The organism is Streptomyces sp. AM8-1-1, from assembly GCF_032229325.1.
GTDB classification, from domain to species: domain Bacteria; phylum Actinomycetota; class Actinomycetes; order Streptomycetales; family Streptomycetaceae; genus Streptomyces; species Streptomyces achmelvichensis.
Genome location: NZ_CP135086.1, coordinates 3,309,053 through 3,366,362, shown reverse-complemented (window position 1 = coordinate 3,366,362; position 57,310 = coordinate 3,309,053). Strand labels below are relative to the sequence as shown.

General features: G+C 71.1%; 53 protein-coding genes (2 of these 53 cut by a window edge). 34 read left to right on the top strand and 19 right to left on the bottom strand.

All coding sequences use genetic code 11. The annotated features are described in order from the left end of the window. The 4 genes from RPQ07_RS15075 to glmM all read left to right on the top strand — a co-directional run. Positions 1-1,486: the 3' portion of an ATP-binding cassette domain-containing protein gene (locus RPQ07_RS15075; RefSeq protein ID WP_313944671.1), read on the top strand. Its footprint begins 137 nt before the window's first position; 1,486 of the gene's 1,623 nt are visible here — the last part of the coding sequence; its start codon lies off the left edge, out of view; it ends in the stop codon at positions 1,484-1,486. Positions 1,487-1,714: 228 nt separating this feature from the next. After that, positions 1,715-2,158 carry a 50S ribosomal protein L13 gene (gene rplM / locus RPQ07_RS15070; RefSeq protein ID WP_313944670.1) on the top strand — a complete coding sequence of 148 codons (444 nt, stop codon included), beginning with the start codon at positions 1,715-1,717 and terminating at the stop codon, positions 2,156-2,158. A 44-nt stretch (positions 2,159-2,202) separates the two neighbouring features. Beyond that, positions 2,203-2,721, top strand: a complete 519-nt coding sequence (rpsI, locus tag RPQ07_RS15065) for a 30S ribosomal protein S9 (RefSeq protein ID WP_313944669.1) — start codon at positions 2,203-2,205, stop codon at positions 2,719-2,721. A 141-nt stretch (positions 2,722-2,862) separates the two neighbouring features. After that, entirely contained in the window at positions 2,863-4,221 is a 1,359-nt protein-coding gene (gene glmM, locus RPQ07_RS15060) for a phosphoglucosamine mutase (protein WP_313944668.1), read from the top strand. A 284-nt stretch (positions 4,222-4,505) separates the two neighbouring features. Here the strand turns inward: glmM and RPQ07_RS15055 are convergent, their stop codons facing one another. Both RPQ07_RS15055 and coaA read right to left on the bottom strand, forming a co-directional pair. Beyond that, entirely contained in the window at positions 4,506-5,450 is a 945-nt protein-coding gene (locus tag RPQ07_RS15055; protein ID WP_313944667.1) for a DUF389 domain-containing protein, read from the bottom strand. Between the two features lie 11 nt (positions 5,451-5,461). Further along, positions 5,462-6,457, bottom strand: a complete 996-nt coding sequence (coaA, locus tag RPQ07_RS15050; protein WP_313944666.1) for a type I pantothenate kinase — start codon at positions 6,455-6,457, stop codon at positions 5,462-5,464. A 78-nt stretch (positions 6,458-6,535) separates the two neighbouring features. On the opposite strand from coaA, the gene glmS reads away from it, so the two are divergent. From glmS to RPQ07_RS15015, 7 genes are all read left to right on the top strand, one after another. Then, positions 6,536-8,383: a glutamine--fructose-6-phosphate transaminase (isomerizing) gene (gene glmS / locus RPQ07_RS15045; RefSeq protein ID WP_313944665.1), complete on the top strand. Its 1,848-nt coding sequence runs from the start codon at positions 6,536-6,538 to the stop codon at positions 8,381-8,383. Continuing rightward, a complete protein-coding gene (locus RPQ07_RS15040) occupies positions 8,380-8,748 on the top strand; it encodes a holo-ACP synthase (RefSeq protein ID WP_313944664.1) in 369 nt (122 codons plus the stop codon). The genes glmS and RPQ07_RS15040 overlap by 4 nt, the downstream gene beginning before the upstream one ends. 100 nt (positions 8,749-8,848) lie before the next feature. Further along, entirely contained in the window at positions 8,849-10,291 is a 1,443-nt protein-coding gene (locus RPQ07_RS15035) for an NAD(P)H-hydrate dehydratase (RefSeq protein ID WP_313944663.1), read from the top strand. A 556-nt stretch (positions 10,292-10,847) separates the two neighbouring features. After that, positions 10,848-11,999: an alanine racemase gene (gene alr / locus RPQ07_RS15030; RefSeq protein ID WP_313944662.1), complete on the top strand. Its 1,152-nt coding sequence runs from the start codon at positions 10,848-10,850 to the stop codon at positions 11,997-11,999. A gap of 10 nt (positions 12,000-12,009) precedes the next feature. Next, positions 12,010-13,245, top strand: a complete 1,236-nt coding sequence (locus RPQ07_RS15025) for an alpha/beta hydrolase (RefSeq protein ID WP_313944661.1) — start codon at positions 12,010-12,012, stop codon at positions 13,243-13,245. Further along, positions 13,217-13,729: a tRNA (adenosine(37)-N6)-threonylcarbamoyltransferase complex ATPase subunit type 1 TsaE gene (tsaE, locus tag RPQ07_RS15020; RefSeq protein WP_313944660.1), complete on the top strand. Its 513-nt coding sequence runs from the start codon at positions 13,217-13,219 to the stop codon at positions 13,727-13,729. Before RPQ07_RS15025 ends, tsaE begins: the two co-directional genes overlap by 29 nt. 375 nt (positions 13,730-14,104) lie before the next feature. Continuing rightward, the gene (locus RPQ07_RS15015; RefSeq protein WP_313944659.1) at positions 14,105-14,287 is read left to right on the top strand and encodes a hypothetical protein; all 183 of its coding nucleotides are present in this window, start codon (positions 14,105-14,107) and stop codon (positions 14,285-14,287) included. A gap of 147 nt (positions 14,288-14,434) precedes the next feature. On the opposite strand, the gene RPQ07_RS15010 is transcribed toward RPQ07_RS15015, so the two are convergent. Further along, complete coding sequence (locus RPQ07_RS15010) at positions 14,435-14,986, bottom strand: L,D-transpeptidase (RefSeq protein ID WP_313944658.1); 552 nt, start codon at positions 14,984-14,986, stop codon at positions 14,435-14,437. A 133-nt stretch (positions 14,987-15,119) separates the two neighbouring features. On the opposite strand from RPQ07_RS15010, the gene tsaB reads away from it, so the two are divergent. The 7 genes from tsaB (at position 15,120) to RPQ07_RS14975 (ending at position 20,810) form a co-directional block, all read left to right on the top strand. Further along, positions 15,120-15,773: a tRNA (adenosine(37)-N6)-threonylcarbamoyltransferase complex dimerization subunit type 1 TsaB gene (gene tsaB / locus RPQ07_RS15005; protein ID WP_313944657.1), complete on the top strand. Its 654-nt coding sequence runs from the start codon at positions 15,120-15,122 to the stop codon at positions 15,771-15,773. A gap of 26 nt (positions 15,774-15,799) precedes the next feature. Beyond that, positions 15,800-16,252, top strand: a complete 453-nt coding sequence (rimI, locus tag RPQ07_RS15000) for a ribosomal protein S18-alanine N-acetyltransferase (protein WP_383233943.1) — start codon at positions 15,800-15,802, stop codon at positions 16,250-16,252. A gap of 3 nt (positions 16,253-16,255) precedes the next feature. Further along, positions 16,256-17,365: a tRNA (adenosine(37)-N6)-threonylcarbamoyltransferase complex transferase subunit TsaD gene (tsaD, locus tag RPQ07_RS14995; RefSeq protein ID WP_313944655.1), complete on the top strand. Its 1,110-nt coding sequence runs from the start codon at positions 16,256-16,258 to the stop codon at positions 17,363-17,365. Then, positions 17,362-17,619 (top strand): hypothetical protein, encoded by a 258-nt coding sequence (locus RPQ07_RS14990; protein WP_313944654.1) that lies wholly within the window; start codon positions 17,362-17,364, stop codon positions 17,617-17,619. Before tsaD ends, RPQ07_RS14990 begins: the two co-directional genes overlap by 4 nt. A gap of 215 nt (positions 17,620-17,834) precedes the next feature. Continuing rightward, positions 17,835-18,188, top strand: a complete 354-nt coding sequence (locus RPQ07_RS14985; RefSeq protein WP_313944653.1) for a YciI family protein — start codon at positions 17,835-17,837, stop codon at positions 18,186-18,188. 50 nt (positions 18,189-18,238) lie between these two features. Next, positions 18,239-19,471, top strand: coding sequence for an RNA polymerase sigma factor (locus tag RPQ07_RS14980; RefSeq protein ID WP_313944652.1), 1,233 nt, complete (start codon positions 18,239-18,241; stop codon positions 19,469-19,471). A gap of 547 nt (positions 19,472-20,018) precedes the next feature. Continuing rightward, positions 20,019-20,810: a hypothetical protein gene (locus RPQ07_RS14975; RefSeq protein ID WP_313944651.1), complete on the top strand. Its 792-nt coding sequence runs from the start codon at positions 20,019-20,021 to the stop codon at positions 20,808-20,810. A gap of 87 nt (positions 20,811-20,897) precedes the next feature. Here the strand turns inward: RPQ07_RS14975 and RPQ07_RS14970 are convergent, their stop codons facing one another. The 9 genes from RPQ07_RS14970 to RPQ07_RS14930 all read right to left on the bottom strand — a co-directional run bounded on the left by RPQ07_RS14970 (position 20,898) and on the right by RPQ07_RS14930 (position 28,115). Then, complete coding sequence (locus tag RPQ07_RS14970; RefSeq protein ID WP_313944650.1) at positions 20,898-21,623, bottom strand: hypothetical protein; 726 nt, start codon at positions 21,621-21,623, stop codon at positions 20,898-20,900. A gap of 145 nt (positions 21,624-21,768) precedes the next feature. Beyond that, entirely contained in the window at positions 21,769-22,431 is a 663-nt protein-coding gene (locus RPQ07_RS14965; protein ID WP_313944649.1) for a hypothetical protein, read from the bottom strand. 67 nt (positions 22,432-22,498) lie between these two features. Continuing rightward, positions 22,499-23,140, bottom strand: a complete 642-nt coding sequence (locus tag RPQ07_RS14960; protein ID WP_313944648.1) for a contact-dependent growth inhibition system immunity protein — start codon at positions 23,138-23,140, stop codon at positions 22,499-22,501. Positions 23,141-23,148: 8 nt separating this feature from the next. Continuing rightward, entirely contained in the window at positions 23,149-23,448 is a 300-nt protein-coding gene (locus tag RPQ07_RS14955) for an RNase A-like domain-containing protein (protein WP_313944647.1), read from the bottom strand. A gap of 12 nt (positions 23,449-23,460) precedes the next feature. After that, a complete protein-coding gene (locus RPQ07_RS14950) occupies positions 23,461-24,171 on the bottom strand; it encodes a hypothetical protein (RefSeq protein ID WP_313944646.1) in 711 nt (236 codons plus the stop codon). A gap of 3 nt (positions 24,172-24,174) precedes the next feature. After that, a complete protein-coding gene (locus RPQ07_RS14945; RefSeq protein WP_313944645.1) occupies positions 24,175-26,016 on the bottom strand; it encodes an RNase A-like domain-containing protein in 1,842 nt (613 codons plus the stop codon). A 125-nt stretch (positions 26,017-26,141) separates the two neighbouring features. Then, positions 26,142-26,441, bottom strand: a complete 300-nt coding sequence (locus RPQ07_RS14940) for a WXG100 family type VII secretion target (protein ID WP_313944644.1) — start codon at positions 26,439-26,441, stop codon at positions 26,142-26,144. A 28-nt stretch (positions 26,442-26,469) separates the two neighbouring features. Further along, entirely contained in the window at positions 26,470-26,859 is a 390-nt protein-coding gene (locus tag RPQ07_RS14935; protein ID WP_313944643.1) for a WXG100 family type VII secretion target, read from the bottom strand. Between the two features lie 89 nt (positions 26,860-26,948). Then, positions 26,949-28,115 carry a THUMP-like domain-containing protein gene (locus RPQ07_RS14930; RefSeq protein ID WP_413777738.1) on the bottom strand — a complete coding sequence of 389 codons (1,167 nt, stop codon included), beginning with the start codon at positions 28,113-28,115 and terminating at the stop codon, positions 26,949-26,951. A gap of 117 nt (positions 28,116-28,232) precedes the next feature. Between RPQ07_RS14930 and RPQ07_RS14925 the strand changes: the two genes are divergently transcribed. The 4 genes from RPQ07_RS14925 (at position 28,233) to groL (ending at position 31,919) form a co-directional block, all read left to right on the top strand. Next, complete coding sequence (locus RPQ07_RS14925) at positions 28,233-29,159, top strand: polysaccharide deacetylase family protein (RefSeq protein ID WP_313944642.1); 927 nt, start codon at positions 28,233-28,235, stop codon at positions 29,157-29,159. Then, positions 29,156-29,551, top strand: coding sequence for a hypothetical protein (locus RPQ07_RS14920; RefSeq protein ID WP_313944641.1), 396 nt, complete (start codon positions 29,156-29,158; stop codon positions 29,549-29,551). Before RPQ07_RS14925 ends, RPQ07_RS14920 begins: the two co-directional genes overlap by 4 nt. 312 nt (positions 29,552-29,863) lie before the next feature. Then, complete coding sequence (groES, locus tag RPQ07_RS14915) at positions 29,864-30,172, top strand: co-chaperone GroES (RefSeq protein ID WP_108151600.1); 309 nt, start codon at positions 29,864-29,866, stop codon at positions 30,170-30,172. Positions 30,173-30,290: 118 nt separating this feature from the next. Next, positions 30,291-31,919, top strand: coding sequence for a chaperonin GroEL (groL, locus tag RPQ07_RS14910; RefSeq protein ID WP_313944640.1), 1,629 nt, complete (start codon positions 30,291-30,293; stop codon positions 31,917-31,919). 162 nt (positions 31,920-32,081) lie between these two features. Here groL and RPQ07_RS14905 read toward each other — a convergent pair whose 3' ends face one another. The 4 genes from RPQ07_RS14905 to RPQ07_RS14890 form a co-directional block, all read right to left on the bottom strand. Next, positions 32,082-32,963, bottom strand: a complete 882-nt coding sequence (locus RPQ07_RS14905) for a sigma-70 family RNA polymerase sigma factor (protein ID WP_313944639.1) — start codon at positions 32,961-32,963, stop codon at positions 32,082-32,084. Positions 32,964-33,077: 114 nt separating this feature from the next. Further along, the gene (locus tag RPQ07_RS14900) at positions 33,078-34,106 is read right to left on the bottom strand and encodes a hydroxyacid dehydrogenase (protein WP_313944638.1); all 1,029 of its coding nucleotides are present in this window, start codon (positions 34,104-34,106) and stop codon (positions 33,078-33,080) included. A gap of 263 nt (positions 34,107-34,369) precedes the next feature. Further along, on the bottom strand, positions 34,370-35,143 hold the full coding sequence (locus RPQ07_RS14895) for an SDR family oxidoreductase (protein WP_313944637.1): 774 nt from the start codon (positions 35,141-35,143) through the stop codon (positions 34,370-34,372). 98 nt (positions 35,144-35,241) lie between these two features. Further along, a complete protein-coding gene (locus RPQ07_RS14890) occupies positions 35,242-35,910 on the bottom strand; it encodes an MOSC domain-containing protein (RefSeq protein WP_313944636.1) in 669 nt (222 codons plus the stop codon). A gap of 80 nt (positions 35,911-35,990) precedes the next feature. Here RPQ07_RS14890 and RPQ07_RS14885 point away from each other — a divergent pair, with 80 nt between their 5' ends. Next, the gene (locus tag RPQ07_RS14885; RefSeq protein ID WP_313944635.1) at positions 35,991-36,881 is read left to right on the top strand and encodes a LysR family transcriptional regulator; all 891 of its coding nucleotides are present in this window, start codon (positions 35,991-35,993) and stop codon (positions 36,879-36,881) included. Between the two features lie 123 nt (positions 36,882-37,004). On the opposite strand, the gene RPQ07_RS14880 is transcribed toward RPQ07_RS14885, so the two are convergent. After that, the gene (locus tag RPQ07_RS14880; RefSeq protein WP_313944634.1) at positions 37,005-37,328 is read right to left on the bottom strand and encodes a WhiB family transcriptional regulator; all 324 of its coding nucleotides are present in this window, start codon (positions 37,326-37,328) and stop codon (positions 37,005-37,007) included. A 442-nt stretch (positions 37,329-37,770) separates the two neighbouring features. On the opposite strand from RPQ07_RS14880, the gene RPQ07_RS14875 reads away from it, so the two are divergent. The 4 genes from RPQ07_RS14875 to RPQ07_RS14860 all read left to right on the top strand — a co-directional run bounded on the left by RPQ07_RS14875 (position 37,771) and on the right by RPQ07_RS14860 (position 42,093). After that, positions 37,771-38,382: a response regulator transcription factor gene (locus RPQ07_RS14875; RefSeq protein WP_003948568.1), complete on the top strand. Its 612-nt coding sequence runs from the start codon at positions 37,771-37,773 to the stop codon at positions 38,380-38,382. 266 nt (positions 38,383-38,648) lie between these two features. Next, complete coding sequence (locus RPQ07_RS14870; RefSeq protein WP_313944633.1) at positions 38,649-39,236, top strand: sigma-70 family RNA polymerase sigma factor; 588 nt, start codon at positions 38,649-38,651, stop codon at positions 39,234-39,236. A 127-nt stretch (positions 39,237-39,363) separates the two neighbouring features. Further along, on the top strand, positions 39,364-40,866 hold the full coding sequence (gene guaB / locus RPQ07_RS14865; protein WP_313944632.1) for an IMP dehydrogenase: 1,503 nt from the start codon (positions 39,364-39,366) through the stop codon (positions 40,864-40,866). A gap of 102 nt (positions 40,867-40,968) precedes the next feature. Further along, positions 40,969-42,093 (top strand): GuaB3 family IMP dehydrogenase-related protein, encoded by a 1,125-nt coding sequence (locus tag RPQ07_RS14860; RefSeq protein ID WP_313944631.1) that lies wholly within the window; start codon positions 40,969-40,971, stop codon positions 42,091-42,093. Positions 42,094-42,214: 121 nt separating this feature from the next. Here RPQ07_RS14860 and RPQ07_RS14855 read toward each other — a convergent pair whose 3' ends face one another. Both RPQ07_RS14855 and RPQ07_RS14850 read right to left on the bottom strand, forming a co-directional pair. Beyond that, positions 42,215-42,703, bottom strand: coding sequence for a hypothetical protein (locus tag RPQ07_RS14855; protein WP_313944630.1), 489 nt, complete (start codon positions 42,701-42,703; stop codon positions 42,215-42,217). A gap of 122 nt (positions 42,704-42,825) precedes the next feature. Beyond that, the gene (locus RPQ07_RS14850) at positions 42,826-44,067 is read right to left on the bottom strand and encodes a nucleotide sugar dehydrogenase (RefSeq protein WP_313944629.1); all 1,242 of its coding nucleotides are present in this window, start codon (positions 44,065-44,067) and stop codon (positions 42,826-42,828) included. A gap of 230 nt (positions 44,068-44,297) precedes the next feature. Between RPQ07_RS14850 and RPQ07_RS14845 the strand changes: the two genes are divergently transcribed. From RPQ07_RS14845 to RPQ07_RS14815, 7 genes are all read left to right on the top strand, one after another. Beyond that, positions 44,298-46,004, top strand: a complete 1,707-nt coding sequence (locus RPQ07_RS14845; RefSeq protein ID WP_313944628.1) for a glycerol-3-phosphate dehydrogenase/oxidase — start codon at positions 44,298-44,300, stop codon at positions 46,002-46,004. 758 nt (positions 46,005-46,762) lie between these two features. Beyond that, on the top strand, positions 46,763-49,126 hold the full coding sequence (locus RPQ07_RS14840; protein ID WP_313944627.1) for a serine/threonine-protein kinase: 2,364 nt from the start codon (positions 46,763-46,765) through the stop codon (positions 49,124-49,126). Positions 49,127-49,264: 138 nt separating this feature from the next. Next, positions 49,265-52,222, top strand: coding sequence for a protein kinase (locus tag RPQ07_RS14835; RefSeq protein WP_313944626.1), 2,958 nt, complete (start codon positions 49,265-49,267; stop codon positions 52,220-52,222). Positions 52,223-52,345: 123 nt separating this feature from the next. Further along, positions 52,346-54,007: a serine/threonine-protein kinase gene (locus RPQ07_RS14830; protein WP_313944625.1), complete on the top strand. Its 1,662-nt coding sequence runs from the start codon at positions 52,346-52,348 to the stop codon at positions 54,005-54,007. Between the two features lie 28 nt (positions 54,008-54,035). Continuing rightward, complete coding sequence (locus RPQ07_RS14825; protein ID WP_313944624.1) at positions 54,036-55,685, top strand: serine/threonine-protein kinase; 1,650 nt, start codon at positions 54,036-54,038, stop codon at positions 55,683-55,685. A 223-nt stretch (positions 55,686-55,908) separates the two neighbouring features. Further along, positions 55,909-56,076: a hypothetical protein gene (locus RPQ07_RS14820; RefSeq protein ID WP_313944623.1), complete on the top strand. Its 168-nt coding sequence runs from the start codon at positions 55,909-55,911 to the stop codon at positions 56,074-56,076. Between the two features lie 68 nt (positions 56,077-56,144). Next, a protein-coding gene (locus tag RPQ07_RS14815; protein ID WP_413777836.1) for a protein kinase domain-containing protein crosses the window boundary here: on the top strand, positions 56,145-57,310 show its 5' portion. It continues 520 nt past the right edge of the window; the window shows 1,166 of its 1,686 coding nt (coding positions 1-1,166); the start codon lies at positions 56,145-56,147; the stop codon falls past the right edge of the window.

Below are 57,310 nucleotides of genomic sequence, written 5' to 3'. Positions count from 1 at the left end.
GCTGCGGATGATCGCGGGGGAGCTCCAGGCGCACGGCGGCACGGTGACGGTCAGTGGTGGACTGGGTGTGATGCGTCAGTTCATCGGCTCGGTACGTGACGAACGCACCGTCCGGGATCTGCTCGTCTCGCTCGCCCAGCCGCGGATCCGCGAGGCCGCCGAGGCGGTCGACGAGGCCGAGCATCTGATCATGACCGTCGACGACGAGGCCGCGCAGATGCGGTACGCGCAGGCGCTGAGCGACTGGGCGGAGGCGCGCGGATACGAGGCCGAGACCCTCTGGGACATGTGCACCACGGCCGCGCTGGGCGTCCCGTACGAGAAGGCGCAGTTCCGCGAGCTGCGGACGCTCTCCGGCGGTGAGCAGAAGCGGCTGGCGCTGGAGGCGCTGCTGCGGGGCCCCGAGGAAGTGCTGCTGCTCGACGAGCCGGACAACTATCTCGACGTGCCCGGCAAGCGCTGGCTGGAGGAGCGGCTCAAGGAGACCCGCAAGACCGTTCTGTTCGTCTCGCACGACCGGGAACTGCTGTCGCGCGCCGCGGAGAAGATCGTCAGCGTGGAACCGAGTCCGGCCGGCTCGGACGTGTGGGTGCACGGCGGAGGCTTCGGGACGTACCACGACGCCCGCAAGGAGCGGTTCGCGCGCTTCGAGGAGCTGAAGCGGCGCTGGGACGAGGAGCACGCCCGGCTGAAGGCGCTGGTGCTGCGGCTGCGGCAGCAGGCGGCGATCAGCCCCGACATGGCGTCGCGGTACCGGGCGATGCAGACCCGGTTCAAGAAGTTCGAGGAGGCGGGGCCGCCGCCGGAGCCGCCGCGCGAGCAGGAGATCCGGATGCGGCTGCGCGGCGGGCGCACCGGCGTGCGCGCTCTGACCTGCAAGGGCCTCGAACTCACCGGGCTGATGAAACCCTTCGACCTGGAGGTCTTCTACGGCGAGCGGGTGGCCGTCCTCGGCTCGAACGGCTCGGGCAAGTCCCACTTCCTGCGGCTGCTCGCCGGCGACACGTCCGTGGCCCACAAGGGCGAGTGGAAGCTCGGCGCGCGCGTGGTGCCGGGGCATTTCGCCCAGACGCACGCGCACCCCGAGCTCCTCGGGCGCACGCTGGTCGACATCCTGTGGACCGAGCACGCCAAGGACCGCGGCGGCGCGATGTCGGTGCTGCGGCGCTACGAGCTGGAGCGCCAAGGGGACCAGACCTTCGACAAGCTCTCCGGCGGCCAGCAGGCCCGGTTCCAGATCCTCCTCCTGGAGCTGGAGGGCACCACGGCGCTGCTGCTCGACGAGCCCACGGACAACCTGGACCTGGAGTCGGCGGAGGCGCTCCAGGACGGCCTGGAGGTCTATGAGGGCACCGTGCTCGCCGTCACGCACGACCGCTGGTTCGCGAAGTCCTTCGACCGGTATCTGGTCTTCGGCTCGGACGGCGTGGTCCGGGAGACGGCGGAGCCGGTGTGGGACGAGCGGCGGGTCGAGCGGGCACGGTAGGCCGGGCGCGTTTTGACCCGTACGGGGCTGCGCGGGTAGTCTCGTCGATTGTTATGCGTATTGGCTTCGTCGTTCTCACGCGAAGGGCCCTTACGTAGGTTCCCTGGAGCAGTTACCAGTGGCTCGCATACGGGCTTCGTCCCCGGCGCTGTGAGCCCCAGCTGCATGATCGCTTCAGTGGATTCGTGTGTCTGGAACCCATCCAACGAAGAAGCGAAGGCTACGACCTTGCGTACGTACAGCCCCAAGCCCGGCGATGTCACGCGCCAGTGGCACATCATCGACGCGCAGGACATCGTCCTGGGCCGTCTCGCGACTACGGCAGCGAACCTCCTCCGGGGCAAGCACAAGCCGATCTACGCCCCCCACATGGACATGGGCGACTTCGTCATCATCATCAACGCCGAGAAGGTTCACCTCTCCGGCAACAAGAAGACCCAGAAGATGGCCTACCGCCACTCCGGGTACCCCGGTGGTCTGCGCTCCGTCCGCTACGACGAGCTGCTGGCCAAGAACCCGGAGAAGGCCGTGGAGAAGGCCATCAAGGGCATGATCCCGAAGAACACCCTGGGTCGTCAGATGCTCTCGAAGCTGAAGATCTACGCGGGCGAGAACCACCCGCACGCTGCTCAGCAGCCGGTCCCGTTCGAGATCACCCAGGTCGCGCAGTAGTTCCGGCCACCCCCTAAGACGTACAGAAAGATCTGAGGAGAATCGTGGCCGAGACCACTGCAGAGACCCCCGTCGAGGGCGAAGAGACCTACGCCGAGGTCACCACCTTCGAGTCGGAGACGCCCGTCGAGGGCGAGTACACCTCCGAGTCCCTCGCGTCCCGCTTCGGCGACCCGCAGCCCGCTGCGGGTCTGGGCCGTCGCAAGAACGCCATCGCCCGCGTCCGGATCGTTCCGGGCTCCGGCAAGTGGAAGATCAACGGTCGCACCCTTGAGGACTACTTCCCCAACAAGGTGCACCAGCAGGAAGTCAACGAGCCCTTCAAGGTGCTCGAGCTCGACGACCGCTACGACGTCATCGCCCGCATCTCGGGTGGCGGCGTCTCCGGCCAGGCCGGCGCCCTGCGCCTCGGTGTGGCCCGTGCGCTCAACGAGGCCGACGTGGACAACAACCGCGCCGCGCTGAAGAAGGCCGGCTTCCTGAGCCGCGACGACCGTGCGGTCGAGCGCAAGAAGGCCGGTCTCAAGAAGGCCCGCAAGGCCCCGCAGTACAGCAAGCGTTAATCGCCTGCTCGGCCTGCTTGTACGTACGCCCCGGCAGCACTCAGTGCTGCCGGGGCGTACGTCTTTCCACTACCTCGGGCGTATAACGGGCAACAGGCGCTCGAAGGCCTGCATTTTTCGGAGCATTTTCGGAGGACAGCTGTGGGACGACTCTTCGGCACGGACGGCGTGCGCGGTGTCGCCAATGCGGACCTGACGGCGGAGCTCGCGCTCGGTCTGTCGGTCGCGGCGGCGCATGTGCTCGCCGAGGCGGGGACCTTTGAGGGACATCGGCCGACCGCGGTGGTCGGGCGGGATCCGCGTGCGTCAGGAGAGTTTCTGGAGGCCGCCGTCGTGGCGGGACTCGCGAGCGCGGGCGTCAACGTCGTGCGCGTCGGGGTGCTGCCGACGCCGGCCGTGGCGTACCTCACGGGTTCGCTCGGTGCGGACCTCGGCGTGATGCTCTCCGCGTCGCACAACGCCATGCCGGACAACGGCATCAAGTTCTTCGCACGCGGCGGCCACAAGCTGGCCGACGAGCTGGAGGACCGCATCGAGACGGTGTACGAGCAGCACCGGACCGGTGAGCCGTGGGAGCGGCCCACCGGTGCGGGTGTCGGCCGGGTCACCGACTACGACGAGGGCTTCGACCGGTACGTCGCGCACCTCATCGCCGTCCTGCCGAACCGGCTCGACGGGCTGAAGGTCGTCCTGGACGAGGCGCACGGCGCTGCGGCCTGGGTCTCGCCCGAGGCGTTCGCGCGGGCCGGCGCCGAGGTCGTCACGATCGGTGCGGAGCCCGACGGGCTCAACATCAACGACGGGTGCGGCTCCACGCACCTGGACTCGCTGAAGGCCGCGGTCGTCGAGCACGGTGCGGCGCTCGGCATCGCGCACGACGGCGACGCGGACCGCTGCCTCGCGGTGGACGCGTCCGGCAACGAGGTCGACGGCGACCAGATCCTGGCGGTGCTGGCCCTGGCGATGCGCGAGGCGGGCACCCTGCGCGGGAACACGGTCGTCGCGACCGTCATGTCCAACCTCGGCTTCAAGCTGGCGATGGAGCGCGAGGGCCTCTCGCTCGTGCAGACGGCCGTCGGCGACCGGTACGTCCTGGAGTCGATGAAGGAGCACGGGTACGCGCTCGGCGGCGAGCAGTCCGGGCACGTCATCGTGCTCGACCACGCGACGACCGGCGACGGCACGCTCACCGGCCTGATGCTGGCGGCGCGGGTCGCCGCGACCGGCCGCTCGCTCGCGGACCTCGCCGCGGTCATGGACCGGCTGCCGCAGATCCTGATCAATGTGCCGGACGTCGACAAGTCGCGGGTGAAGACGTCGGCGGAGCTGGCGAGCGCGGTGGCGGAGGCGGAGCGGGAGCTCGGCTCCACGGGCCGTGTGCTGCTGCGTCCGTCGGGCACGGAGCCGCTGGTACGGGTGATGGTCGAGGCCGCGGACATCGAGCAGGCGCGGTCGGTGGCGAGCCGGCTCGCGGACGCGGTGAAGTCTTCGCTCGGCTGACGCGACGACTGCTTCTTGGTGTGTGCCCGTGCCCCGGGGTGGGTGCGGGCACACGCATGGTGCGGGTGGTGCGCGGGGCTCCGCCCCGGACCCCGCGCCTCGATCGCCGGCGGGGCTGGGTTTGTCTCGACCGCCGGCGAGGCCCGGGTTCGCCTCAGGCGCCGGCGAGGCTCGGGTTCGCCTCAGTCGGCGGCGGGGCTGGGTTTGCCTCAGTCGGCGGCGGGGCCCGGGTTTGGCTCGATCGACGGCGGGGCTTGATCCTGCTCCCGCGGCGGCTCAGGTGCTCACGATGCCCTGGCCGCCGAGCGGCGGCGTTGCAGGGCCCACAGTGACTTCTGGATCAGCAGCGTCAGCGTGCCCGCGAGCACGATGCCCAGCAGGTTCAGCAGCAGCTGCTCCGTCGATCCCCACGCCTGCGCGTACTCGCCGAAGCTGAACGCGACCGCCGCGTTCGCCGCCGCCGGGACCGTCGTCACCGAGATCGCCACGCCCACCAGCGCACCGGACTTCGCCGACGTCAGCGAGAGCATGCCCGCCGCGCCCGCGAGCACCGCGACGACGAACGAGAACCAGTCCGGGTTGTAGATGAAGCTGGTGTTGGGCCGTTCGGCCCGCACCTTCGCCGCGTCGAAGAGATCGACCCAGCTCATGAAGTGGCTGAAGCCGACCGTGATCAGCATGGCGAGGGCGAAACCCACGATCAGGGCGACGAACGAGCGCCACGCCAGCCGCGGAGCGCGCTGCACCAGCGCCGTGCAGAAACCGGCCAGCGGGCCGAACTCCGGGCCCACCGCCATCGCGCCCACGATGAGGATCGCGTTGTCGAGCACCACACCGCACGCCGCGAGCATCGTCGCCAGCGTCAGAAACGCTATGTAGGTGACGGAGAGCGTCGACTCCTCGTGGGTCGCGTCGGTCAGATGCTCCCAGAGCACCGCGTCCGCACCCTCGCCCGGTGCGTCCTTCTCGGCCTTGTCGGCCCGCTTCGACAGCGACAGTTCGATGCCCTCGACGGCGATCGAACCGTGCTCGTCGAGGCCGAGGGTCCGCAGACCCCCGATCAGTTCGTCGGCCGCCTCGCGCGCCACGTCGCACTGCACCACGTCGCCGGCGGGATCGCGAGCCGCCCCCGCGAACACGGCGAGATGGGCCGTGCCGACCGTCCCCTCGATGAGACGTACCGCCTCGTCGGTCGTGTCCGCCGGGGTGATCAGGCGCAGATGCAGCACCCGCTGCCTCCTCAGAGCTTGCGCAGGGACAGACGCTGGACCTTGTGGTCGGGACCCTTGCGGAGCACCAGGGTGGCACGGCTGCGCGTGGGTGCCACGTTCTCCAGCAGGTTGGGCTTGTTGATGGTGCGCCACATCGTCCGGGCGTAGTCCAGTGCCTCGTCCTCGGAGACCTGGGTGTACTTCCGGAAGTACGAGAACGGGTTCTGGAACGCCGTCTCCCGCAGTTTGCGGAAGCGGTTGAGGTACCAGTGCTCGATGTCCTCGGCGCGGGCGTCGACGTACACCGAGAAGTCGAAGTAGTCGGCGAGACCGACGCGGGTGCGGCCGTCCTTGCCGGGCAGCGCGGGCTGGAGCACGTTGAGGCCCTCGACGATCAGGATGTCGGGGCGGCGGACCGTCAGGCGTTCGCCGGGCACGATGTCGTAGATCAGATGCGAGTAGACGGGGGCCGTGACCTCGTCCTTGCCCGCCTTGATGTCGGCGACGAACCGGGTCAGGGCCCTGCGGTCGTACGACTCGGGGAAGCCCTTGCGGGACATCAGCCCGCGTGACTCCAGCTCCTTCATCGGCAGCAGGAAGCCGTCGGTGGTGACCAGTTCGACGCGCGGGTGCTCGGGCCAGCGGGCGAGGAGGGCCTGGAGCAGTCGGGCGACGGTGGACTTGCCGACCGCGACGGAGCCGGCGACCCCTATGACGAACGGCGTGCCGCGCTGGGCGCCGTGCCCGCCGCCCGCGTCACCGAGGAAGGTGTTGAGCGCGCCCCGCAGTTCACCGGTGGCCTGGACATACAGATTGAGGAGTCGCGACAGCGGCAGATAGACGTCCCGCACCTCGTCCAGGTCGATGACGTCGCCCAGCCCTCGCAGCCGCTCGACCTCCTCGGCCGTGAGGGGGAGCGGCGTCTTCTCGCGCAGCGCGCTCCACTCCGCGCGGGTGAGGTCGACGTAGGGCGTCGACGCGTGTTCGGCCCGGCGGTGGGCGCTTCGTGGCGGCGAAGAGATCACCTACACATTGTCAGGGGTGCGGGCGGGTTCTGGGTGGTGTGCTCGGTCACGCGCCGCGTGCCGCCGTAGGCTGCCGACATGTGCGGAATCGTGGGTTACGTCGGCGGACAGTCGGCGCTTGATGTGGTCATCGCGGGCCTGAAGCGGCTGGAGTACCGGGGCTACGACTCGGCCGGGGTCGCCGTGCTCTCCGACGGCGGGCTGGCCGCGGCGAAGAAGGCGGGCAAGCTCGTCAATCTGGAGAAGGAGCTGGTGGACCGGCCGCTGCCGAGCGGTTTCACCGGCATCGGGCACACCCGGTGGGCCACGCACGGCGGGCCGACCGACATCAACGCGCACCCTCATCTCGACAACGCGGGCCGTGTCGCCGTCGTGCACAACGGCATCATCGAGAACTTCGCCGCCCTGCGGGCCGAGCTGGCGGAGCGCGGGCACGACCTCGCCTCGGAGACCGACACCGAGGTCGTGGCGCATCTGCTCGCCGAGAACTTCTCCTCCTGCGGCGACCTCCCCGAGGCGATGCGCCAGGTGTGTCGCCGGCTGGAGGGTGCCTTCACCCTGGTCGCGGTGCACGCGGACGAGCCGGACGTGGTCGTGGGCGCGCGCCGCAACTCACCGCTGGTGGTGGGCGTCGGCGACGGCGAGTCCTTCCTCGCCTCGGACGTCGCGGCGTTCATCGCCCACACCCGCTCGGCGCTGGAGCTCGGCCAGGACCAGGTCGTGGAGCTGCGCCGGGACGGGGTGACGGTCACCGACTTCGACGGCGCTCCGGCGGACGTGCGCGCCTACCACGTGGACTGGGACGCCTCGGCCGCCGAGAAGGGCGGCTACGACTACTTCATGCTGAAGGAGATCGCCGAGCAGCCGAAGGCGGTCGCCGACACCCTGCTGGGCCGTATCGACGCGGAGGGCTCGCTCACCCTCGACGAGGTGCGCATCCCGGCGTCGGTGCTGCGCGAGGCCGACAAGGTCGTCATCGTGGCCTGCGGCACCGCCTTCCACGCGGGCATGATTGCCAAGTACGCCATCGAGCACTGGACGAGGATCCCGTGCGAGGTGGAGCTGGCGAGCGAGTTCCGCTACCGCGATCCGATCCTGGACCAGCGCACGCTGGTGATCGCGATCTCCCAGTCCGGCGAGACCATGGACACCCTGATGGCGCTGCGGCACGCGCGGGAGCAGGGCGCGCGGGTGCTGGCCATCTGCAACACCAACGGCTCGACCATCCCGCGGGAGTCGGACGCCGTGCTCTACACGCACGCCGGTCCCGAGGTCGCCGTGGCGTCCACGAAGGCGTTCCTGACCCAGCTGGTGGCCTGCTATCTGGTCGCGCTGTATCTGGGGCAGGTGCGGGGCACCAAGTGGGGTGACGAAATCCGGGCCGTCGTACGGGACTTGGCGAAGATCTCCGGCGAGGTCGACCGGGTGCTGGAGACCATGGAGCCGGTCCGCGCGCTGGCCCGCTCGCTCGCCGACAAGAACACCGTCCTGTTCCTCGGCCGTCATGTGGGCTACCCGGTGGCCCTGGAGGGGGCGCTGAAGCTCAAGGAACTGGCGTACATGCACGCGGAGGGCTTCGCCGCCGGCGAGCTCAAGCACGGGCCGATCGCGCTGATCGAGGAGGACCTGCCGGTGGTGGTCGTGGTGCCGTCGCCGCGCGGCCGCTCGGTCCTGCACGACAAGATCGTCTCGAACATCCAGGAGATCAGGGCGCGCGGGGCGCGGACGATCGTGATCGCGGAGGAGGGGGACGAGACGGTCGTGCCGTACGCCGACCACCTCATCCGTATTCCGGTCACACCGACGCTGCTCCAGCCGATGGTGGCGACCGTGCCGTTGCAGGTCTTCGCCTGTGAGCTGGCGACGGCCCGCGGCAACGAGGTGGACCAGCCCCGCAACCTCGCGAAGTCGGTCACCGTCGAATGATCATCGGGGTGGGGATCGACGTCGCCGAGATCGACCGGTTCACCGCGTCGATGCGGCGCACCCCCGGAATGGCCGGACGGCTCTTCGTGGAGAGCGAGTTGCTGCTGCCCAGCGGGGAGCAGCGGGGCTATGCCTCCCTCGCGGCCCGGTTCGCCGCGAAGGAGGCGCTCGCCAAGGCCCTCGGCGCGCCCGCGGGTCTGTACTGGACGGACGCCGAGGTGTACGTCGAGGACAACGGCAGGCCCCGGCTGCGGGTGCGTGGCACGGTCGCCGCGCGGGCCGAGGAACTCGGGGTGCGGTCCTGGCACGTCTCGCTCAGTCATGACGCGGGCGTGGCCTCCGCCGTGGTGATCGCGGAGGGCTGACAGGGGGCCGGCGCCCGCGGGCTCGTACGGGCAAGTGCGCTCCCGCCCGGCGCACTTGGATCCCGCGCGGGCCGGCACTCGGTGGGGCAGACTCGGGGGCATGCGTACTGCGTACAGCGTGGAGACCGTCAGGAACGCCGAGTCCGAGCTGATGGCCCGGCTCCCGGAGGGCGTCCTCATGCAGCGGGCGGCGGCCGGGCTGGCCGCCGCCTGTGCCGATCTGCTCGGCCGGGTGTACGGAGCGCGCGTCGTCGTGCTCGTGGGCAGTGGGGACAACGGCGGCGACGCGCTGTACGCCGGCGCCCGGCTCGCCCGCCGCGGTGCGGGTGTCTCCGCGGTGCTCCTCGCCCCGGACCGGACACATCAGGGCGGCCTCGCGGCCTTCACCGGCGCGGGCGGCCGGGTCACGGACGACCCCTTCGAGGTGCTGGCCGTCGCCGACCTGGTGCTGGACGGCATCACCGGCATCGGCGGCAAGGGGGGTCTGCGGCCGGACGCCGTACCGGTGGCCCGCGCGGCCCGCGGCTCGAACGCCGTCGTCGTCGCCGTCGACCTGCCGAGCGGTGTCGAGGCGGACAGTGGCGAGGTGCGCGGGGAGGCCCTGCGGGCGGACGCGACGGTGACGTTCGGCACGTACAAGCCGGGGCTGCTCATCGACCCGGCCCGCGAGTACGCCGGCACGGTACGGCTCGTCGGCATCGGCCTGGAGGCGCATCTGCCGTCCGTGCCGGACTTGGAGGCGCTCCAGCACGCGGACGTGGCCCGTCTGCTGCCCGAACCGGCGGCGGAGAGCGACAAGTACCGGCGGGGCGTCGTCGGCGTCGTCGCCGGCTCCGCCCGCTACCCCGGCGCGGCGGTGCTGGCCGTGGCGGGCGCGCTGCGCGGCGGGGCGGGGGCCGTGCGGTACGTGGGGCACGCGGCCGAAGCGGTGATCGCCCGGTTCCCCGAGACGCTGGTCCACGCGGGACCGCCGGCGAAGGCGGGCCGGGTACAGGCCTGGGTCGTCGGCCCGGGTCTCGGCGACGACGAGGAGGCCGTACGCGACGTCCTCGCCTCGGACGTCCCGGTGCTGGTCGACGCGGACGGTCTGCGGTTGCTGGACGCAGCGGCCGTACGCGACCGCGAGGCGCCCACCCTGCTGACCCCGCACGCGGGCGAGGCGGCGGCGCTGCTCGGTGTACCGCGCGAGGAGGTGGAGTCCTCACGGCTGGCCTCCGTCCGCGAACTGGCCGCGCGCTACGGCGCGACGGCGCTCCTCAAGGGCTCGACCACGCTGGTCGCCGCGCCGGAGGGCAGCGGTACGCCTGTCCGGGTCAACCCGATGGGCAGTCCGTGGCTGGCGACGGCGGGCAGTGGCGATGTGCTCTCGGGCCTCGCGGGCTCCTTGCTGGCGGCGGGTCTGGAGCCGCGCGACGCGGGGTCGGTGGCGGCGTATCTGCACGGTCTCGCGGCGCGGCTCGCGGTGGCGGAGGGCACGCCGATCACGTCGTACGAGGTGGCATCGGCGCTCTCGTCGGCGTGGCACGACGTGACCCACACCTGAGGGGGTGCGCCTCAATCGCCGGCGGGGCTTGATGTGCGGGGCGGGCGTGGTCTGCGGGGCAGGCATTTCAGCCCGTCCGGCGTTTGAGGACACGCCCGTAGGGCGTGCGGTGTGACGAGGGGTGCGGGTGGTGGCCGGGGCGCTGCCCCGGACCCCGCGCCTCAATCGCCGGCGGGGCTTGATGTGCGGGCCCATGCCTCGGCGGGCTGGCTGGCTGTGCGGGGCAGGTAATTCCAGCCCGTCCGGCGTTTGAGGACACGCCCGTAGGGCGTGCGGTGTGACGAGAGGCGCGGCCGGCCGGCGGGGCGCTGCCCCGGGCCCCGCGCCTCAATCGCCGGCGGGGCTTGATGTGCGGGTGCTTGCCCCGGCGGGGCACGCCGGCTGTGCGGGCAGGCAATTGCAGCCCGTCCGGCGTTTGAGGACACGCCCGCAGGGCGTGCCGTGCGACGACAGGCGCGGCCGGCCGGCGGCGCGCCCCCGCTCACCGGACCGGGTTCCTGCGGCCGCCAGGCCGCCCCGCAAAGGATCCTCACCGCCCTCTGAGACACTGGGCGCGATGAGCCAGACACCGCCGCCGCGCGCCCGCGCCGAGATCGATCTCGCAGCCCTGCGCGCCAACGTCCGCGCCCTGCGCGCCCGCGCGCCCCAGGCCGCCCTCATGGCCGTGGTGAAGTCGGACGCGTACGGACACGGCATGGTGCCCTGCGCCAGGGCGGCCCAGGCGGCCGGGGCGACCTGGCTCGGCACAGCGACCCCCCAGGAGGCGCTGACGCTGCGCGCGGCCGGCATCCAGGGGCGCGTGATGTGCTGGCTGTGGACCCCCGGCGACCCGTGGCGCGAGGGCATCGAGGCCGATCTCGACATGGGGGTGAGCGGCCTGTGGGCGCTCACCGAGGTCACGGCCGCCGCCCGGGAGGCGGGACGCCCGGCGAGGATCCAGCTCAAGGCCGACACCGGCCTCGGCCGCAACGGCTGCCAGCCTGCCGACTGGCCCGAACTGGTCGCCGCCGCGCTCGATGCGGAGGCCGAGGGCACCGTGAAGGTGACCGGCCTGTGGTCCCATTTCGCGTGCGCCGACGAGCCCGGTCACCCCTCGATCGCTGCCCAGCTGGACGTGTTCCGCGAGATGGTGGCGTACGCCGAGAAGGAGGGCGTCGAGCCCGAGGTCCGGCACCTGGCCAACTCCCCGGCCACCCTGACCCTTCCCGACTCGCACTTCGACCTGGTCCGTACGGGCATCGCGATGTACGGCATCTCGCCCAGCCCCGAGCTCGGCACGCACGAGGAGCTCGGCCTGCGGCCGGTCATGACGCTCGCCGCCTCCCTCGCGCTGGTCAAGCAGGTCCCGGCCGGACACGGCGTCAGTTACGGGCACCACTACGTCACCTCGCACGAGACGACGCTCGGCCTCGTCCCCCTCGGCTACGCGGACGGCATCCCGCGCCACGCGTCCGGCCGGGGTCCGCTGCTGGTCGGCGGCGAACGGCACACGATCGCGGGGCGGGTCGCCATGGACCAGTTCGTGGTCGACCTCGGTGGGCAGAAGATCCACGAAGGCGCCGAGGCACTCTTGTTCGGGCCGGGTGACCGGGGCGAGCCGACCGCCGAGGACTGGGCGGAGGCGGCAGGGACCATCGCCTACGAAATCGTCACCCGCATCGGAACAAGGGTTCCGCGCGTCCATCTGAACGAGGACTCCGACGAGTAGGAGCGGCACGGTGAGCGAGACCAGCACGGGGGACGTCGTGGCGGTGGCGGCTACGGCCGTTCAGTCCGCCGCGACGGGCAGCTGGCGCCGGGCGGGCGTCGCCGGCGCCGCGATAGGCGTGATCGCCGCCGGCGCCGCGGCCGGCGTCGCACTGGAGCGGCTGACGGTGGGCCGCGGCATGCGCAAGAAGGCCCGGCTCGCACTGGACGCGGCGGGCCCGTACGGCGCGCTGCGCGGACTGCCCGGCAAGGCACTCGCCGACGACGGCAGCGAGCTGTACTACGAGGTGGACGACGTCGACCCGGACGCGGCGGGCCCGCGCCGCCGCCGGCTCTTCGGCCGCAAGGCGCCCGCGCCGGTCACGGTCGTCTTCAGCCACGGCTACTGCCTCAGCCAGGACTCCTGGCACTTCCAGCGCGCCGCCCTGCGCGGCCTCGTGCGCACCGTGCACTGGGACCAGCGCAGCCACGGCCGCTCCAGCCGGGGCGCCTCGCAGTCGGGCCCGGACGCCGTACCGGTCTCCATCGACCAGCTGGGCCGTGACCTGAAGGCGGTCATCGACGCGGCGGCGCCCGAGGGCCCGCTCGTGCTCGTCGGGCATTCCATGGGCGGGATGACCGTGATGGCGATGGCCGACCAGTTCCCCGAGGTCGTGCGCGAGCGCGTCGTCGGCGTCGCCTTCGTGGGCACCTCGTGCGGCCGGCTCGGCGAGGTGAACTACGGCCTCCCGGTCGCGGGCGTCAACGCGGTACGGCGGGTGCTCCCCGGCGTCCTGAAGGCGCTCGGCTCGCAGGCCGAGCTGGTCGAGCGCGGCCGGCGCGCCACCGCCGACCTCTTCGCCGGTCTGATCAAGCGCTACTCGTTCTCGTCCAAGGACGTCGACCCGGCGGTCGCGCGGTTCGCCGAGCGGATGATCGAGTCGACCCCCATCGACGTGGTCGCGGAGTTCTACCCGGCCTTCGTCGAGCACGACAAGGCGGAGGCGCTGCCCATCTTCCGCGAGGTGCCGGTGCTCGTCCTCGCGGGTGACAAGGACCTGGTGACCCCGAGCTCGCACAGCGAGGCCATCGCGGACCTGCTCCCGGACTCCGAGCTGGTGATCGTGCCGGACGGCGGACACCTGGTGATGCTGGAGCACCCGGAGGTCGTCACGGACCGGCTGGCGGACCTGCTGGCACGCGTCGGAGCCGTACCGGCAGCGGCTAACGTTGGCCCGTATGGAAGCACCGCACAGCCCGGCGGCTGAGGCCGTCGCCCGTCTCGCCGTCGAATCCCCCGAGCAGATGCAGGACGTGGGGCGCCGGCTCGCGAAACTGCTGCGCCCCGGCGACCTGGTGATGCTCACCGGTGAGCTCGGCGCCGGCAAGACGACGCTGACCCGGGGCCTCGGTGAAGGCCTCGGGGTCCGCGGCGCCGTCACCTCCCCGACCTTCGTCATCGCCCGGGTCCACCCCTCGCTCACCGGCGGCCCCGCGCTGGTCCACGTCGACGCGTACCGCCTCGGTGGGGGACTGGACGAGATGGAGGACCTCGACCTCGACGTCTCGCTGCCCGAGTCGGTCGTGGTCGTGGAGTGGGGCGACGGCAAGGTCGAGGACCTCTCCGACGACCGGCTGCATGTGGTCATCCACCGGGTCGTGGGCGACACGGACGACGACCGTCGCGATGTCACGCTGACCGGGTTCGGTGGCCGGTGGTCGGGTGTGGACCTGGCCGCGGCCGGAATCTGAGCGAGGGACGTCGCGGGCCCGAGTGACGGGCATCGCGGTCCCGGCGGCAGCCGAGGTGGCGGCACCCGGCCTGGCGGTACCGGGGCCTGGCGGCACCCGAGTGTGGCGGCACCCGGGCCTGGCGGCACCCGGACCCGGCGGCACAGGGGCGACCGGACCCGCGGCACCCGAGCCCGGCGCAACGGACCCCCGCACCGGGCCCGTCCATACCTGCCTCGCCGCATCCGCTCCGGGGGTCCCCGCGGTCCGAACAGACGATGTTCCGACATTCCGTCGGGAAGATGTTGCGCAGGTCGCACTGCGCATGGTCACATGGTACGGAGATCTGGTTAGGTCTACCTAACCGGCCTGCCCCCGGAGACCCAGGAGGCATCCATGCCGGCGTCCGAACGCGAGCACCAGCCACGGCAGCAGCCGGCGCAGTCCGCGCCGCCGTCGCCGTCCCTCCTGTCGATGCGCGATCTGCTGGCCTCGTGTGCGGCGGCCAGCGCGGTGTCCACACCGCCCAGGGACGAACAGCCCGCCACCCGGGACGAGCCCCGCCGCGACGCCGCGTAGCTCGGGGCCCGGGAAACTGGGAAGACGAGCCGCGACTCGTCCAGTTCGGTCACGGCTCGTCATTCGTACGAGCGGTTTTTCCGAGGGGTTTCCGGTGGGCGACGAGCCGGCATGAGCCGAGTCCTCTGTGGCCCGCGGGAGCCGTCCCTACGGGAGAACGACGACCTTCGAGCCGATCGTCGCGAACGTCCACATCGCGTCGCCGTCCGCCCGCTTCATCCGCACGCCGCCGGTCTTCTTCTCCGGGTCGGGGCTCGCCAGCACGCCGTTCGTCGCGGCGCTGAAGCCGATCGCCACGTCGTCCACGCTGGCGAACCGCACCACATGCTCGATCGGCACCCCGTCCGAACCGGGCACCTGCCCGGAGCGGGAGGTCACCGAGTACGAGCCCGGCGCCGGGCTCACCGTCGACGGCATGACCGCGAACGTCCGCGTGACCTTGTTCTTCGCGCTAACGAGCCAGACCCGGCGGTCGCCGAGCGAGTACACGACACGGGCGCCGGCGCCCGAATCGGCGGGCAGCGCGAGGGGATTCTCGGGCTTCTGCTCGGGAACCTTCGCCGACGGGGCCGTACTCGGTGTCCGGGACGTGCCCAGTGAGTCGGGGGCGCTCGCCTGCGCCTGATAGGCGAGGAAACATACGGCCGCCAGAGCCGCCGCCGTGAGCCCGGCCACTAGACCCGAGCTGCTCCGTGCCACCGTGTCCGCCTCTCTCTCCCTCGGCCGCGCGGGCCGGGGAGTGCCCCCATGTCCTGGTGGAGGTGACGGTAGCAGCAGGCGCTCGGGCCGACGGCGCTCCATGCCCCCGGCGCGGGAGCCGTAGGCTGTTTGCGTGCTCCTGCTCGCCGTTGATACCGCCACGCCCGCCGTCACCGCCGCCCTCCACGACGGCACGTCCGTCGTCGCCGCCTCCAGCAGCGTCGACGCCCGACGGCACGGCGAACTGCTGCTGCCCGCCGTCGACCGTGTCCTCGCCGAGGCGGGGGTGAAACTCGACGCCGTCACCGCCGTGGTGGCCGGCGTCGGACCCGGCCCCTACACCGGCCTGCGGGTCGGCCTGGTGACGGCCACGACCTTCGGCTCGGCGCTCGGAGTGCCGGTCCACGGCCTCTGCACGCTGGACGGCCTCGCATACGCCTCCGGCCTGGAGGGACCGTTCGTCGTCGCCACGGACGCCCGCCGCAAGGAGGTCTACTGGGCCCGCTACGCCTCCCCGCGCGAGCGGATCGGAGAGCCCGCGGTCGACCGGCCCGCCGATATCGCCGAGCAGGTGGCCGGACTGCCCGTCGTCGGGGCCGGCGGACTGCTCTACCCGGAGGCCTTCCCCGACACCCGGGCCCCCGAGCATGTGTCGGCCGCGGCCCTGGCGTCGCTGGCCGCCGAGAAGCTGGCCGCGGGCGAGGAGTTCCTGCCCCCGCTGCCGCTGTATCTGCGCAGGCCGGACGCCCAGGTGCCGAAGAACTACAAGGTGGTCACGCCCAAGTGAGCGCTTCCCCGGCCGCGCTGCGTGAGATGCGCTGGTGGGACATCGGGCCCGTGCTCGACCTGGAACACGCCCTGTTCCCGGAGGACGCCTGGTCGACCGGCATGTTCTGGTCCGAGCTCGCGCACTCCCGCGGGCCGCGCGCGACGCGCCGCTATGTGGTCGCCGAGGCGGACGGAAAGATCGTCGGCTACGCGGGCCTGGCGGCCGCCGGCGGTCTCGCGGACGTCCAGACCATCGCCGTCGCCCGCGATCAGTGGGGCACGGGACTGGGCGCCCGGCTGCTCACCGATCTGCTCCAGCACGCCACCGCCTTCGAGTGCGACGAGGTGCTCCTCGAAGTGCGCGTGGACAACACCAGGGCCCAGAAGCTGTACGCGCGCTTCGGCTTCGAGCCCATCGGACTCCGGCGCGGCTACTACCAGCCGGCCAATGTCGACGCCCTCGTCATGCGGCTCCCCGTACAAGGAACAGAGACTTAACTGATGGCTGACGAACCGCTCGTACTCGGCATCGAGACCTCCTGCGACGAGACCGGCGTGGGCATCGTCCGCGGCACGACGCTGCTCGCCGACGCCATCGCCTCCAGTGTGGACACACACGCCCGTTTCGGCGGAGTCGTGCCCGAGATCGCCTCGCGCGCGCACCTGGAAGCGATGGTGCCGACCATCGAGCGCGCGCTCCAGGAGGCCGGTGTCTCGGCGCGTGACCTCGACGGCATCGCGGTGACCGCGGGCCCGGGCCTCGCGGGCGCCCTGCTGGTGGGTGTGTCGGCGGCCAAGGCGTACGCGTACGCCCTCGGCAAGCCGCTGTACGGGGTGAACCACCTCGCCTCGCACATCTGCGTCGACCAGTTGGAGCACGGCCGGCTACCCGAGCCGACGATGGCGCTGCTGGTCTCCGGCGGTCACTCCTCGCTGCTGCTCGCGCCGGACATCACCAGCGACGTACGGCCCCTGGGCGCGACGATCGACGACGCCGCCGGTGAGGCCTTCGACAAGATCGCGCGCGTGCTCGACCTCGGCTTCCCGGGCGGTCCGGTGATCGACCGGCTCGCCAAGGAGGGCGATCCGGCGGCGATCGCGTTCCCGCGCGGCCTGTCCGGCTCGCGCGACCCGGCGTACGACTTCTCCTTCTCCGGGCTCAAGACCTCCGTCGCCCGCTGGATCGAGGCGAAGCGGGCCGCGGGCGAGGAGGTGCCGGTGCGCGACGTGGCCGCGTCCTTCCAGGAGGCGGTCGTCGACGTACTGACCCGCAAGGCGGTGCGCGCCTGTCTCGACGAGGGTGTCGACCACCTGATGATCGGCGGCGGTGTGGCCGCCAACTCCCGGCTGCGGGCGCTGGCCCAGGAGCGCTGCGAGAAGGCCGGCATCCGGCTGCGGGTGCCGCGGCCGAAGCTGTGCACGGACAACGGCGCGATGGTCGCCGCGCTGGGCGCGGAGATGGTGGCGCGCAACCGGCCGGCGTCCGACTGGGAGCTGTCCGCGGACTCCTCGCTCCCGGTGACGGACCCGCACGTCCCGGGAGCCGCGCACGACCACACCCACGACCACGACCATGTGCACGAGGTCAGCAAGGACAACCTGTACTCATGACGGCCGTCGCCCTGATGTGGGAGGCCCGCGCGGTCGAGGGCCGGGGGCCGGAACTGCTCGCCTGGGCCAGGGCGCAGGAACTGCCGCGGGAGCCCGTACGTGTCGAGTTCTTCCGCGCACCGGACGACCGCGTCCTGGTCATCACCTGGTGGGAGGCCCCGGGCCTCGACGCGGACCTGCCGGAGCTGCCGGAGCCGGACGGGGGGCTGGTGACGCGTCCGGTGCACCGGTGGCGGTTCGAGGCGGTTCCGTAGGCGGTTCTGCGGGTTCCGGCGGCGGTACCGCAGGCGGCAGTGCGGACTCAGGAGGAAGCTCACGGCGGCCCCCTTGGGCGGAGCCGGGGCGTTCCGATGGCAGCTCGGGAAGATTCTCAGAAGAATTCTCCGGGAGCTGTCGATCCGGCGGCCTCCCGTTCGACGCAGGGGTGAGAGGCAGGGAAGTCCCCCGCCCTCCCGACCGAGGAGTCACCATGCCGCGCTTCCTGACCATGATCCGTATCGAGGAGCAGAACCTGCCCAGGGAGGCCGCCGGCCCCGAGTTCGACGAGCGCATGGGCGCGCTGTTCGAGGAGATCACCAAGGCCGGGGTCATGCTCGACACCGCCGGGCTCACCCCGACCGCCGACGGCACCCGGGTCCACTGGTCCACCGGAAAGATCAGCTACACCGACGGGCCGTTCACCGAGACCAAGGAAGTCATCGGCGGCTACTCCATCATCCAGGCCAAGGACAAGGCCGAGGCCCTGGAGTGGGCCAAGCGCTTCCTGGAGATCCACCCGGCCGAATGGAACGTCACCGCCGAGGTCCGCCAGATCGAGGAGTGAGAGCCGGTCGCGCTTGCCCCGCCCCGGCACGGCTGTTCTGATGGGTGGCCGTGACGGCAGCAAGCGCGACCGAAACGGTCGAAGCGGTGTTCAGGATCGAGTCCGCGCGGATCATCGCCGGCGTCGCCCGCATCGTGCGGGACGTGGGCATAGCCGAGGAACTCGCGCAGGACGCCCTGGTCGCCGCGCTGGAGCAGTGGCCGGAGTCGGGCGTGCCGGACAGACCCGGCGCCTGGCTCATGGCCACCGCCAAGCACCGCGCGATCGATCTCGTACGCCGCAAGGAGACGTACGCGCGCAAGCTGGCCGAGGTCGGGCGGAGCCTGGAGGACGTGCCGCCGCCCGAGCCGTCGGACGTAGACGACATCGACGACGACCTGCTGCGGCTGATCTTCACCGCGTGCCACCCGGTGCTCTCCACCGAGGCGCGGATCGCGCTGACCCTGCGGCTGCTCGGCGGGCTGACGACCGAGGAGATCGCCCGCGCCTACCTCGCCCCGGAGCCGACGGTCGCGCAGCGCATCGTCCGCGCGAAGCGGTCGCTCGCGAAGGCCGGCGTCCCCTTCGAGGTACCGGGCCCCGCCGAGCGCGCCGAGCGTCTGGACTCCGTGCTGGAGGTCATCTACCTGATTTTCAACGAGGGTTACTCGGCCACGGCCGGCGACGACTGGCTGCGCCCGGCGCTGTGCGAGGACGCCCTGCGCCTCGCCCGCGTCCTCACGGGCCTGATGCCCCGCGAGCCGGAGGTGCACGGTCTGACGGCGCTGCTGGAGTTCCAGGCTTCCCGCATCGCGGCCCGCACGGGCCCCGACGGCGAGCCGGTGCTGCTCGCGGACCAGAACCGCGCCAAGTGGAACAGGATGCTGATCGGGCGCGGCATGGACGCCCTGCAACGAGCGGGCACCGGCCCGTACGCGGTCCAGGCGGCCATCGCGGGCTGCCACGCCCAGGCGGTCCGCTACGAGGACACCGACTGGCGGACGATCGCCTCCCTCTACGGCCGTCTGGCCGCGCTCGTCCCTTCCCCGGTGGTCGAGTTGAACCGGGCGGTCGCGATCTCGATGGCAGAGGGCCCGGCGGCGGGCCTGGCCCTGGTGGACGCCCTCGCCGGGGAACCGGCCCTGAAGGACTACCACTTGCTGCCGAGTGTGCGGGGTGACCTGCTGGAACGCCTGGGGCGGGGTGCGCAGGCGCGTACGGAGTTCGAGCGGGCGGCGTCGCTGACCCGCAACGAACGGGAGAGGGAGCTGCTGCTGGAGCGGGCCGCACGCTGCGCGCCGTAGGCGGCCACGGCGAGCTTCGAGATCCCACCGACAGGTACGGTCCGGAACGACCGGACGGACGTCCAGCACACGGACGACCGGGGTGCCGTCCGCAGCACGATCACCGTCGACGAGCGCTTCGGCGAGGCGTGCCTCCGGGGTTCCCTCCGTGGGCGCCCTGCCGGGGCTCGAAGCTCAGGTGCGGTCTCCCATGATGCATCACAACTCCGCATGCCCCGGGCTCGGTTCGTCGTACGCGTCGAGCCACGTAGCGGCAGGTCGGGGCTTGAGCTTCGGGGCTCGGGATTCGAGCTCCTTCTCTACAGATTGGGTGGGGGGATTGTTCCCACCCACCCACCCCAACTCGGCCGCGCACCAGGCGAGATGACTTTTTGTGATCGAGTCGCGACACACTGCCGTTGCCGTGTAGCGTGCGCCCCGAAGGCAGACAGAACGACCCCCATGCGGTGCTACCAACACCACACAGGGGTCTGACCTACAAGATCGTGGAGCCGATCTCATGGCTGTTCAGCAGTTTAATCCTGCCCCGCGCCCGGCCGCCCATCCGATGGCCAATCCGGGTTACGGCAAACGGCTCGCCCCCTCCCAACGCCCCCGCCGCGCGGACGACTTCGCACATCTGCCCAGGCGTGAAGCGGCGGTCGCGGACTATGTCGACCGGCAGCCCGAGGGCGCGGACATCTCGGTGAAGACGCTCGCCAAGCACCTGCCGGGCTACGGCCAGTGCGCGGTGGCGACCATTCTGAACAGCCTCTCGGCGGCGGGCCACTACCGCCGTGTCCGCCAGTGCGTCACGAGCGCGTCGGGCACGAACATCTGGGTCTGGCGCTCGTACTGGTCCCGCACGCCCCGCGACGACGCCTGGTGGGCGAACTTCGCGGCCGGCGAACTCGGGACCTCGACGATCCCTGCCGCCCTGGCGAGGACGGCGGGCTACGACGTCCTGGCCCGACTCGGGCGTATCGAGGCGCGGCTGACGCTCTCGGCGTCGGAGTGCGCGGCACTGGAGGCCGCGGCGGGCGCATGGTTCGAGCGCGGCGCGAGCGAGAGCCAACTGCTCTCGGCCATGACGGCGGGACTCCCGGCACAGGTCTCCCACCCGTACGGCTTCGTCCGCGCCCGCCTGCTGTCGAAGCTCCCACCGGAACCCCCGGCGCCCCGAATGGTGATGGAGTGCACGGACTGCGGAGCCCCGGGCGAACCGGCGTCCTTGCCGGGAGGCCTGTGCCGCACATGCTCGGACACGGTCCGGATTGCCGCACCGCCGCCCGCGTCCGCCGGGGTCCACGACCGGGTGGGGCGCCTGCGCTCGGCGCTGCGGGCGGGCCCGGGGGACTGAGGCGGTGGCCCGCGGGGGCGCCTGCGCTCGGCGCTGCGGGCGGGGCCGGGGGACTGAGGCGGTGGCCCGCGCGACGCGGGAGCGGCCTCAGTGCTTGTCCCACACCGGAGGGTGCGCTTCTGCCAAGTGACCGATACATGCCTGCGCCAGCATCGGCAGGAACTCTACGAAATCCGCAGACCCGGACCCTCCTCCCAGTTCCATGGAGAAGAAGCGGTCCAGAGAGTCTTCGTGGTTCTGGAAGAGGGCCAACGCTTCATAGGCTTCGGCGGCCAGACCGGGAAGTTCCCACACACATGCGGGATGGCACTCCTCGATCAGCATCCGGATGCCCTCCTCCACGGAGGCGCCTTGCATATCATCCGAGACCGCCAGGCCGTCCTGGCCGAAGTAGATCATCAGGTACTGACGGAAGCGCGGGAAACGCAACAGCAGTTCCTCGGCGGTGAGCGGTGGCCGGTAGTACTCTTCGCGGCTTCCCGAGTACCACTGCTCGACGTGGGAGGCGATGGCCCGAAGAGTGGTCGATGTGCATTCCGCCGGGACCGCCCGAGGGAGGTCTTTCAGCTCTTCTCTGCCGCCCCCGCCCGACGGATCCGCGTCGAACAGGTCGGCGGCCTGACGCAGTTGAGCCGCAACTTCGTAGAGCGTCCGCCCGCCGCCCTTCTGGGCGTAGACAAGGCCGCGAAGAACCGGGTGCAGCCGGCTCTGCCATTCTCCGGTATCGCCGGGGATGCCGGTGGAGGCGAAAACGCTCAACAGGGATCGGGCACCCGACAAGCGGAAATACGCCATGGTCTCTTCGCTCAGCATGGGGACCTTTCTGATGCACACAACGGCACGTGATGTTGTGTCCTGGTAGTTCGACGGACGTGGCGGTGGGGGACACGAGGGCGACGATCCGCCGTCATCACCGCCCGACGGGCTCAGCCCGGCGGTCTCGATACGGGAGCGGCCCTCAGTGCTGCTCCTCGAAGTGGACGTGGACGGCGTCGAGAATGGCCCGCAGGACCGGCTCGGAGGCCCAGGGGATCACCTCGACGAGCCCGGCCCCCCGCGCCTGCGATGTGGGGAAAAACAGCAGAGCCTCCTGCACCTGTGCGGCCAGCGCGGACATGTCCTGATGGCAGCGGTTCGGATGCTCGCTCGCGACGCCCTCCCGCACCCCTTCGTCGAAGTCCTCATACTCGCCAGAGTCCACCCACCACCAGAACTCCGCGATTCTGCCGAACTTCAGAACGGCTTCCCAGGCTGCCATGGGCAGTTCATCGAAATCCGGAAGAGACTCCCGTTCCTGAAGTCGGAGCAGACCGGAAAGCAGCCTGAGGAATTCCGGCCCCGGGAGATCGCCGGCGGCTTCGGCAAGCTTCTCGGAGAACCCGATGGGCGTCGCCGGCGGCTTCCCGGACTCGAGCTGATCCGAGAGCAGATCGAGGAGGGCCGACACCGTGGCCACGGGCATGGCCCAGTCGGTCTCCGGTGAGTTCCTGACCGTTCGGCAGAACCGGGCCAGCTCGTCCTCAAGGGCGGCGTCGGCGCTGTCCCGTCGGCACGCGACTGCCAGATCGAGGAGCCTGGAGACCGGGCCGTTGTTGAAGACAGCTCCGGTGTACGTGGTCATCTCGTGCATGCTGAGGGGCGCCCTGGAATGGACCGTCAGGATCTGACGGAGGCGCGGGAAGGGCTGCTCACCGCTGGCGCAGTTGCACGGCCAGGTCCGCGAGCCAGCCGCTGGGGGTGAAAGGCTCCGGCGGGTCGACCTCCATGCCCAACTCGTCCAGGGCCAAGGCGTAGTCCGACTCCTCCAGGGGAAGGGTCAGGGCATCGTGCACCTCACCCGTGAGCTGGGCGATCAGGCCGCTGTCTGTGGTGTCCAAGTAGTCCTGAAGCGCCTCGTCGTGGTCCTCGAACTCGTCGGGCATGTCCTGTGAGAACCAGCCGCCCAGAAGCTGCGCCAGTTCCGGGAAGCGGGCATGCCATTCCCAACGAGTCCGGGGCGGGGCGGGAGGCGGGGCCTGGCCCGTCTCGACGCTCTCCTTGAGCCGGTCGGCGAGGCGAATGAGCCACCCCTGGATCTCGTCGTCGGGAAGACCGACGTCCGGTACGGGATAGAACTCGCCGAGCCGCAGGCGCAGCCGCCCGGGCGGGTTGCCGGCGTACTCGCGCAGTTGCTGCTCGGCGATCGCGATCGCCCACGGGCGGGTGCGCCATGTGTGCCGGAGGTAGGCCGTGAGCGGTTCGTCGTCGTCGGCGTTCCGGCCTGTGTAGGCGCGGACGACCTGGTCCAACTCGCCGAACTTGCGGTCGTGTTCGCGCGGCTTCAGGGACACGGATGCCTCTAGAGGTAGATCGGGAAGGTGGCGTGGACGGTGAACCCGTGGGGGCTCGCCGTGTCCCGCTTGAGGACCACGCGGGCGGAACGGACGTCAATGGGCTCACGCCCGGCGAGCATCATCGCCTGCAACAGGACGCGCCCTACGGGCTGAGGGCGGGACGGCCAGGCGCTCTCGATGGTGAGCCGATCGCGGGTGGACTGTGCGAGCCAGCGGTGAATGACCTGCTCGTTGGCGGTCACGACGTGCTGGGTCGCCCACTGGGCGGTCTCCCGGTCGGGGTACGTGGCGGACCGAGTTCTCATGGTTCTGAGTACCTATTGCCTTTTCCAGACGGGTGGGTGGTGGGCCTTCATATGGTCGATGCACGTCTGCGCCAACAACGGGAGGAACTCCATGAAATCCGGCTCCCCCGAGCCTCCGCCGTGTTCCTGAGCGAAGAATCGGTCGACGGTGTCTTCGTCGTGGAAGACAGCCAGCGCCTCATAGCACTCGGCGGCCACTCCGGGGAGTTCCCAGGGGCACTGCGGATGGACATGATCGATCCACATCTGGAGGCCCTCTTCAATCGTAGATCCACTCATGTCGTCGGAGATCGCAGTGCCGTCCTGGCCGAAGTAGACGGACAGCAGAGGAATGAGGCGTGGAAAACGCAGAGAGAGCTCGGATGTTGTCACCATGACATCGCCTCTGGGCTTCGAGGTGCATTCCTCGACATGGTCGGCGATCTCTCGGAGGGTGACAGGTGTCATATCCAGCGGACTTGCTTGTGGAATCCTCTTCGGGAGGGGCGTTCCTTTTGTCAGTGCATCGGTGAAGAGATCAGCCGTCAGGCGCAGTTCGGCAGCGACTTCCCACAGGTTCCGTCCGCCGCCGGCAGCGGCGTAGTCCATCCCTCGCACCATCGGTGCCACGATGGGTTCCCACAGGTCGCGTTCTACCGGAAGTTTGCGGTGGAACGGTTTCAGGAGAGCTCTGGCACCCGAGATTCGGAAGTGCTCGCGCTGCCGCGGCGCAGATGTGGCCATGAGCTAACTCTCCTTGTCGCCCACTACAGGCATGGACGTCATGACGACGAAGGGCGGATCGAGGTCTTCATTGAAGACGAGTTTAGTCTTGACGCCGTAGGTGTCCTCTGCCTTGTTCGCCGGGAAGGGATCGTCCCTCATGTGTTGACGGTCGATGCTCCTCCCTGTCGTGCCGTACGGTGTGCTGTCCAGTGGCAGTTCAAGGGGCTCCCTCTTGGACCCGGACTGCTGGCGTTCGATCCAGTTCTTGATTTCGTCCGCATGCTCGTCGATGTTGTACTGAGTCACTCGCTGCGCTGTGTCGAGATCCTTGAACGTCGAGGCGTTTGCCGGAAACGGCTGGCCGTGCGGCCACGCAGGTGGGGGCTGCCCTTCGATGACAGGCCGAGGGCCTTTCTTGAGATCGTCCCGTAGTCGCTGCGCGAGCTGCTCGTCCGTCAGCCCCACATGCCGTGTTGCCGTATGGGAGTTCTCAAGCCACTCGGTTGACGCAAGGTCGATCTGGTAGATGCCCAGGTCGGTGTGGCCATCCTTCGTCCATCTGTGGCGAGGCTTGAACTCGTCCAGAGCTCGTGCTCCGAACGATCGGGCCCTCGCTTCACCAGCCGCGAAGGTCGGAGCGCTCAAGAATGCCTCGTCGAGTTCCGCCATGAGTTTGTCGACCTTGGCGGAGGCCTCGTGGAAGGCCTTGTGACAGGCCTCGACAGCGGCGTCGGCACCCGACTTGTCCATGTGGGAGCGGAACGTCATGACGATCTCACCGAACGCCAACGTCGCCGTCAGTCGAGTCAACTCCGCAAGGTCGAGGCCAGTAGTGAGATCTTTGATCGTCGCTTTCGCTGCCTCGGCCCCGAGGCGGGAAGTCGTCTCACGCGCTTTGTCGGCGGCGTCGGCGGCGTCGTGGAAAGCCTGATGCAGTTCATTGGCGGTTTTCGCCAGGACCTCGATGATAGGGCGCCTGGCATTGGCAGCCTCTGACCCTTTGGTCTTCCAATCCCGGCTGCCGGGAGTGTCCCGAGCCACGTCCTGGTTGTCCGAGTCGCGGCTCCGCCCCCAGGCGGTCGTACCCCAGATCGACTGGCAGAACGCGTTCATGGCACCTTGCCACTCGCTGTTGCCGCTATTGGTGATGTACGCGATGCAGTCCGAGAAGCTCTTGGCCGACTGCTTCGCAGACTTGCCCGACACCTGCCACGCGTCGCCGATCGCTCTCAGCTGCCCAGTGTCCGCGCCTGGGGTGATTTCCACCGTCTTGCCGAGCCGGAGCCCGTGTTCGAACGCTTCCTTGAAGGTGTCGGCCAGCCAGTCCGGCCCGTCGCCCGCCCACGCCAAGAGGGGCCCCGAGTGGTCGCCCGTTCCGGTCCATTTGATCGAAGAGACGGATTCGTAAGTGACTTTGCCGACGCACACCGGTGGACTTTGGAGAGGCGGCATCTCCAGCTGGTGGTGCCGATTGGCCTGACGTGAGTTCCAATCCGCACGCTGATAGTTGTTCGCTGTCTCCGTCAGGCCGACCACGACGCCCTCGATGCTGAGGATTGCCCGCGCCCAGACCTCCAGGTACCGCTTCGCGACCTTCTTGTAGGCGTCCGCGAACGCGTCCGCACCATGACCGCGGCCGGCCACTTGGGTCTGGCTCCACCCGCCCACGGAACCGAGCAGACCTGTCGCGGACTTGTGGAACTCGAACTGCTGGTTGCTGACCAGCCCCGACGCGTAGTAGACGTGGCTCGGCCTGATGTCGAACCCGCCAGGGGTGTTGGGCGGCTCGGCGGGCTTGAGGTCCTCGACGTTCCGCTTACGTTCCCGTTCCGCCGACCCGGTGTCATGGCGGGAGATGTCCACGCCATTGGGGTCTTCGAGCGACCCGGGAGAAGGTTCTGGCGTTGGCTCGCCAGAAGGTGACTTCGGCGAGTCGCCGCCTGATGCAGGAGGAGCTGAGCCGGAGGGTGCGGGAGTCGGCTCCGCCATCAGGAGGCCCCCCACCCTCGCAGCACAGCCCTGTGCGCCTCCGCGTAGTTCGCGTGGCCGGTCGTCACCACCTCGTGCAACCAGGCCTGTGCCGCCTGGAGGTCCTGCATCTGGCGGTCCCACTTGTCGAGTTCGTCGACGAAGGCCTCGCGCGCCTCGCCCTTCCAGGTCAGGACGGCCTTCTCAGTCCTGCCGTACAGGACCTCCAAGCCCTCGTTCAGCTTTCTTAGGACGTCCTCGAGCTCTCTCGCCAGGTCTGTCAGCGTCGAGAAGTTCACACCTATGTGGTCGTCGGTCATTCCGTGCCCCCGGGCCGGTCTCTTCTCGTCACATGTCCCGCAGCGCGCTGCACGCTGATGCCCCTGAGGGTTCACCGGACAGTTCACGTGCTTCGCGGGCTACGTCCACCCCAGAGGCGATGCTCCGTATCTGCCGCATCGTCTCGAGGTCCTCCTCGGTGAAGCCGTCCCTGCCGAGGAGTACCGCCGTCTCGATGACCTTCAGCGTTTCCCGAATGCGTACCGCGTCCTCGGCCGCGCCCCGATGCAGGGCCCGGTAGCCCTTGGCCGCCTCACCCTGCCAGCCTGCCTCGATGCGGTCGACGATCGCGTCCATCCGCCGGACCTGGTTGTCCAGATGGCGCTGCATGCTGTCGAGGTCCCGGGCCAGTCGGGTCAGGTCGCCGCTCGACGCGACCAAGTCGGCATTGTTCTCCACGGCTCCCCCTGTCGTGTGGTCCACGGCAGCCTAACAACGGCCCCTGACAGCAAGGTGGTTGCAGAAGGGAAGCCTCTGTGTGACGTCCGCTACGCCGGACGCCCGACCAGCATCGTCGGCGCCCCCGCCACCCTCGTCAGGAACACCGTCGCCGCGTTCCGCCCCTGCGGTTTCACCTTCCGGCGCAGTTCCTCCGGTTCCACCGCCGAGCCGCGCTTCTTCACCGTCAGGTTGCCGACCTCCCGCTCCCGCAGAAGCGCCTTCAGTTTCTTGAGGTTGAAGGGGAGTTCGTCCGTGATCTCGTACGCGGTGGCGAACGGCGTCGGGCGCAGTTCGTCCGCCGTGATGTACGCGATCGTCTCGTCGATCAGCCCGCCGTCCAGGTCCTCCGCAACCTCCGCCACCAGGTGCGCCCGGATCACCGCGCCGTCCGGCTCGTAGAGGTAGCGGCCCACCGTGCGGACCGCCGGGTCCGGCAGGCCGCGGCCGGGCAGGGAGTGCGGGCCCGGGAGCAGGGTGGCGCGGCGGGTGCCGGGGGTCGTGCCGAACCACAGCACCGCCTCCTTCACATCGCCGCCGTCCGAGATCCACTCCGCCTCGGCGTCGTCCGGGATCAGTTCGTGCGGGATGCCCGGGGCGATCTTCACCGCGCCGGTGCCCGCCCGGCGTACCGCCTCGATCGCCCAGGACAGGGGAGGGGAGTACGCCTCCGGGTCGAAGATGCGGCCCCGGCCTCCCCGGCGTGCCGGGTCCAGGAACACCGCGCACGGTCCGGTCGCGATCTCCGTGACGTCCGCGCAGCGCACCTCGATCCGGTCACCGAGTTCCAGCGCGTCCGCGTTCGCGCGCGCCGTCTCCGCCGTCAGCGGGTCGCGGTCCACCGCGAGGACGCGGATGCCGGCCCGGGCCAGGGCGATCGCGTCGCCGCCGATCCCGCAGCACAGGTCGGTGACCTCGGCCGTGCCGAGCTCCCCGAAGCGCCGGGCCCGGTACTCCGCGACCGGCTTGCGCGTCGACTGCTCGACACCGTTCGGCGTGAAGTACATCCGGTACGCGTCCTGCTCGCCGAACTTCGCGACCGCCCGCTGCCGCAGCCGCGCCTGCCCCAGGGCCGCCGAGACCAGCTCGGTGGCGTGTTCGCGGCGCAGCCGCGTGGCGATCGCCAGTTCCTCGGCCGGGTCGTGGTCCCGCAGGGCGGCGAGCAGGGTCCGGCCTTCCTCGGTACGGAGGGCGGCGAAGAGTGGGAGGTCGTTCACCGGCCCATTGTGGGCCAGGTGGGCGATGGTCTGCCCGTGGTGGAGGTGTCGGCCCGGCCGTGGGGATCCGTGCTGACAGGATCCAGCGCCATGCAGCTAGTCGGACAAAACGGAAACATGCCAGCAAAACTCACCCGATCGCGTCGCGGCCGGGCGCACCGCCGTGCCGTCGCGGCCGCCCTGCTCGTCGCCCTCCTCGGCTCCGCCTGTGCGGCCGAGTCCACGGACGGGGCCGGCGGCCCGAAGGCCGACCGTCATCCCGAGGCCCGGAAGGAGGCCGGCGCGGCAGGCGCGCTCGCGGCCCGCGCGGCCCGGATCAAGCGCGACCAGACGGCCCGGGCGGCCGCCGCCAAGAAGTGGGGCCTCTCCCGGACCCCGCTGGCCGCACCGCCGCCGCCCGCCGTCAAGCCGAAGATCACCACCCGCAAGGGCTTCGAGGTCGAGGGGCAGGAGTCGATGCCGCCCGTCTTCACGACCGTTCCGGTCAAGGAGAAGGTCGTCTTCCTGACGATCGACGACGGCTCGGAGAAGGACCCCGACCTGCTGCGGATGATGAGCGATCTGCGGATCCCGTACAGCGCGTTCCTCAGCGACTACGTCATCAACGACGACTACGACTACTTCCAGCGGATGCAGGACCGCGGGGTCTCGCTGCACAACCACACCCTCAACCACCGCTATCTGCCCGGTCTTTCCTACGCCGCGCAGAAGCGGGAGATCTGCGACCAGCAGGAGAAGCTCGAGAAGCGGTACGGCAAGCGGCCGCCGCTCTTCCGGCCGCCGTACGGCAACTACAACCGGGACACCCTGCGGGCCGCGCGCTCGTGCGGCGTCAAGGCCGTGCCGCTGTGGGCAGCCGAGGCGTTCCCCGACCACATGGAATGGCGCGAGTGGGACCGGGATCTGCACCCGGGCGACATCATCCTCACCCACTTCCGCGGCAGCGACGAGTGGAAGGGCACCATGCCCGACATGATCCGCAAGGTCATGAAGACGGTGACCGACAGGGGGTACGCCGTGGCCAAGCTGGAGGACTACGTATGAGCCGCGCGCTCCGGCCGTCGGCCGCGACGGTGGTCGTGGCCGGTGCGCTGCTCGTCTGTGTCGGCTGTGCCCCGGCAGCCGTGGACCCGCTCGAACGGCTCGGCCGCAGGGCGGTCGAGAAGGTCGGCCCCGGGCCCGCGGCGCCGGCGGTACGCCGAGTGGACGCACTCCCGGGACCGTCGCGCGACGAGGGCCGCGTTCGCTCCCAGGGCCTCGACGCTCCGGGTCTCGCCGAACCGGCGACCCGGCTGCTGGGCCGTATCCACCGGGTCCATCGCGCCCATGGCACCCATCGCGCACATCGCCCGCACCGTGCGTACGACGCCGCGCCGGGCCGTACGCACGAAGCCTGGCCGGGCCGTGGGGGCGAAGCCGCGCCCGGGAGCCCGTGACGCGCCGCGCAGGGCCGGCCCCTGACATGCCCGGCCACTGACCCGCCCGGCCCCTGACACGCCCGGGGCCGGGGAACGCCCCGCCCCGCCCGTGCGTTTCCCCCACACGAGCGGAACGACCCGCCGCAGGGTGGTGAATTGGCACTCCGCTTGACCGAGTGCTAATCGCAGTCATAGTCTCGGCACTGGCACTCCCCACCGGAGAGTGCCAACACAGCGACAGGCAGGTCCGGCACCCGCGACGACGGATCGACCTGGTCGCCACCTCTGCTCTGTTAACCCCGTGAGATCTCCGAAGGGGGAGGTCGGATCGTGACGACCGCCAGCTCCAAGGTTGCCATCAAGCCGCTCGAGGACCGCATTGTGGTCCAGCCGCTCGACGCCGAGCAGACCACGGCCTCCGGCCTGGTCATCCCGGACACCGCGAAGGAGAAGCCCCAGGAGGGCGTCGTCCTCGCCGTGGGCCCGGGTCGCTTCGAGAACGGCGAGCGCCTGCCGCTCGACGTCCAGACCGGCGATGTCGTTCTGTACAGCAAGTACGGCGGCACCGAGGTGAAGTACAACGGCGAGGAGTACCTCGTCCTCTCGGCCCGCGACGTGCTCGCGATCGTCGAGAAGTAGTTCACCACATAGTTTGTGCTTGTGAGCTGCGCCCCCGGCCCGCGCGACCCCGAGAGGGCCGGGCGACCGGGGGCGCAGTTCGTTCACCCCCAGCTTTCCGAGAGGGCTGAATCGCTCCATGGCGAAGATCCTGAAGTTCGACGAGGACGCCCGTCGCGCCCTCGAGCGCGGCGTCAACAAGCTTGCCGACACGGTCAAGGTGACGATCGGCCCCCGCGGCCGCAACGTCGTCATCGACAAGAAGTTCGGCGCACCCACCATCACCAACGACGGTGTCACCATCGCCCGTGAGGTCGAGGTCGAGGACCCGTACGAGAACCTGGGCGCCCAGCTGGTGAAGGAGGTGGCGACCAAGACCAACGACATCGCTGGTGACGGCACCACCACCGCCACCGTGCTGGCCCAGGCGCTGGTCCGCGAGGGCCTGCGCAACGTCGCCGCGGGTGCCTCCCCGGCCGCCCTGAAGAAGGGCATCGACGCCGCGGTCAAGGCCGTGTCCGAGGAGCTCCTCGCGACCGCCCGGCCGATCGACGACAAGGCCGACATCGCCGCCGTGGCCGCGCTCTCCGCGCAGGACCAGCAGGTCGGCGAGCTCATCGCCGAGGCGATGGACAAGGTCGGCAAGGACGGTGTCATCACCGTCGAGGAGTCCAACACCTTCGGCCTGGAGCTGGAGTTCACCGAGGGCATGGCCTTCGACAAGGGCTACCTCTCGCCGTACATGGTGACCGACCAGGAGCGTATGGAGGCCGTCCTCGACGACCCGTACATCCTGATCAACCAGGGCAAGGTCTCCTCCATCCAGGACCTGCTGCCGCTGCTGGAGAAGGTCATCCAGGCGGGTGGCTCCCGGCCGCTGCTGATCATCGCCGAGGACGTCGAGGGCGAGGCGCTCTCCACCCTCGTCGTCAACAAGATCCGTGGCACCTTCAACGCCGTCGCGGTGAAGGCCCCGGGCTTCGGCGACCGCCGCAAGGCGATGCTCCAGGACATGGCGAGCCTCACCGGCGCGACCGTCATCTCCGAGGAGGTCGGCCTCAAGCTCGACCAGGCCGGTCTCGACGTGCTGGGCAGCGCCCGCCGCGTCACGGTGACCAAGGACGACACCACCATCGTCGACGGTGGCGGCAACCAGGACGACGTCGCCGGCCGTATCAACCAGATCAAGGCCGAGATCGAGTCCACGGACTCCGACTGGGACCGCGAGAAGCTCCAGGAGCGCCTCGCGAAGCTGGCCGGCGGCGTGTGCGTGATCAAGGTCGGCGCCGCCACCGAGGTGGAGCTCAAGGAGAAGAAGCACCGTCTGGAGGACGCCATCTCCGCGACCCGCGCCGCGGTCGAGGAGGGCATCGTCTCCGGTGGTGGCTCCGCGCTCGTCCACGCGGTCAAGGTCCTCGAAGGCAACCTCGGCAAGGAGGGCGACGAGGCCACCGGTGTCGCCGTCGTCCGCCGCGCCGCCGTCGAGCCGCTGCGCTGGATCGCCGAGAACGCCGGCCTCGAGGGCTACGTCATCACCGCGAAGGTGGCGGAGCTCGACAAGGGCCAGGGCTTCAACGCCGCGACCGGCGAGTACGGCGACCTGGTGAAGGCCGGCGTCATCGACCCGGTCAAGGTCACGCGCTCCGCCCTGGAGAACGCCGCGTCCATCGCCTCCCTGCTGCTCACGACCGAGACCCTGGTCGTCGAGAAGCCGGCGGAGGAAGAGGCCGACGCGGGCCACGGCCACGGTCACGGCCACTCCCACTGACGTCCGACGCCTGACGTCCGACATCACCCACCGAGCCCGGAGTCCCCGTCGCGGGGGCACCGGGCTCGGTGTTTTTCGTGGCCCGATGGTGAGTTGGGCGGTGCTGTCCGAGCCGACGGGCGAGCCGGGCCGGTGTTTTCCGGGCCCGACGGTGCGTACGGCTCAGTCGCCGATGAAGGTCAGATCGAGCCGGTTCAGCCGGTCCGGATCGGCCAGGATGTCGATCGCGACGATCTTCCCGCCCGTGATGGTGAAGCCCATGACCGACAGCGGGCGGCCGCCCGGCGCGGTGACGATTCCCGCGCCGCCGTTGACGAGCACCCGCCGCGAGAACTGCGAGAACTTCTGGAAGGTGAGCGCCTGACCTGCCACCTGACGCGCGCCGCGCACCTCGCGGGACGGCATTGCCGGCAGGGCCCCGGCATCCGCGCGCAGCACCACGTCCGGGTCGAGCAGCGCCACCAGCGCGTCGAAGTCGCCCCCGCGCGAAGCGGCGATGAACGCGTCGACGACCTCGCGCTGACGAGGCAGATCGTCGGGTACGGAGGTCGTGCCCTGCACCCGGCGGCGGGCCCGGCTGGCGAGCTGCCGGGTCGCGGCCGGGGTGCGGCCGACGATGGGGGCGATCTCGTCGAAGGGCAGGGCGAACATGTCGTGCAGAACGAAGGCGAGCCGCTCCGCGGGCCCGAGGGTCTCCAGCACCACGAGCAGCGCGAGCCCGACCGAGTCGGCCATCAGCACCTCGTGCTCGGGATCGACCGCGCCTTCCCGCTGAACGACCGGATCCGGTACGCGTACGTCCAGCGACTCCTCGCGGCGGGACTTGCGCGAGCGCAGCATGTCGAGGCAGACCCGGCCGACCACGGTCGTCAGCCAGCCGCTCAGATTCCCGACCGCGCTGGTGTCGGAGCGGTGGAGCCTGAACCAGGCTTCCTGCACGGCGTCGTCCGCCTCGCTCAGTGAGCCGAGCATCCGATAGGCCACGGCCTTGAGGTGGGGCCGGTCGGCGTGGAAACGCTCCGCCAGGAACTCTTGGTCATCCATCGCTGCATCCTCCGTCGTCGTCCTCGTAGGGATGACGCGGGAAACGGGCCGGATGTGACAGCCTCCGGCCGGAGAGACAGGCTCCGCTTCTGTGGGCAGTCGGCCCCCCGGCTCCTACGCGGAGTGGCCCAGCGTCTGCGCGTGAACCGGCTCCTCGAACGGCAGGCCCTTGCCGTACCGCTCCAGTTCGTCGAGGGCCAGTTCCGTCATCCGGTGCAGCTCGTTGCCGAGCGAGCCCGCGACATGGGGGGTCAGCAGCACGTTCGGCAGGGTGTAGAGCGGGGAGTCCGCGGGCGGGAGCTCCGGCTCGGTGACGTCCAGTACGGCGTGCAGCCGGCCCGGGAGCAGTTCGCGCAGCAGCGCGTCCTCGTCGACCAGAGAGCCGCGCGAGGTGTTGATCAGCGTCGCGCCGTCCGGCATCAGTGCGAGCCGGCGGGCGTCGATCATATGGCGAGTACTCGCCAGCTCCGGGGCGTGGACCGAGACGATGGAGCTGCCGGCGCACAGGTCGTCGAGCTCCGTCTTCACGGCACCGAGCGCCTCGGCCTCGGCGGCGCCGACGTACGGGTCGTAGAGCAGCACGTCCAGGTCGAAGGGGCGCAGCAGCTCGGTCACCCGGCGGCCGATGCGGGACGCGCCGACGATCCCCACCGTGCTGCGGAAGTTGCCGGCACCGGCCAGTTCCTGCCGCCAGTCGTGAGCGGCGCGCAGCCGGCCGTACCGCTGGGCCGAGTGCAGCACCCGTTTGCCCGCGAAGAGGATGGCGGCGAGCGTGTACTCGGCGACGGGCAACGCGTTGGCGGACGCGGCGGAGGCCACGGTGATGCCGCGTTCCCAACAGGCCTCCGTGATGTGGTGCTTGACGGAGCCGGCCGCGTGGACGACGGCACGCAGCCTGGGCGCGCAGTCGAGCACCTCGGCGGTGAGCACGGGCGCGCCCCAGCAGGTCAGCAGGACTTCGGCGGTGGCGAGCGCCGAGGCGACCCGGGGGGTGGGGGCGGCCAGGTCGTGCGCGACCAGATACGGATCGGTGTCGGCGAGGGCCGCCAGCCGGGCCCGCAGGGGATCGGTGAACAGTTGGTCCGCGATCCCCGGGCCCATGGCGAGGAGGACGGCGGGACGCTTCTCGGTGCGCTGCTGCATGATCGGACCCTGCTCCTTGTGCCTGGCCGGAATCCGCTCACGCTGCCCGGCGCGGAATCTGTTCACGCGGCCGGGAGGACGGGATGTGCCGGGCCGCCCGGCACGACGGACATCCGCTCACCCTGCCCGGTGCGGACGGGCACACGCTCACCCTGCCCCGCCTGGACGGGATATGACGGCACGCCGGTGTGCACCCGCCCGCCGAGCGCCGGCGGCCGCGGTCCTTCGACCGCGGCCGCGCGTGCGACGTGCGCGCGTCCGGTCTACTGCGGTCCGTACTTGCGGCCCGTCTTCGACGTCACCCCGCCCAGCAGATTGCGCGGCGCCAGCTTCGCCACTCCCATCAGCGCCTTGTACCGCGGGTCCGGGATCGAGACCGCCTTGCCGCGGGCCAGGTCCGCGAGTCCCGCCTCCACCACCTTGTCGGCGTCCAGCCACATCCAGTTCGGGATGTTGTCGGTGCCCATGCCGGCGCGCTCGTGGAACTCGGTGCGGACGAATCCGGGGCAGAGCGCCATCAGCCGTACGCCCGAACCCGCCAGGTCCCGTGCCGCGCCCTGCGTGAACTGCACGACCCACGCCTTCGACGCCCCGTAGGTCCCGCGGGGGACGAACGCCGCCACCGAGGCCACGTTCACCACACCGCCGCGCCCGCGGTCGCGCATCACCGCGGTCGCCGCGGCCGTGAGCCGGAGCACCGCCTCGCAGTGCACCTTCAGCATCGTCAGCTCGTCGGCCATGGACACTTCCAGGAAGCGTCCCTTGTTGCCGAACCCGGCATTGTTGACCAGCAGATCCACCGGGTTCTTGCGGTCGCCCAGCCGCTTCTCGACGGCCGCGATCCCGTCCTCCTCGGACAGGTCCGCGGTCAGCACCTCCGCCTCGATGCCGTGCCGGTCGTGCAGCTCGGTGGCGTGCTCCTGCAGCCGTTTGGTGTCACGGGCCACCAGCACCAGGTTGTGTCCCTCGGCGGCGAGCCGCCGCGCGAACGCGGCACCGATGCCCGCGGTCGCTCCCGTAATCAGTGCAGTCGTCATAGGCGGCACGTTAGTGCCCCGCGTGTCGGCGCCGTGTACACGCCCGGCCTGCGGGACGGGCCCTCGCGCGCTGTGCCCGCCCGATCCACGGAAGCGTCCTACGCGCCGTACTTCTCCACATACGTACGCGCTGTCGCGAGCAGTTCGGGGTGGAGCGCGTCGCCCGCGGCGAGTATCTCCGGCAGCAGTGCCCGCTCGGTGGTCCCGGCGCGGAACGACAGTCCCACCGTCACCGTGTGCCCAGGGGTGTGCACGATCTCGACCGCGTCGCCCGCCCGGATCTCACCCGGCTCGACGACCCTCAGATACGCGCCCGGTGCTGCGTTGCGCGTGAAGCGCCTGACCCAGCCCTTCTCGCCGAGCCAGGAGCCGAACGTACGGCACGGGATGCGGCCGCTCGTCACCTCCAGGACGAGGGAGTCGCCGATCCGCCAACGCTCGCCGATCTTCGCGTTGTTGACGTCGAGGCCGATCGTGGTGAGGTTCTCGCCGAAGGCGCCGTTCGGGATGGGGTGGCCCAACTCCCGCTCCCAGAAGTCCAGATCCTCCCGGGCGAAGGCGTACACCGCCTGATGCGTCCCGCCGTGATGGCGCAGGTCGCAGATCGTGTCCCCGGCGAGGCCGCTGCCACCGCGGCCCTTCGGCCCGGGGTCCGTGACCATGACGGCGCCCTCGGCGGGCTGCTTGTCGATCCCCGTCGTCCCGTCCGGGGTGTCGGTGTAGTCCACCGTCTTGGCGCGGCCCACATTGACCGTCAGAACCTTCATGACTGCACGCTAACCCCGGCTTACCCAAACGATCCAGCCGATAATTGCCCCGATCTCCAAGGTCCCCTTATATTCGTGGAGTGATCGAAGCCCGCCATCTCCGAGTGCTCCGCGCGGTCGCCGCCGCCGGGTCCTTCTCCGCCGCGGCACGCTCACTCGGCTGCACCCAGCCGGCCGTCAGCCAGCAGATGAAGGCGCTCGAGGCGTCGGCGGGCACCCCGCTCCTGATCCGCACGGGCCGGGAGATGCGATTGACGCAGGCCGGTGAGGCGCTGGTGCGCCACGCGTCCGGCATCCTCGCGGGTCTCACCGCCGCCGAGGAGGAGATCGCCGCCATCGCCGGGCTGCGTGCGGGCCGGGTGCGGCTGGTCTCCTTCCCCAGCGGCAGCTCCACGCTGGTCCCCACCGCGCTGGCCGCCCTGCGGGCGGCCCATCCCGGCACCCGGGTCTCCCTCGTCGAGGCGGAGCCGCCGCGGTCGGTGGAGATGCTGCGCGGGGGCGACTGCGATGTGGCGCTGGCGTTCCGTTACGACGGCGGGGAGGCGGAGTGGGACGACCTGGTCGTCCGGCCCCTGCTCACGGACCGGCTCGTCGGCCTGGTCCCGGAGGGCCACCGGCTGGCCGCGTCCGCCACGGTCACCGTCGCCGACCTCGCCGAGGAGCCCTGGATCGCGGGCTGCCCGCGCTGCCGCCGCCAACTGGTCGAGGTGTGCGAGAAGGCCGGCTTCACCCCGCGGATCGACTTCGCCACCGACGACTATCCGGCGGTGATCGGCTTGGTCGGAGCGGGTCTGGGTGTCGCGGTGCTGCCGGAGCTGGCGCTGGAGTCGGTACGCCCCAAGGGTGCGCGGACGGTCACGGTCGTCCCCGCCGTCGAGCGCGAGATCGTCGCGCTCACCCTCCCGGACCTCGCCCAGGTCCCCGCGGTCTCGGCGACGCTCGACCGACTGGCCCTCGCCGCGGCCCGCTGAGCCCCCTCTGCGCGGCTCCGGGCGCCCCTGTACGACTCTGGCGCGAACGCGATTCACCCCTGCCCGGATCCGGGCAGGGGTGAGTGCAGGAACGTTTCTTCGAACGGTTGGGGCAAACGGGTGTCAACCTCGCCCCATGCCGGTCACGCTCGTCGCGGGGATCAGCCGGTGCCTGGCCCGACCCATGAGCTCCTCGCGTTCGTCCTCGGTGAGTCCGCCCCACACGCCGTACGGCTCCCGCACCGCCAGCGCGTGTGCCGCGCACTCCGCGCGGACCGGGCACCTCATGCAGACCTCTTTCGCCGAGTTCTCTCGTGCACTGCGTGCCGCGCCCCGCTCGCCCTCGGGATGGAAGAAGAGCGAGCTGTCCACCCCACGGCAGGCCGCGAGGAGCTGCCAGTCCCACAGATCGGCGTTGGGTCCGGGAAGGCGGGAGAAATCTGCCATAGCGCTTGCCCCTTGAAACCGTGCTGAGCGGATACAGGTCAGGTCGGTCAGGTCGCGCACGAGCGGCGGATACGAGCCGTATCCGGCACCCGCACCATGCCCCACGACCGTACATCTACTGTGTAAGTAGATGTAAATATGACTCATTGCGAATCTAGCCACAGACACCGCAGAAAGTGAAGAAAAGCCGCTAAATGGGGCATAGCTTCCGGGTGAAGACCTGTTGACCTGCATTGCTCTACGTCGCGTACGGCCGCTCACATAGAGTGCTGAAGTGGGCAGCCCGACCCGTAACTCTTTCGAGTGACCGTCGTTGGTAGTGCGGAAGCGGTTGAAAGAACAAGCGCTAGGGCACATGTCCGAGAGCGTTCAACCGCACAGGTGACGAAACGTACCCAGCCTGGAGGCTCAAGGTGACGCGCATCAGCTGCGGAGGACGGTCATGACATCCGTCCTCGTCTGCGACGACTCCCCGCTTGCCCGAGAGGCGCTTCGCCGCGCGGTCGCGACCGTGCCCGGCGTCGAGCGCGTGACGACCGCGGCCAACGGCGAGGAAGTCCTCCGCCGCTGGGGGGCCGACCGCTCGGACCTGATTCTGATGGACGTACGCATGCCCGGTCTGGGTGGCGTCGAGACGGTCCGCCGGCTGCTGTCCGCGGACCCCGGCGCCCGGATCATCATGCTCACCGTCGCCGAGGATCTGGACGGGGTCGCGCTCGCGGTCGCCGCGGGAGCCCGCGGATATCTGCACAAGGACGCCTCGCGCGCCGAACTGCGGGCCACGGTTACCCAGGCGCTCGCCGACCCGACCTGGCGGCTCGCCCCGCGCCGGCTGCGTTCGGCCGAGATGGGTGCCGCGCCCACACTCACCGCACGCGAGATCCAGGTGCTCGAAGGCATGAGCCACGGCCGGTCGAACGCCGAGATCGGACGGGAGCTCTTCCTCTCCGAGGACACGGTGAAGACGCACGCCAGGCGGCTCTTCAAGAAGCTGGGCGCCTCGGACCGTGCGCACGCCGTTGCGCTCGGATTCCGCTGGGGCCTGGTCCGCTAGGTCGTGTCCGCGACGTCTCGTCTGGGTCGCCCCCGGGGCGCGACGGACCCCGCCCGCCGTACGGTGGGCGGGGAATCGGACGGCCGCGGGCATTCGTTTCCCGCCCGATGCCGCATCCTTGAGATGTGGAGTTCCTTGGGAACGAGTCTGTCGAGCGGAAGGGGAGGGCGCAGGCGATGAGTTCCGGCGCACCTGCTCATAACGCTTCGGTGCACAACATTGGACGCGGTGCCGCGGATGCTCAGCCGCCGAGGCACCATGGACCGATGCGTGACGACGAGGCGGTGACCGCTCAGGGGGCCATCGGTTCCCTGGTTCACCGTGCCGTCGACGGAGACGAGCAGGCCACGCACGATCTCCTCGCGCACGTTCACCCCCTCGCGCTGCGTTACTGCCGCACCCGGCTCAGCCGGCTGCCGGGAGACGCGCGTCACTTCGTCGAAGACCTCGCGCAGGAGGTCTGTGTCGCGGTGCTGATGGCACTGCCGCGCTACAAGGACACCGGGCGCCCCTTCGAGGCCTTCGTCTTCGCCATCGCCACCCACAAGGTCGCCGATCTGCAGCGGGCGGCCATGCGCCACCCGGGATCGACGGCCGTACCGTCCGACGAGATGCCCGAGCGCCCCGACGACTCCCTCGGCCCCGAGGAGCGTGCGCTGCTCAGCGACGACGCCGAATGGGCCAAGAAGCTCCTCGCCAACCTCCCGGACAACCAGCGCGAGCTGCTGGTGCTGCGGGTCGCGGTCGGTCTGACCGCGGAGGAGACGGGACAGATGCTGGGCATGTCACCCGGCGCGGTGCGGGTCGCCCAGCACCGGGCTCTGAGCAGGCTGCGTGCACTGGCCGAGCAGTGAGTCGTACGGTCTACGTATACGTACGAAGGAACAAAGCTGTCGGCCGATCTTGATCGTGGAATGAGACGGGTTCAGAGCCCGTTAGCATGGACATCCGCACCGATCAAGGCCATTTGGGGAAGGTGTCATGACCAACGTCGACGGAGTGCCCGAGAAATTCGCGACACTCGGGCTGACCTACGACGATGTGCTGCTGCTGCCGGGCTCGTCGGACATGGCGCCCGACCAGATCGACACCTCCTCGTACATCTCGAAGAACGTACGGGTGAACATCCCGCTGCTGTCCGCGGCGATGGACAAGGTCACCGAGGCGCGCATGGCCATCGCGATGGCCCGCCAGGGCGGCGCCGGCGTGCTGCACCGCAATCTCTCCATCGCCGACCAGGCCAACCAGGTCGACCTGGTCAAGCGCTCCGAGTCCGGCATGGTCACCGACCCGATCACGGTGAACCCGGACGCGACGCTCGGCGAGGCCGACCAGCTGTGCGCGAAGTTCCGCATCAGCGGTGTGCCGGTGACCGACCGCGGCGGCAAGCTGCTCGGCATCGTCACCAACCGTGACATGGCCTTCGAGTCGGACCGCAGCCGCCAGGTGCGCGAGGTCATGACCCCGATGCCGCTGGTCACGGGCAAGGTCGGGATCTCCGGCGTGGACGCCATGGAGCTGCTGCGCCGCCACAAGATCGAGAAGCTTCCGCTGGTCGACGACGCCGGTGTGCTCAAGGGCCTGATCACGGTCAAGGACTTCGTCAAGGCCGAGAAGTACCCGATGGCCGCCAAGGACAAGGACGGCCGGCTGCTCGTCGGCGCTGCCGTCGGTGTCGCGGGCGACGCCTACGAGCGCGCCCAGGCGCTGATCGAGGCGGGCGTCGACTTCATCGTCGTCGACACCGCCCACGGCCACTCCCGGCTGGTCGGCGACATGGTCGCCAAGATCAAGTCGAACGCCGCGGGTGTGGATGTCATCGGCGGCAACATCGCCACGCGTGACGGCGCCCAGGCGCTGATCGACGCCGGTGTCGACGGCATCAAGGTCGGCGTGGGCCCCGGCTCCATCTGTACGACCCGGGTCGTCGCCGGCATCGGCGTTCCCCAGGTCACGGCGATCTACGAGGCCTCGCTGGCCGCCAAGGAGGCCGGTGTCCCGGTCATCGGCGACGGTGGTCTCCAGTACTCCGGCGACATCGCGAAGGCGCTGGTCGCGGGTGCCGACACGGTCATGCTGGGCTCGCTGCTCGCGGGCTGCGAGGAGTCCCCGGGCGAGCTGCTCTTCATCAACGGTAAGCAGTTCAAGTCCTACCGCGGCATGGGCTCGCTCGGTGCGATGCAGTCCCGCGGTGAGCAGCGCTCCTTCTCCAAGGACCGCTACTTCCAGGAGGGCGTCGCCTCCGACGAGAAGCTGGTTCCCGAGGGCATCGAGGGCCAGGTGCCCTACCGGGGTCCGCTCTCCGCGGTCGTGCACCAACTGACCGGCGGTCTGCGGCAGTCGATGTTCTACGTCGGCGGCAGGACGGTCCCGGAGCTCCAGGCGAACGGCCGGTTCGTGCGCATCACCTCGGCGGGTCTCAAGGAGAGCCACCCGCACGACATCCAGATGACGGTCGAGGCGCCGAACTACAGCAGGAAGTAGTCCCCACGTCGTGAGGGGCGGTCCCGGAGATTGCCGGGACCGCCCCTCACGTATGTGTCGGGGATACTGGTAGGCGCAGACGTAGAGGGAAAGGCCACACACGTGACTGAGATCGAGATCGGGCGCGGCAAGCGCGGCCGCCGGGCGTACGCGTTCGATGACATCGCCGTCGTACCGAGCCGGCGCACGCGGGACCCGAAGGAGGTCTCGATCGCCTGGCAGATCGACGCCTACCGCTTCGAGCTGCCCTTCCTGGCCGCTCCCATGGACTCCGTGGTCTCCCCGCAGACCGCGATCCGCATCGGTGAGATGGGCGGCCTCGGTGTCCTGAACCTCGAGGGCCTGTGGACCCGGTACGAGGACCCGCAGCCGCTGCTCGACGAGATCGCCGAGCTGCCGACCGACGCCGCGACCAACCGTCTGCAGGAGATCTACGCCGCGCCGATCAAGGAAGAACTGATCGGGCAGCGCATCAAGGAGGTCCGCGACTCGGGCGTCGTGACGGCCGCCGCGCTCTCGCCGCAGCGCACCGCGCAGTTCTCCAAGGCCGTGGTGGACGCGGGCGTCGACATCTTCGTCATCCGCGGTACGACGGTCTCCGCCGAGCACGTCTCCGGTGCCGCCGAGCCGCTGAACCTGAAGCAGTTCATCTACGAGCTGGACGTCCCGGTCATCGTCGGCGGCTGCGCCACCTACACGGCGGCGCTGCACCTGATGCGTACGGGCGCGGCCGGTGTCCTGGTCGGCTTCGGCGGCGGCGCCGCGCACACCACGCGCAACGTGCTCGGCATCCAGGTCCCGATGGCCACCGCGGTGGCCGACGTGGCCGCGGCCCGTCGTGACTACATGGACGAGTCCGGCGGCCGCTACGTCCATGTCATCGCCGACGGCGGTGTGGGCTGGTCCGGAGATCTGCCGAAGGCGATCGCGTGCGGCGCGGACGCGGTGATGATCGGTTCGCCGCTCGCCCGCGCGACGGACGCGCCCGGCCGTGGACACCACTGGGGCATGGAGGCGGTCCACGAGGACGTCCCGCGCGGCAAGCTGGTGGACCTGGGCATCGTCGGGACGACGGAGGAGGTCCTGACCGGCCCCTCGCACATCCCGGACGGTTCCATGAACTTCTTCGGTGCGCTGCGCCGCGCGATGGCGACGACGGGCTACAGCGAGCTCAAGGAGTTCCAGCGCGTCGAGGTCACGGTGGCGGACTCCCAGCACAAGCGCTGAGGCCGGCCGCTCCGCACCGGACGGGTGCGGACGGTACGTACGGCAAGGGGCCCGCACCGGGTGGTGCGGGCCCCTTCCGCGTGCGCGGATCAGCTCCGGCGGGAGCCGAGGCGGGCGAAGGTCACTCCGCGGACTTCTTCGCGCCCGAGAAGGCCGCGAATCCGGCCAGACCGAAGAAGAGGAAGGTCATGGCGTCCTTGCTCTCGTTCCAGAGGTCCATGACCTGGGAGAAGTTGTCGAACAGGACCTCGGTCACCGACGCGCCCGTCAGGTCCGCCATGATCACCGCGATGGCGAGCAGCTGACCCAGGTACACGGCCACCAGCGAGCAGACGACGCTGACGACGGGGAGCAGGGGATTGCGCCCGCCCACCTTGCCCGCGGCGAAGCCGGTGATGAAGCCGACGCCGATCGCGGCCCAGCCGATCTCCCGCTCGATGGCTCCGGCGATGCCGCCGTAGATCCCGCCCGCGACGAGGGCGACGACGACCGCGGTCACCAGACCGAGGGCGACGTTGTCACGGACGGGGGCCGGCGGCGGGGCCGGCGCGAAGGGAACGCCCTGGTCGGCGAAGGGATTGCCGGACGGCGGCGGAACAGGCTGGCTCATATGGGTCCCCCCCAAGGGATGCAGATCGTCGCACGAGCGTGCGACAAGATCCGGACAGTAGCAGCCCGCTCCGACAGCCGCGGACGGGTTATCTCCTCAGAGCCGGTGGGCTGCTCATCTCCTCAGAGCCGGTGGGCCGCGCCCGCCGGCGTGGCGCCCCGGGTGTCGAGCAGGAGCTGCGCCTTCACGGCGAGGCCCTGGAGGTCGTAGGTGCGGTGGTGCTGGAGCAGCACGGTCAGGTCCGCGTTGGCGGCCGCCTCGTAGAGCGAGTCCGCACGGGGGACCGGCTGGGCGTGGACGCGCCAGTCGGAGATGTAGGGGTCGTGGTAGCTGACGGAGGCCCCCAGATCCATCAGCCGGCGGGCGATCTCGGTGGACGGGGAGCTCTCCAGATCGGCCAGATCGGGCTTGTAGGTGATGCCGAGCAGCAGGACGCGCGCACCGCGGGCCGATTTGCCGTGCTCGTTCAGCAGGGTGGCGCAGCGCTGGATCACGTACTGCGGCATCCGGGTGTTGATCTCCTGGGCGAGGCCGACCATCCGCAGGGGATGGCCGGGGGTGCGGCCGCTCAGCGGGAGACAGCTGGGGTCCAGGGGGACACCGTGGCCGCCGACGCCGGGGCCGGGACGGAAGGCCTGGAAACCGAAGGGCTTCGTCTCGGCGCAGCGGATGACGTCCCAGAGGTCGACCCCGAGGTCGTGGCAGAGGACCGCCATCTCGTTGACGAGGGCGATGTTGACGTGCCGGAAGTTGGTCTCCAGCACCTTCACGGTTTCCGCCTCGCGGGTGCCGCGGGCCCTGACCACCTTGTCGGTGAGACGGCCGTAGAAGGCGGCGGCCGACTCGGTGCAGGCGGGGGTGAGGCCGCCGATGACCTTGGGGGTGTTGGCGTATCCGTGGGTGCGGTTGCCCGGGTCGACGCGGCCGGGGGAGTAGGCAAGGTGGAAGTCGCGGCCGGCGCGCAGTCCGGAGCCCTCTTCGAGGAGGGGGCGCAGGAAGGTCTCGGTCGTACCGGGCTGGACGGACGATTCCAGCACCACGGTGGTGTGCGGGCGCATGCGTGTCGCCAGGGTGCGGGCGGCCTCGCCGAGCGCGGTGAGGTCCAGGCTGCCGTCCGGACCGAGCGGCGTGGGCACACAGAGAACGGCGGTGCGTACGCGGCCGAGCTCGGCCGGGTCCGTCACCGTCCTGAACCCGGCGGAGAGCATCCGGCGGACGTCGGCGGGGGAGCAGCCTCCTGCCGGTTCGATGAGATGCCGCGGGTCGGTGTCGTAGCCGATCGTCTCGATGCCGGCACCGACGGCGGCCTGGGCGAGGGGCAGGCCGAAGTGACCGAGTCCGATGACAGCAAGATCTGCGGGCATGGCGTTGGCCGTCCTTCCCTTTAACCGGAGGGGAGCGGGGGCGCAAGCCCTGTGGGCAGAACGGGCGGGCGCAATGTCAGACTAGGCGTAAATATGACCGTTATGCGGTATTGCGCGCTCGTGGCTGCCCGAGTGTTATCCACAGTCGGTGGCTGAAGTCGGCGACTGCGGACAGAATCGACGGTGTGGACCCGACCGCAGGGGGACACGGGGGCGACGGGAGGCACGCAGTGAGGACAGCGACACTGGGACCCGAGGAGCGCACTCTGGCACTCGCCGGCATGGCCGAGCGGGAGCTGGACGTACTGGTGGTGGGTGGCGGCGTCGTGGGCGCCGGCACCGCGCTGGACGCCGTGACGAGAGGACTGTCCACCGGTCTGGTGGAGGCGCGCGACTGGGCGTCGGGCACGTCGAGCCGGTCCAGCAAGCTCATCCACGGCGGACTGCGCTATCTGGAGATGCTGGACTTCGCGCTCGTCCGTGAGGCGCTGAAGGAGCGCGGTCTGCTGCTGGAGCGTCTGGCGCCGCACCTGGTGAAGCCGGTGCCCTTTCTGTACCCCCTCCAGCACAAGGGCTGGGAGCGGATGTACGCCGGATCGGGCGTCGCGCTGTACGACGCCATGTCGGTCTCGTCGGGACACGGGCGAGGGCTCCCCACACACCGCCATCTGACCCGGCGGCACGCCCTTCAGGTCGCACCCTGCCTGAAGAAGAACGCCCTCATCGGGGCCATCCAGTACTACGACGCGCAGATGGACGACGCCCGTTATGTGATGACCCTCGTCCGCACGGCCGCGCGGTACGGCGCTCATGTCGCCAGCCGCGCCAGGGTCATCGGGTTTCTCCGTGAGGGCGAGCGTGTCGTCGGAGCGCGGGTGGAGGACGTCGAGGGCGGCGGGGAGTACGAGATCCGCGCCAAGCAGATCGTGAATGCGACCGGTGTGTGGACGGACGACACCCAGGCGATGATCGGCGAGCGCGGCATGTTCCATGTGCGCGCCTCCAAGGGCATCCATCTCGTCGTGCCCAAGGACCGGATCCACTCCACGACCGGTCTGATCCTGCAGACCGAGAAGTCGGTGCTGTTCGTCATTCCCTGGGGCCGGCACTGGATCGTCGGAACCACGGACACCGAATGGGACCTCGACAAGGCACACCCCGCCGCGTCCAGCGCGGACATCGACTATCTGCTGGAGCACGTGAACTCGGTGCTGGCGGTCCCGCTCACCCGGGACGACGTCGAGGGGGTGTACGCGGGGCTCCGCCCGCTGCTCGCCGGTGAGTCCGACGCGACGAGCAAGCTCTCCCGCGAGCACACGGTGGCGCACCCGGTTCCCGGCCTGGTCGTCGTCGCGGGCGGGAAGTACACGACGTACCGCGTCATGGCGAAGGACGCGGTGGACGAGGCGGTGCACGGTCTGGACCAGCGGGTCGCCGCATGTGTCACGGAGAACGTTCCGCTGGTCGGAGCCGAGGGCTACACGGCGCTGTGGAACGCCCGCGCGAGGATGGCGGCGCGTACGGGCCTGCATGTGGTGCGGGTGGAGCATCTCCTCAACCGGTACGGCACGTTGACCGAGGAAGTGCTCGCGCTCATCACCGACGACCCGACGCTCGGCGCGCCGCTCGCCGCCGCGGACGACTATCTGCGGGCCGAGATCGTGTACGCGGCATCGCATGAAGGCGCACGCCATCTGGACGATGTGCTGACCCGGCGCACCCGGATCTCCATAGAGACCTTCGACCGGGGTACGCGTAGTGCACGTGAGTGTGCCGAGTTGATGGCACCCGTGCTGGGCTGGGACAAGGAACAGATCGAGAAGGAGGTCGAGCACTACGAGAAGCGGGTGGAGGCGGAGCGTGAGTCGCAGCGGCAGCCGGACGATCTGACGGCGGACGCCGCGCGGTTGGGGGCGCCCGACATCGTGCCCCTCTGATCCTTGCGGTGGCCGGGGAGGTGCCGTCGGCGGTCGGGCAGGTCCCGCCGGCGGCCGTGCAGGGCCGCGACCAGCGCAAGGGCGGGCGCGGTCCCGAGTAGTGGCAGGGTGGGGTGGTCCCGATCTTCCGGCCCCGTCGAGACGGACGGCGGACCCGGGAGACACGCCGGTCCCGGAGTGAGAGACAATGATGGCTCTGCCAAGGCGTGTTACCGCATCGCGCGGGAGCGGCAGGCGCGGGCGAATACCAGGGATCGCAGAGGGGACGCATGTCGGAGGCGGAGCAGTCGCGGAAGCCCCAGCGGGACAAGGCCGAGGAGCCCGAGGCGACGGTGTCGGACGAGCGAGGGCCGGTCACCGCGAAGCCGGGCGTCACGGGTGGAGCGAGGACGGGCGCGAAGTCAGGTGCGAGGTCAGGCGCGAAGCCTGCCGCGACGTCGGACGCCAAGCCGGGGAGCCGGTCGGACGCGAAGGGCAGCCGGCCGGGGGATTCCGGAGCGGACCCCGCGGGCGGGGTGGCGGGAGTGCCGTCGGGCACGGCGGCGGACGTGGGTCCGGCCGACGCGAAGCCCGAGGACGGGACTGTCGCCGAGAGCGTGGCTGACGCGGTGCCTGGTGCTGACGAGCCGGTTGACGCTGTGCCCGGTGCTGAGGATGTGGCTGACGAACTGCCCCGCGACGGGGAGCCGGCTGACGCTGCGCCCGATGCCGAGGATGTGGCTGATGCCGACCCGCGTGCCGGGGCGCCGGTTGACGCCGTGCCCGTAGCCGAGGACGAGGTGGCCGACGCGGCGCCAGTTTCCGCGGCGGCGAAGAAGGCTGACGTGCCGTCCGGGCCGGCGGCGGTCGAGGGCGCCCCCGCCGACCCGCGGACCGACCCCCGGACCGCGATCTCGACCGAGGCCAAGGCCAAGGCTGAGGCCCGGACCAAGAACAAGCCCACGACCGGGTCCGAGTCCGAGTCCGAGTCGGGAGCCGGCGCCAAGTCCGGGGCCGTCGCGGGCACCGGGACCGCCGCCGAGGACGAGGCCGTGAGCGGAGCGGCTGCCGCTGCTCAGGACGCGGCTCCCTCGCGGGCCAAGGCCCGGGAGACCGTGCCGTCGTGGGCCAAGGCCGAGGTCGCCGCCGATGTGCGGAGCGAGGCGAAGGCCCCGGCCGACTCCGGCGCCGCCGAGACCGATGCCCCCTCCGCCGCCCGGGCCGAAGCGAAGCCCGCGTCCCCCGCCGCCCCCGCGTCCGAGAGGCCCGCCGAGGCGAAGGTGCCCCGCCAGGGGGCCGGGCGGGACACCGAAGGGCGTCTGCTGGCCGGGCGTTACCGGCTCGGTGGTGTGCTCGGCCGTGGCGGCATGGGCACGGTCTGGCGGGCCGTCGACGAGACCCTCGGCCGTACCGTCGCCGTGAAGGAACTGCGCTTCCCGACCAGCATCGACGACGAGGAGAAGCGCCGCCTCATCACCAGGACGCTGCGCGAGGCCAAGGCCATCGCCCGTATCCGCAACAACAGTGCCGTGACCGTCTACGACGTGGTCGACGAGGACGACCGTCCGTGGATCGTGATGGAGCTCGTGGAGGGCAAGTCCCTCGCCGAAGCGGTGCGTGAGGACGGCACCTTGACGCCGCGCCGGGCGGCCGAGGTCGGGCTCGCCATCCTGGATGTCCTGCGTTCCGCGCACCGCGAGGGCATCCTGCACCGCGATGTGAAGCCGTCCAACGTGCTGATCTCCGAGGACGGGCGCGTCGTCCTCACCGACTTCGGTATCGCTCAGGTCGAGGGCGACCCCTCGATCACCTCCACCGGCATGCTCGTCGGCGCCCCCTCGTACATCTCGCCGGAGCGCGCCCGTGGCCACAAGCCCGGGCCCGCCGCCGACCTGTGGTCGCTGGGCGGTCTGCTGTACGCGAGCGTCGAAGGCAGCCCGCCGTACGACAAGGGCTCCGCGATCGCGACTCTCACCGCGGTGATGACCGAGCCGCTCGACCCGCCGAAGAACGCGGGCCCGCTGGAGGAGGTCATCTACGGCCTGCTCGCCAAGGATCCGGCGCAGCGGCTGGACGACGCCGGTGCGCGTGCGCTGCTGACCAAGGTGCTGAACGCACCCGAGGTCCCCGAGGCACCGGTCGTGCCCGAGCCGCCCCAGGACGCCACCCGCGCCCTGTCGTTGCCGCCCGTGCCCCCGCCGCCCCCGGCGAAGCCGAAGGACCCGGCGGCCGACCGGGTGCGTGGCGCGCTCAGGTCCGTGCGGAACGCCGCGGCGGCGGCCACGCCGGAGGCCCGGCCGAAGCAGTCGGCTGCCTCGCAGCAGACGTCGCCCTCCCGGCCCACGCCGCCGCGGGCGCCGCTCACCGATGTGGTGCCCCGCCGGACGATGGTGATCACCGCGGTGGTCGTCGTGCTCGCGATCCTGGCCACGGTGCTGTACCTGACCCTGGGCGACGGCGACCAGGGCAATGAGGGCAAGGTCAAGAACGACCCGTCGGCCACGCCCGGGGCCGCTGCCGCCGGGACGGGCACCGACGCCGGCACGGACACCGGCGACGACAAGGGCAAGAACGGCGACGAAGAGGGCTCGGGGAAGGACTCCGGCAAGGGCGACGACGGCGGCTCCGACGACGAGCAGACGCCCGAGAAGCCCGGGGCCGGCGACCCGGCCGGCGGCGGGCTGCCGGCGGGGTACGCAATGGTGTCGAACGACCAGTTCCACTTCACCATGGCGATGCCCAAGGGCTTCAAGGTCACCGACATAGCGGGTTCCAACTCCGGCGCGATATACAACCGGACGAGCGGCGCGTTCCCGCGCATCCAGGTCGACTTCGGCGCGAACCCCAAGGACGACGCCGCCGCTGCCTGGCGGGCCGCCCAGGTCGCCGTCAGTCTCAGCAGCGACGGATACAAGCACCGGGGCATCAAGCCGGTCGAGTACAACGGCTATCCGACGGCAGCGGACTGGGAGTTCGAGCGCACACAGGGCGGAATGCGGGTACGAGTCCTCAACAGGGGCTTCAAGGTGGACGCCGACCGCGGCTACTCGATCATGATCAGCTGCAAGGCCAGTGAGTGGGACAAGGCCGAGTGCGTCACGCTGCGCAAGACGGCGTTCGCCACATTCAAGCCCAAGGACTGACCAAGGACACGTATCGTGAGAGCCCGCGGACGGTACGCAGCCGCAAGGGGCCGCTGAACGACCGGAATTGACGTGCTTTGACGTTTTGCTGCGGCCTCCGGGACCGGTCGGCGGACAGCGCGCTTGTGGGGAGGCGTCGTGGACGACTACGCGGGACGGGTACTCGCCGACCGCTATCGGCTTCCCCTGCCTCCGTCCGACGCCTACGAACTGGCCGAGACCCGAGCGTTCGACACCTACAGCGGACAGGAAGTCCTGGTACGGCAGGTGCCGTTGCCGGAGATCGTCGACGCCGAGGTTGTCGACATGGAGGGCCTGTCCGGGGGTGCGGTGCCGGGGAGGGCCCAGGGGCGTTCGACCCGGCGGCCCGCGGACCCGGCCGTGCGCCGGGCCATGGACGCCGCGCAGGCGGCCGCCCAGATTCCCGACCACCCGCGGCTGGACCAGGTCTTCGACGTCTTCGCCGAGGACGGTTCGCTGTGGATAGTCAGCGAACGCGTCGCCGCCCGGCCCCTGGCCGCGCTCCTCGCCGAGAAGCCCCTCACGCCCTACCGCGCGGCCGAAGTCGCCTCCGATGTGCTGACCGCCCTGCGCGTTCTGCACGCGCACGGCTGGACCCACCGGAACATCACCGCCCGTACGGTCCTGGTCTGCGACGACGGACGGGTCGTCCTGACGGGGCTCGCCTCCGGGGCCGCGGAGGAGGCACTGTGCGGATACGCTCCGGTGCCCCCGCCGGTGGACCCTGACCCCGATCATGAACACGAGGGTGACGACGGCGACTTCGCCGACGTCGGCGACCAGGATCTCCACGACGGGGAGCCGGACGAAGGGGAGTCCGGCCACGACGGGCACGGGGGATACGAGGACCACCTTCACGACGAGGGCCCCGGTGACGAGGACTACTCCTACGGCGAAGCCGGCGAGGGCTCGCCGGAGCCGGCCGCGCTGGAGTCGCCGCACTCGGCCGACCCCTACGCCACGCCCGACCCCTATCTGGCCCCCGATCTCTACCCCTACCGTCCGCCCGCGCAGGGCACCGGCGCCGGAGCGGGCCCCGGCCCCGCTGCTCCGGGTGCCGCTGCTCCCGGTCCCGCCGGCGCCGGTTCCGGCACCGGTGTTCCCGACATCAGGGCCGCCCGGGCGGGTGCGATCGCCGCGTACCGCGCGGGTGCCCGCGCCGCCGCCCGGGTCAGCGAGGACCTGCGCCAGGGCGACCGCCCCGTACAGACGGGCAACGACCCGGACTGGTGGGCCGCCAAGCCCGGCGAGCGGGTCATCGCACCGGCCGAGTACCACACCGGCCACGCAGACGACGCCGACGACGATGTGGACGACGACGAGTTCGACGACGACTACGGCGCCGGCGGACCCGGCCGCCCCCGTCTCGCCGGAACCTGGCACGACGGTCCCCTTCCGGGGCAGGACGGCCCCGCACCCCTGTCCGCGGGCGGTGGCGAACCGGCCCGGCACCCCCGGCGCGACGACGACCTGTACGGCGTCGACCCGTACGGCGTGCGCCAGGCGCTCCCCGGAGGTTCCCACCGCCCTGATCCCGGCGCCGGTCGCGGCACCGGGCGCGGCGGCTCCGGCGATCCCTACCGGGACCGTCCCGCGCTGCCCGCTCCCCGTTCCGGCCCGGACCCGTACCGCCCCGCCCTGCCCCACGCCCGCCCCGGCGGGTCACCGACGCCGGTTCCGGCCCCGCCCACCGGGAGCTGGGACCGCGGCGGCGCCGGACGCGAGGCCCTGCGCGCCGACTCGCAGCGCCGGCCCGTCCCCGCGGCCCAGGGCGCCGGCGGCTGGGACGAGGTCGTGGCCGGCGCCGAACCCCCGGCGTACCAGGGGCCGTCCACACCGCTCGCCGCCGAGCGGGCCCGGCAGGCGCGGATCGCCGTCGTCGGAGCGGTGACCGAGCGTTGGGCGCCCGAGCAGGCCGGGCCCGTCCACGAGAACTGGCAGCTGGCCGCCCCCGTCGGCCCCGCCACCGACCTCTGGGCGCTCGGCGCCCTGCTCTACCGCTCGGTCCAGGGGCATGCGCCCTACCCGGAGGAGAGCGCCTACGAGCTGGTGCAGCTCGTGTGCGCCGAGCCGCCCGCGTTCGCCGAGGAGTGCGGTCCGCTGCGCCCCGTCGTGGAGTCGCTGCTGCGCCAGGACCCCACGGAGCGCCCCGAGTTCGAGGAACTGCGCGGCTGGCTGCGTTCCCTGGTGCGGTCCGCGCCCGAGCCCGAGGCCGGGATGGACGTCGTGGCGGTCCCGTCGAGTGTCGTGGACGGCAGCCGGCTGCCCGTCGTACGCCGCCGGGGCGAGCTGGTGCGCAAGCGCCGGACCGGTTCCACCGAGGTCGTCCACGGCCGCCACCGTCACAAGAAGTCGCGGCGGGAACGCCGTGGCCCGCGCTCCCTCGGCCGCCTCCTGCTGCTCCTGATCCTGCTGCTTCTGGTCGCGGCGATCGCGTACGCCATGATGTTCATGCCCCGGTCCGGTACGCAGCAGGAGGGTTCCCAGGGCACGCAGAGCCCGGCGCCCACGGCCTCCGCGCCCGGTCCGGGCCGTACCGAAGCCGGCACGCCTCCGCCGCCGAAGGCTTCCGGCACCCCCGGTTCGCAGCAGCCCCAGACGTCCGCGCCCGCGGGGAACCTCCCGGCCGGCTACGCGCTGCGCAGCGATCCCGAGGGCTTCCGGGTCGCGGTCGACACGTCCTGGCAGCGCAGGCCCATCAACGACAGCGGCCAGGTCCGTTACAGCGACGGCGACTTCACGCTGATCGTGGTGCCCGGCCGGGACAGCGTCCAGGCGAACGGTGACGACCCGCTCGTCTACCAGCGGGACAAGGAGCGTGAACTCCAGCCGTTCCGCGACTCCTCCTGGGCGGCGGCGACCGGGCTCCGCCGGATCGACGTCGGCCGACAGGCCATGGCCGAGGGGCAGTTCACCTGGCAGGACAGCAGTGGACGTGAGGTCTACGTACGCAACCTCGCCATGATCGTCGGCGGCCGGTACCACGTGGTGCAGGTGATCGGTCCGGACGACCAGCGCGACAAGGTGACGGAGGCCTACAGCCAGGCCGTCGAGGCCTACCGGGCGACCGGCTGACGCCCGTCGCGGACCGCGGGAAGGTGCCGACGGGCATCACAGTGCGGTCACTTGAGGCATCCGAGGTACCGCGTCCGTAATTCCCTTCCGTAACCTGTGATCCCAAGGAACGGGGCGGGGGACGTGGAGAATTCTCAAGAGACGGGCGCGGGACTGCTGCTGGCCGGGCGTTACCGGCTGGGCGAGTGCATCGGCAGCGGTGGCATGGGCAAGGTCTGGCGCGCACACGACGAGGTGCTGCACCGGGTCGTCGCGGTCAAGGAGCTGACGGCGGGGCGCTATGCCTCCGAGGCGGACCGGATCGTGCTGCACGCGCGTACGCAGAAGGAGGCCCGGGCGGCCGCCCGGATCAGCCATCCCGGCGTGGTCACCGTCCACGACGTGCTCGACCACGACGCGCGCCCCTGGATCGTCATGCAGTACGTCGACGGGCCGTCGCTCGCCGACGCGGCCAAGGAGACCGGGCGCATCCCGTCGCTGGAGGCCGCCCGGGTCGGACTGCACGTGCTGCGGGCGCTCGGCGCCGCGCACGCGGTCGGGGTGCTCCACCGGGACATCAAGCCCGCGAACATCCTGCTCGACCGGCAGGGCACCGCGCACGGCGAGGACCGTACCGGGGGACGGGCGCTGATCACCGACTTCGGGATCGCCGCGATCGAGGGCGACTCGACGATCACCAGGACCGGGGAGATCGTCGGCTCCATCGACTACCTGGCCCCCGAGCGGGTGCGCGGCGCCGATCCCGGTCCCGCCTCCGACCTCTGGTCGCTGGGTGCCACGCTCTACACGGCGGTGGAGGGCGCGTCGCCGTTCCGGCGTTCGACGCCGCTGTCGACCATGCAGGCGGTCGTCGGCGACGAGCCGCCCCACCCCGAGCACGCGGGCCTGCTGACCCCCGTGATCATGTCGCTGCTGCGCAAGAACCCCGCGGACCGCCCCTCGGCCGCCGAGGCCGAGCGGATGCTCCAGGCCGCGCTGGCGGACCCGACGCGGACCGTGGCCCAGCACCGGGTTCCCACGCAGCGGGTGACGCGCAGCGAACAGCGTCACGAACCCGGCCATGGCCACGATCGGCACCACGGCCAGAGGTCTGGGGGTCCCGTCAACTCCCAGGCCCCGACGCCGTACCGGCCGAACCCCGTCCTGACGCCGTCGTCCTCGCCCGCCCCGCCGCCCGCCCCGAAGCGCCGCGCGGGACGGCTGCCCCGGGCGGTGATCGTGGTCGTGCTGTCGGCCGTCGTCGGCGTCGGCGCGGGGCTCGCGGCCATGAAGTACGCCGGGGACGACGGCGGGGGCGGTACGGAAACGCAGACCACTCCCGACACCTCCGCATCCGTGCCGCCCGGCTGGCACCGCGTCAACGACCCGGAGGGCTTCAGCCTGCTCGTGCCGAAGGGCTGGAAGCGGCAGGCGGACGGCGACCAGATCGACTACACGCCCGACAACGGCAAACACCGCATCCGGATCAGCAGCGACGACTCGCCGGACTTCGAGAACCCGTACATGCACATGCTGAGCCTGGAGAAGACGCTCGCGAGGCTGCCCGCGTACAAGCGGGTCAAGCTCGCGCCCAACACCTTCCGGGACCACACCAACTCCGCACTGTGGGAGTTCACCTGGACCGAGCGGAAGAGTCACCCGGGCGACCGGCGGGCCATCGACCAGATCTACTACGAGGACGACGGCCGCGAGTACGCGCTCTACATGTCGGGGCCGGCCGAGGACTGGTCGACCACCCGCGAGCAGTTCGACATCATGCTGCGGGGCTGGCGGCCTCCGGCATGACCGACGACGCCGAACGAGGGGGATTCGGGTGTCCGAGCAGGAGACACGGCTGATCGCGGGCCGCTACCGGCTCCTGGACCGGCTGGGGCGCGGGGGCATGGGCACCGTGTGGTGCGCGGACGACGAGCTGCTCGGCCGCCGGGTCGCGGTGAAGGAGCTGCATCCGGAGGACTCTCCCGGGGGCCGCGGCGCCTCGCCGTACACCTCCACGGCGGCGCCGCTGCGCGAGGCGCGGGCCGTGGCGCGGGTCAAGCACCCGCATGTCGTCGTCGTGCACGACGTGGTCGTCGACGACGGGCTTCCGTACATCGTCATGGAGCTGGTCGACGGCGGCTCGCTCGCCGAACGGATCGCGCGCCGCGGCCCGGTCGGTGTCGCCGAGACCGCCCGCATCGGGCTGGCGCTGCTCGGGGCACTGCGCGCCGCGCACGAACTGGGCGTACTGCACCGGGATCTGAAGCCCGCGAACGTCCTGCTCGAAGAAGCGACCGGGCGGGTGGTCCTCACCGACTTCGGCATCGCCCAGCTCACCGGCTCCACGACGATCACCGAGGTGGGGTCGTTCGTCGGATCGCCCGAGTACACCGCACCCGAGCGGATGCAGGGCGCCACCGCCGGTCCCGCGTCGGACCTGTGGTCGTTCGGGGTGCTGCTGTGTGCCGCGCTCGGCGGTGAATCGCCCTTCCGCCGGGACTCGTTGGGCGGGATCCTGCACGCGGTCGTCGAGGCCGAGATCACCCTGCCCGCCCAGGCCGAGCCCTTGCGTCCGCTCGTCCTCGGGCTGCTCGAGCGCGATCCGGCGCTGCGGCTCGACGCGGCGGAGGCGGAGAAGCTGCTGCGTACGTACGTGGCGAAGGGCAGTCTGCCGGCCCGCGACGTGCACAGCGCGCCGACCAGCCATGTCGCCCGGCCCGCGCCCGCCCACCAGGCGCCCACCCCGACGGAGTCGGTCACGGCGGCGCCCGCGCCGGCGTCCGTACCGGCACCCGCAGGCCGTGCCCGTCGCCGCGCGCCGCTGCTGGCCGCCGCCGCCGTGGTCGCCGCACTCGCCGGGGCGGGCGGGGCGACGGCGGTGCTGATGCAGGACGACGGCAAGGGCACGGCCGCGCCCGGGCCCTCGGCCTCGGCCTCGGACAGCACGCCACCGGTGCGCACCGCGCAGTCTCCCGTCGCGGCCCCCGAGCCCACCGTGACGGTGACGAGCTCCCCGGCCCCGGCGGCCAAGAAGCCTCCGGCGCCCGCGGGTTACCTCGCGGTCGTGGACCCGGACGGGTTCGCGCTCGCCGTGCCCGATGGCTTCGTGCGTTCCGAGGACGACAAGCGCGTGTACTACATGGACGCGGACCAGGCCGTCAGGATCGGCATCCGCGTACAGCGGCCGGTCCCCGACGGCCCGCTCGGATCGATGCGCCGCTCGGACGCGGACGGGCCGCACACCAACCCCGGCTACCGCGACGGCAAGGTCACCCCGACCACCCACAACGGACTGACCGCCGCGCTCTGGGAGTTCACCTGGAAGGGCTTCTCGCAGGCCGAGGGCGCCCGGCACACGATCGACGTCTGCTGGGAGGAGAACGGCAGGATGTACGACGTGTGGGTCTCCGCGCCCGTGGGCCGGCTGGACGAGGCGCGTCGGCACTTCGACACCGCGCTCGACTCCTTCACGCCGCCCGGCTGACCGGCACAAGCCTGGCCGGCCCCCCGGCCGACCCCACCCGCCCGGCTGACCGCATCCGCCCGGCCGACCCCACCCACCCACCCGCCCGGCCGACCGCGCCTGCCCCCGGCCGACCGCCCCTCGTGCGGTGGGGTGCGGCGAGGCAGGACGGTCACTGTCACGGGTCTGCATCCGGTCCCGTGTGCCGGTGGCATCCACCACCGGGGTTGGTCAGGATGTGTGCATGACCAACAACGGGGGACGGTCGAACGAGCCGATCAGCCACGGCCTCAGGTCGCCGGACGCCGCCCGGCGGCTGTGGATCTCCGGCCCGGTGGAGAGCTGGGCGGCCCGGGAGGGCGACACGCTCGTCGACCGGGTCGCCGGGCATCCGAGGATCCAGGGCCTGTGAGCGCCGCGGGCGACGGCCGCCTGATCGGCGGCCGCTACCGGCTCGTCGAACGCATCGGCTCCGGCGGCATGGGCACCGTCTGGCTGGCCCGGGACGAAGTCGTCGGCCGGGACTGCGCGGTGAAGGAGCCGCGGCTGCCCGGCGACCCCTCCGACCCCGTCCACCAGCGGCTCTGCCGACGGCTTCAGCGCGAGGCGCGGGCGGCCGCGCAGGTGGAACACCCGTCGGCCGTATCCGTGCACGATGTCGTCACGGACGGCGGACTCCCTTGGATCGTCATGGAGTTGGTCCGCGGCGAATCCCTCCATGCCCTGCTCAAGCGGGGAGCGCTGCCGCCGGAGGAGGCCGCCCGGATCGGGCTCGCCGTCCTGGGCGCGCTTGCCGCCGCGCACGCGAAGGGGATCGTCCACCGCGATGTGAAACCCGCGAACGTCCTGCTCGGACCGCACGGCCGGGTAGTGCTCACGGACTTCGGCATCGCGCGCGTCCAGGGTGAGGAGCCGCTGACGGTCAGCGGTGAGTTCGTCGGCTCGCTCGAATCGATCGCGCCGGAACGGATGCAGGGCGTCCCGGCCGGGCCCGAGTCGGACCTGTGGTCGCTGGGCGTGCTGCTGTACGCGGCGGTCGAGGGCTGGTCCCCGTTCCGGCGTACGACGCTGGAGTCCACCCTGGCGGCGATCCTCCAGGCGGAGGCGCCCGAGCCGGTACGGGCGGGACCGCTGGCCGACCTGATCGTGCGGCTGCTGGCGAAGGAGCCCTCGCACCGGCCGTCCGCGCAGGAGGTGGAGCGGGAACTGGAGGCGGTGGCGGCGGGACGCGTCCCCCCGCTGCGGGCGCCGGCGGGCGATGCGCCGGAACCGGAATCTCCTGCCCGGCGCGCGCCTGAGCCCCGTCCCGAAGCCGGTGCCGCCGAACCCGCGCCCGGGCCGCGCGCATCCGGATCGCGGGAGTCCGGGACCCAGGGCTCGCGGCCGAAGGACTCCGGGTCACCCGACGTCGGGCCACCCGACTCCGGATCGGACCCGCGGCCCACCTCCACGGCCACGCCCTCCCGTCTCCGCCAACCCCGCCGGACCGTCGCCCTGGCCGCGGCGGCGGCCGTCGCCGTCGCCGCGGCCGTCTGGGGTGTCGCCGCCGTCGCGGCCGGCGGCACCGGCAACTTGGGCACATCCTCGGGCGCACACGGGAACGGCACCGGACCCTCCTCGCAGCCGCAGATGGCGACCCCGGACGC

Excerpts from the sequence above, each read along its gene's own strand:
- glmS (WP_313944665.1), top strand. The coding sequence starts at position 6,536 with ATGTGCGGAATCGTGGGTTACGTCGGCGGACAGTCGGCGCTTGATGTG.
- RPQ07_RS15040 (WP_313944664.1), top strand. The coding sequence starts at position 8,380 with ATGATCATCGGGGTGGGGATCGACGTCGCCGAGATCGACCGGTTCACC.
- RPQ07_RS15035 (WP_313944663.1), top strand. The coding sequence starts at position 8,849 with ATGCGTACTGCGTACAGCGTGGAGACCGTCAGGAACGCCGAGTCCGAG.
- alr (WP_313944662.1), top strand. The coding sequence starts at position 10,848 with ATGAGCCAGACACCGCCGCCGCGCGCCCGCGCCGAGATCGATCTCGCA.
- tsaE (WP_313944660.1), top strand. The coding sequence starts at position 13,217 with ATGGAAGCACCGCACAGCCCGGCGGCTGAGGCCGTCGCCCGTCTCGCC.
- RPQ07_RS15015 (WP_313944659.1), top strand. The coding sequence starts at position 14,105 with ATGCCGGCGTCCGAACGCGAGCACCAGCCACGGCAGCAGCCGGCGCAG.
- rimI (WP_383233943.1), top strand. The coding sequence starts at position 15,800 with ATGCGCTGGTGGGACATCGGGCCCGTGCTCGACCTGGAACACGCCCTG.
- tsaD (WP_313944655.1), top strand. The coding sequence starts at position 16,256 with ATGGCTGACGAACCGCTCGTACTCGGCATCGAGACCTCCTGCGACGAG.
- RPQ07_RS14990 (WP_313944654.1), top strand. The coding sequence starts at position 17,362 with ATGACGGCCGTCGCCCTGATGTGGGAGGCCCGCGCGGTCGAGGGCCGG.
- RPQ07_RS14985 (WP_313944653.1), top strand. The coding sequence starts at position 17,835 with ATGCCGCGCTTCCTGACCATGATCCGTATCGAGGAGCAGAACCTGCCC.
- RPQ07_RS14975 (WP_313944651.1), top strand. The coding sequence starts at position 20,019 with ATGGCCAATCCGGGTTACGGCAAACGGCTCGCCCCCTCCCAACGCCCC.
- RPQ07_RS14970 (WP_313944650.1), bottom strand. The coding sequence starts at position 21,623 with ATGCTGAGCGAAGAGACCATGGCGTATTTCCGCTTGTCGGGTGCCCGA.
- RPQ07_RS14965 (WP_313944649.1), bottom strand. The coding sequence starts at position 22,431 with ATGACCACGTACACCGGAGCTGTCTTCAACAACGGCCCGGTCTCCAGG.
- RPQ07_RS14955 (WP_313944647.1), bottom strand. The coding sequence starts at position 23,448 with ATGAGAACTCGGTCCGCCACGTACCCCGACCGGGAGACCGCCCAGTGG.
- RPQ07_RS14950 (WP_313944646.1), bottom strand. The coding sequence starts at position 24,171 with ATGGCCACATCTGCGCCGCGGCAGCGCGAGCACTTCCGAATCTCGGGT.
- RPQ07_RS14940 (WP_313944644.1), bottom strand. The coding sequence starts at position 26,441 with ATGACCGACGACCACATAGGTGTGAACTTCTCGACGCTGACAGACCTG.
- RPQ07_RS14925 (WP_313944642.1), top strand. The coding sequence starts at position 28,233 with ATGCCAGCAAAACTCACCCGATCGCGTCGCGGCCGGGCGCACCGCCGT.
- RPQ07_RS14920 (WP_313944641.1), top strand. The coding sequence starts at position 29,156 with ATGAGCCGCGCGCTCCGGCCGTCGGCCGCGACGGTGGTCGTGGCCGGT.
- groL (WP_313944640.1), top strand. The coding sequence starts at position 30,291 with ATGGCGAAGATCCTGAAGTTCGACGAGGACGCCCGTCGCGCCCTCGAG.
- RPQ07_RS14905 (WP_313944639.1), bottom strand. The coding sequence starts at position 32,963 with ATGGATGACCAAGAGTTCCTGGCGGAGCGTTTCCACGCCGACCGGCCC.
- RPQ07_RS14900 (WP_313944638.1), bottom strand. The coding sequence starts at position 34,106 with ATGCAGCAGCGCACCGAGAAGCGTCCCGCCGTCCTCCTCGCCATGGGC.
- RPQ07_RS14895 (WP_313944637.1), bottom strand. The coding sequence starts at position 35,143 with ATGACGACTGCACTGATTACGGGAGCGACCGCGGGCATCGGTGCCGCG.
- RPQ07_RS14890 (WP_313944636.1), bottom strand. The coding sequence starts at position 35,910 with ATGAAGGTTCTGACGGTCAATGTGGGCCGCGCCAAGACGGTGGACTAC.
- RPQ07_RS14880 (WP_313944634.1), bottom strand. The coding sequence starts at position 37,328 with ATGGCAGATTTCTCCCGCCTTCCCGGACCCAACGCCGATCTGTGGGAC.
- RPQ07_RS14875 (WP_003948568.1), top strand. The coding sequence starts at position 37,771 with ATGACATCCGTCCTCGTCTGCGACGACTCCCCGCTTGCCCGAGAGGCG.
- RPQ07_RS14870 (WP_313944633.1), top strand. The coding sequence starts at position 38,649 with ATGCGTGACGACGAGGCGGTGACCGCTCAGGGGGCCATCGGTTCCCTG.
- guaB (WP_313944632.1), top strand. The coding sequence starts at position 39,364 with ATGACCAACGTCGACGGAGTGCCCGAGAAATTCGCGACACTCGGGCTG.
- RPQ07_RS14855 (WP_313944630.1), bottom strand. The coding sequence starts at position 42,703 with ATGAGCCAGCCTGTTCCGCCGCCGTCCGGCAATCCCTTCGCCGACCAG.
- RPQ07_RS14850 (WP_313944629.1), bottom strand. The coding sequence starts at position 44,067 with ATGCCCGCAGATCTTGCTGTCATCGGACTCGGTCACTTCGGCCTGCCC.
- RPQ07_RS14820 (WP_313944623.1), top strand. The coding sequence starts at position 55,909 with ATGACCAACAACGGGGGACGGTCGAACGAGCCGATCAGCCACGGCCTC.